Genomic DNA, 44,572 nt, shown 5'->3' with positions numbered 1-44,572 from the left:
TCTACTGCCTACTGCCTACTGTCTACTCGACAGAGGGGTTGCGCTCCGGCAAAAAATCCCTATTATATGCGCCTCGTTTGGGCGGGTCGTTAGCTCAGCTGGTAGAGCAGTTGGCTTTTAACCAATTGGTCGCAGGTTCGAATCCTGCACGACCCACCAGCTTTCTGCTGTCCGGTCCGAAGTAATGGGTGCAGGCTAAGTGCCTCATTTTCTTTGACTTTTTCCGCAGGAATCCGCACAATTCGCGCCATTGGGTCGTTAGCTCAGTTGGTAGAGCAGTTGGCTTTTAACCAATTGGTCGCAGGTTCGAATCCTGCACGACCCACCACTTTCCCGCATCCATGCAAGTGCTCAGCCCGTAATGCAGTCCGGACAGTCGAAAAACTCCGGATCATGCACCTTGATGACCAACCCCTTTGACCCCAGTATACTGGGTACAGGACGAAGCAAGAGAATGGGTTACAGCCATGAGGCGGGATAAAGGTCCGGATACAGTTTGATGACAGCATCCTATCAAGTCGGCACCAGGCCGGAATCCATCGAAGCAATCTGTGTTCCTGCACACCCGCAACAGGACGTGTTGAGTGGTGAGGCCAGGCGTGCGCAGTTGCAACAGGCTCAGGATCAGCTGGCGCGTCGTGGTGCAGTGCTGGTAGCCCACTACTACACAGACCCTCTGATGCAGGAACTGGCCGAGATCAGCGGCGGGTTCATCGGGGACTCGCTGGAAATGGCCCGTTTCGGCGCCGAAACCGAAGCCTCTACCGTGGTCGTCGCCGGGGTGCGCTTCATGGGTGAAACTGCCAAGATACTCAGCCCCAACAAGACCGTATTGATGCCGACACTCGCCGCCGAGTGTTCACTGGATCTGGGCTGCCCGCCCGATGAATTTGCCGCCCTGCGCGCCCGGCACCCGGACCGCACCGTAGTCGTCTACGCCAATACCTCCGCCGCTGTGAAAGCACAGGCCGACTGGGTCGTCACCTCGAGCATCGCGGTGGACCTGGTGGCGCACCTGCATGCGCAGGGCGAAAAGATTCTGTGGGCGCCGGATCAGCATTTGGGGCGCTATGTGGCTGATCAGACCGGCGCGGACATGCTGCTGTGGGACGGCGCCTGCGTGGTCCATGAAGAGTTCAAGGCGCAGGGTATCGAGCGCATGAAAGCCGTTTACCCGGAAGCTGCCGTACTGGTGCATCCCGAGAGCCCGAAGCCGGTGCTGGCACTGGCTGACCGGGTGGGTTCCACCACCCAGTTGCTCAAGGCCACCCAGGATATGCCGCAGCAGCAGTTTATTGTGGCGACTGATCGCGGCATCTTCTACAAGATGCAGCAGGCCAATCCGCACAAAACCTTTATCGAGGCACCTACGGCCGGCAATGGTGCTACTTGCCGCAGCTGTGCGCATTGCCCCTGGATGGCCATGAACCAGTTGGATGCGCTGATGCAGAGCCTGCAGGGCGATCAGCAGGAAATTCGGGTGGATCCGGAGTTGCGTGAGCGGGCCCTGGTGCCCTTGCGTCGCATGCTGGATTTTGCCGCTGCGCGCAAGTAGGCAGTGGCAGTACAGCCACAGGCTCTTTCCCGCTCAGCGTTGCTGCGCGCGTTCCCAGTTGCGCAGCTGGCTTTCCCAGCGTGAGCGTTCAGAATTGGTTTCGCTCAGTTCTGCTGCCCGCCGCAGTTGACGGATGGCCATGTCCATGTCGCCATTGATCCAGGTCGTCTGCGCCTGAGCTCGAAAGGCCCGGTGCCGTTCATGCTCGCCAGGATAAGCCAGGCGCAGGGTGTTCCAGGCCAGCAGATCATTGGCCGGCGCTTCGGCCATCAGAATAGTGCGCCACTGTGACCATTGCCGCTGGGGCAGCTCGATAACACCTTCCTTGTGCAACTGCATCAGACCCAGCGCGGCCAGCCAGTTGTCCGGCACCAGTTCCCCATAGCTGATCAGGCGCTCGGCCAGAGCCTCGCGGTCTTCACTGGTGGCCTGATTGGTCAGCCAGTCGGCGGCTCTGAACAGCAGGTAGGGGCTGGCCGCATGGCCATCAAGAATCTCATGCCACAGGGCGTAGCGTTCGGCAGTGTCGTTGGCCTGGTGCCAGGCGGCGTACTGTTCACAGCGCTGATCGTCAGCGCGCACGGTCAGGCCGCGATCGAGCTGAATCCAGCACAGGGGAATGTCGGGTGCCATGGCATCTGCTGCCGGATCGCCCTCTATGCGGTTGCGCAGGTCAGCGAGACGCGCGCGCACGTCCGGGTGCGTAGTCGGATAGGGCGTGCCGGCCGTGCCGGACTGGAAACGCTGGGCAGACGCCATGGCTTCATAGGCCCCGATCAGGCCATTCAGAGGCAAACCGCCGGAGCGCATGGCCGTGACTGCCATGCGATCGGCTTCCTCCTCCATGCTGCGCGAGAACGCCAGTTGCTGCTGTATGGCAGTGCCCTGAGCGCCGTAGATCATACCGATGGCCAGATCCGGGTCGACCTGCCAGGCCAGCGGTGCGAGCAGAATGCTGGCGATCACCAGGCCAGTGGACTGCCGCCGCGCCTGCGCCAGCCGCTGGTGGTGGCCCAGAGCCAGGTGGCCGAGTTCATGGGCCAGTATGGCCTGTACCTCGCTGGTTTCCGTCAGCATATCAAGCAGGCCGTCATGGACCCCGATCAGGCCGCCGGGCAGCGCAAAGGCGTTAAAACTGCGATGGTTGATGCCAAATATGATCAGATCCCTGCTGGTACCATCGCTGCTGAACGCCGGCAGCAGGGGCAGGGTAGACTGCTCCAGATAATAGGTCAGCCCAGGGTCCTGGGTGGTCATGCCCTGCGCATTGAGAAAGCTGAGATAGCGCAATCCGGCGCCGGTTTCCTGATTCTGTGCGCGAATGTCCTGCTGGCCCAGATTGGGCAAATCGCCAATCAGGATATCACCGCGGGCGAACGAAAACAGAATCAGGGCGACGGCGAGCAGGGAAATACCTTGGCCCGCTCTGAGTCCCCGGGTAGACTGGCGCCGGGGTGAGAAGAAAGTGAAAAGCTTCATGCAAACCAATATAAAGCAAGACATCATCGACGCCAGTGGTTTGGCTTGCCCTTTACCATTGCTGAAAGTAAAGCAGTGGCTGGCCCGGGCCGAGCCCGGCGCGCGCTTGCGGGTAATTGCAGACGATCCGGGCTCGGCCCGTGACATTCCCCGCTTTCTGGCGGCGAGTCCGCATCAACTCTTGCGTGAAACACGAACTGACAACATCTGGGTGGGTGAGATTGAAGCAGGACAGTAAGGCATGCTGAAGGTAATCGAGAGTATCTACCACCGCTATTTTTCCGACGAGGAAGCCATCATTCTGGCTTTTGTCCTGGTCGGAGCCATGCTCGCCATCTGGCTGTTCGGCGGCATTCTGGCCCCCGTCATCGCTGCCTTGATCGTGGCCTATGTGCTGGCGCCGGCAATGGATCGCATGGTGCGCTGGCGCATCCCGCAGGTGGTTGCTGCCAGCCTGCTGTCGTTGCTGTTCCTCGGCTTGCTGCTGCTGGTCGGGCTGGTGCTGTTCCCGTTCATGTGGACCCAGTTGATGACGCTGACCACTGAACTGCCCAAGATGATTATCGAAATGCAGGCGTCCCTGAACCTGCTGGTGGAGCGTTTCCCCGAAATCTTCGACGAAGAACAGGTCATGCAGTGGATCCAGCAACTGAATCTGGCCGCACTCGGCAATCAGGCGGCGGCCCAGTTGCCGCGCCTGGTCAGCTATTCGCTGTCGACACTGCCCAATATCGTTACCGTACTGATCTACCTGCTGATCGTGCCGCTGCTGGTGTTCTTCATGCTGAAGGATCGCACTACTCTCTGGCAGGCCACGCTGTCCATGCTGCCGACGCGCCGCCGTCTGCTGACCGACATTGGCCGTGAAATGAATATGCAGATCGCCAACTACATTCGCGGCAAGGTGATCGAAATCCTGATTGTAGGCGCCGTGACCTTCATTACCTTCGAGATTCTGGGTCTGAACTATTCCGCCCTGCTGGCAGTAGTGGTCGGTCTGTCCGTTCTCATACCCTATATCGGTGCCACCGTGGTGACCATTCCGGTAGCCCTGATTGCGCTGTTCCAGTTCGGCATCAGCAGTGACTTCTACATTGTTCTTGGCGCCTACCTGGTGATTCAGGTGCTGGATGGCAATGTGCTGGTGCCGCTGCTGTTCTCGGAGGCGGTCAATCTGCACCCGGTGTCCATCATCGTGGCGGTATTCTTCTTTGGCGGCATCTGGGGGTTCTGGGGCGTCTTCTTCGCCATACCTCTGGCGACTCTGATCAAGGCCGTCTTCAATGCCTGGCCCAAACACCCGGACCTGGGGGAGACTCCGTGGCCCAGCCGGACATTGGAATCATCCCAACAGCAACAGCCGCCGGCCGAAGACAAGCGCTGACCAACCTGATCAGGACGCCGGTAACCCCATTCAGGTTGAGGTTACCTGCGTTCAGCATTACCATTGCACGGTTAAAATTACCGCCGTTCCTGAATAGTAGAGAGGCACCGCATGATCAAAGGGAGCACCGTTGCTCTGGTCACCCCCATGAACCAGGATGGCAGCATCAGTTGGGAAAGCCTGGAGCAGTTGCTGGAGTTCCATATCGAAAACGGTACCCAGGGTATCGTGTCCGTCGGAACCACGGGTGAATCCGCTACGCTGACCATGGCCGAGCACAAGGCGGTGATCAAATTTACCGCTGACTACTGCCGTGGTCGCATACCCGTATTGGCGGGAACCGGGTCCAACAACACCATGGAAGCGGTGGAGCTCACCAAAACGGCTGCAGAGGCCGGGGCCAATCTGACGCTGTCGGTAGTGCCCTACTACAACAAGCCCAGTCAGGAAGGCCTGTACCAGCACTTCAAGACCATTGCCGAGGCCGTCGATCTGCCGCTGATGCTCTACAATGTGCCCGGCCGTACAGTGACCGACATGAGTAACGAAACCGTGGCCCGACTGGCCCGGATTCCCAATATCATCGGCATCAAGGATGCCTCTGCCGACATCTCGCGCGTGCAGGCCATCAAGGCCATGGCCGGGCAGGATTTCGCCATGTATTCCGGTGACGACGCTACCAGCCTGGACTTCCTGCTGGCCGGTGGCGACGGCGTCGTCTCCGTCACCACCAATGTGTCCCCCAGAGCCATGCAGAGCATGTGCATGGCGGCCATTGAAGGCAACCGGGAACTGGCTGAACGTTTGGATGCTTCGCTGCAACCGCTGCACAAGAACCTGTTTCTGGAGAGCAATCCGGTACCGGTCAAGTGGGCACTCAATCTGATGGGGCTGATACCACCGGGTATTCGGCTGCCGCTGGTGCCGCTGGCGGAGCAGTATCATGATCAGGTCCGACAGGCCCTGATCGAATCCGGTGTACTGTGAGGAGTGCGCTGAAGTGATGCCGAATCTGATGCCGATCGCCAGGCGTCTGGCGCTTATGCTGTTGATTGGTGCCGGGCTGAGTGCCTGTGCCAGCCAGGACCTGCAGACCACTCAGGAGCGCGAGCTGGACTGGCGCACCCAGAGTGAGGTGCTGCCGCAGGCGAGTAATCGCTACTGGCTGCCCGAGCCCTTGCCGGCCGGTACGCCCGTGTCGTTGCGTGCCCCCCGGCTGGATCTGGAAGTGCAGTCCGATGTGACCGAGCGTCGCATCGAGCGGTTACGGCTTTACATCGACTCCAATGGCCTGCCCCTGATCGAGATGCCGGATGAACCTGCAGTGGCGTCGGAGCAGGTAAGAGCCGCTTTTGACAGTCTGGGCTGGGAGGTTCGGCGCACCCGGCTTGATTCTGAAAACAGAATCGAAATAGATGGCTCCGAATGGCTGGAACGCCGCAGTGATCAACTGTTCCCGCGGCGCCCGGTCATCTACGTCTATTTCTATTCGCTGGGTGCCGGTACCCAGGTGCATCTGGAACGGCGCGAAGAAGACCAGCCGTTCCCGGTGGGTACACAGCGCAATCTGCTGGAACAGCTCTACGCGGAACTTTCATAATGCGTTATGCCTCTCTGGGCAGTGGCAGCAAGGGCAATGCGACGCTGATCGCAGAGGGCGATACCACAGTGCTGGTGGACTGTGGGTTTGCCGCCCGGGAAGCCATTGCACGCATGGAGAGGTTGGCGTTTGATCCGGCCAGTCTGCGCGCCGTGCTCGTCACCCATGAACATGGCGACCACGGCAAGGGCGTCAGGGCGCTGTGCCGCAAGCTCAATATTCCGGCCTATATGTCCGCCGGCACGGCCATCGGTCTGAAATCCCGGCAGGAGCCTCATGTGCGCATTATCGATGCGACCAGCACCTTTCAGCTCGGATCGATCGAAGTACAGCCGGTGATTGTGCCGCACGATGCGCGTGAAACCTGCCAGTTTGTATTTTCTGCCGGTGGCGCGCGCCTTGGTCTGCTGACGGATCTGGGGCATATCACCCCCTTTATTGCCCAGTGTTACCAGAATCTGGATGCCCTGATTCTGGAAGCCAATCATGACCCGGTCATGCTGGCCGAAGGGCCCTATCCGGCTTCGCTCAAACGTCGCGTCGGCGGTGATTTCGGGCACCTCAGCAATGAACAGAGTGCCGACCTGCTGCGCCAGATGGATCTGGATCGATTGCAGCAGGTGGTGATTGCCCATATCAGTGAACAGAACAACGACCCGGCCCGGGCCCGGACGGTGCTTGCCGCCGCCATGCCCGGCCATGAACACAAGCTCCGTATCAGCACCCAGGAGGCCGGTTTTGACTGGTGTCAGGTGCAGACCCGTATCGAGGACCCCGCATGAACAAGGCAGAGCTGCTCTATTCCGGTAAAGCCAAGTCGGTCTACTACACCGATCAGCCGGACTACCTGATTCTGGAATTCCGTGACGACACCTCCGCTTTTGACGGCAAGAAGAAAGCCGCACTGGCGCGCAAGGGGCAGGTGAACAACCAGTTCAATGCCTTTGTCATGGAAAAACTGACCGCCGCCGGCATACCGACCCATTTTGAGCGCCGCCTGTCGGCCCATGAGTCACTGGTGAAGAACCTCACCATGCTGCCGGTCGAGTGCGTGGTGCGCAACCGGGCTGCCGGCAGCCTGGTGCGTCGCCTGGGCGTCAAGGAAGGCCAGACACTGACGCCCCCCGTGTTCGAGTTCTTTCTGAAGGATGATCCGCTGGGTGACCCCATGATCAACGACAGCCATATTCTGACCTTCGGCTGGGCGAATCAGGGGCAGATTGACCAGATGAAGGCGCTGACCCTGGCTGCAAATCGTGTTCTTGTGGACCTGTTCTCAGCCGGCAACATGATCCTGGTGGATTACAAGCTGGAATTTGGTATGTTCAAGGGAGAGTTGATTCTGGGGGATGAGTTCTCTCCGGACGGCTGTCGTCTCTGGGACAGCGAGACGCTGGAGAAAATGGACAAGGACCGTTTTCGACAGGATCTCGGCAATGTTATCGAGGCGTACGAAGAAGTCGGACGGCGCATTGGCGTGCAGTTCGACTGAAATGCAGCGGGCTTCAAGCAATGTCCGAACGCTCAGCAACAGCCAGGAGTAACAGCATGAAAAAGACCATGATCGTCGCCGCCACATTGGCTACTGTGGTGCCGGGTGCACAGGCCGCTCCCTTTGTCGACTTCGAGTTCGGCGGTGGCATGACCTTTCCGAGCCTGGATGGTGGCCAGATTGGTGACGACGCCTCGCTGACCGGCAGCGGCGGCCAGGCCAATCTGGATCTGGAAGCGCAGAATGGCTTCTATCTGGGTGGACGCATTGGTATTCCAGTCGTGCCGGATCTGAAATTGAAGTATGAACGTCTCATGCTCGAGAACGACAACGTACAGACGACGCCATTCGAGATTGATGGTGATCAATACAGTGGCCAGGGCAGTGCGCTGCTGGACATGAGCCACCTTGATACCACGTTGTTCTACAGCCTGCCGGACCTGGCGCCCGGCCTCGACTACTATGTCGATTTTGGCCTCAATGTGCGCTGGCTGCTGGGTGAGTTCGAATTCGAAGATGATACCTTTGGTGATGTATCGCAAAGCTTTACCGGTATTCCGCTTCCGGCCGGGCATCTGGCGGGCGGGGTGACATTGCCGGTGGTTGACGTCGAGTTGTCCGGTGAACTGAATACCCTGCCGCTGGATGGCATCAGTCATACCGACTGGAACGTCAAGGCGCGCTGGTACGCACCTCTGCCGCTGGACTGGGTCGGTCGTCTGGGTATTGAAGGCGGCTACAGAAACTGGTCCATTGATGTTGATGGTGAAGAGTTCGGACTGATCGACGACGATTTCAAGCTGGAGTTCGAAACCTCCGGCTTCTTTGTCGGTACCGCCTTCACCTTCTGATCTGCGCCTCAACAGGGTAGCTGAGACAGCCTGCACCAGCAGGCTGTTTCAGCTGCCTTCTGTTCTTTCCTCTCCGTTGTTTCACTTTTCTTTGCTGTGACACTCCTTGCTGTCTGCTGTCTGCTGTCTGCTGTCTGTGCTGCCGTGGTCGGCTATCCGTTGCCCTGCCTGCAACCCGGCCATGTTCCCCTGTGCTGCCGAGAGACTTAATCTGGATCTAAAAATTATTTTCATAAAACTAATCTTGAAATCTTTAGTAAGTCCAATATAAGATCAATACAGGTCCAAATGCAGAAAAATGGGCTTAAAGTAGAGACCTATAAATACTAAATTAGAATCAAAAGAAAATAATTTTCATTTCTGAGAGAATTGCAGCAGGAGGAATCATGAGAACAATGATAACGGCAACTGCCGTGGCTTTTATGGCCATGGGGGTGTCCCCGGGGGCTCTGGCGGATCAGGATCGCCATGTGCTGACCGTCAATATCGAGATTCAGAGTTCATGGAGCCGGAACTTCAACCCGTTCAATGAAACCACACGACTGCGTTCCACCCGCGAGTTCATTTATGAACCGCTGGTAATCTACAACGTCTTCGACCAGGGCCAGCCCCATTACCGTCTCGCCATCAGTGACGATTATGCGGATGATCTGATGAGTATCGCCTTTGACCTGCGCGAAGGCGTGACCTGGTCCGATGGTGAGCCCTTTACCGCCGAAGACGTGGTGTTCACCTATGAAATGATCCGGGATGAGCCGGCACTGGACCTATGGGGGATGTGGGACGATCGCCTGGAGTCGGTAGAAGCCGAGGGCGACCATCGGGTGATCTTCCATCTGCAGGAAGTCTATACCGGTGTGCATGAACGCATTGCCGAGGTGCCTGTCGTGCCCATGCATATCTGGTCCGAAGTCAGCGACCCGGTGTCCTACGCCAATACCGATCCTGTGGGCAGCGGCCCCTTTACCGAGATTGACCGTTTTTCCTCCCAGATCTATGTGCAGTGTCGCAATCCGCATTACTGGGATAACGACAACCTGGAAGTGGACTGTCTGCGCTTCCCGCAGCTGGGCAGCAACGACAACGTCCTGCTGGCCGGTGCTGACGGTGAGCTGGATTGGTTCGGGTCGTTCATCCCGGATATTGACCAGACCTATGTGGCGCATGACCCCGACCACCACCACTACTGGCTGCCACCGGGCAGTCTGGTCGGCATGGTGCTGAACCTGAACGCGTCTGCGGACGGCAACCGCGAAGCCTTCAACGACATCAACTTCCGCCGCGCCTTCTCCATGGCCATGGACCGGCAGGCAATGGTCAATGTGGCAGGCTATGGCTACCCGACGATCAATCAGGACCCCAGCGGTCTGGGCGAGCTGTATGCCCTCTGGGCGGATGCCGATATCCTGGCAGAGTTCAGTGAATTCATGGACTATGATCTGGATGCGGCTGGCGCCCTGCTGGCTGAAGCAGGCTATGAAGACTCCAATGGCGACGGCTACCTGAACACCCCTTCCGGAGAGTCCATCCGCTTCGAGCTCATTGTCCCCAATGGCTGGACTGACTGGGTCAACACCGTTCGCATAGCCGTGTCGGACCTGCAGGACCTGGGACTGAACGTGGAGGCACGCACTCCCGAGGTAGCAGCCTGGGATGAGGCCTACATTTCGGGCGAGTTTACCGGCGGCATCAATTCCTGGCTGCCCGGCGTTACACCGCACCGGCAGATTGACGGTGCTTACCATCCGCGGTTTGTTGACCGTCGGCGCGATGCTGCGGCTCGTTATCACAACGACGAGCTGGTAGGCCTGCTGGAACAGTTCTACACGGTGGCCGAGCAGTCCGAGCAGGAAACGATCATGCACGAGATGCAGGCCATCCTCTCGCGCGACATGCCGATCATTCCGGTCTTCAACAACCCGATGTGGTACCAGTACAACGACAGCCGCTTCACTGGCTGGTGGAATGCGGACAACCCCGGCGGCCGACCACAGCCGCATGCGGGCAACCCGGAGCGTCTGCTGCACGTGCTCGATCTGAGCCCGCGCAACTGAGACGAACGTCGGTGACTGTCGGCGGCGCCTTGTGAAGGTTGCTGCCGACTGTTTCAGGGTTTGAACAGGGCCTCTTCGGGGCCCGCACTGAACGGACGGTGAACCGCTATGTATTTCTTTCTGCGCCGCCTGGGCTTCTATCTGGCAGCCTTCGTGGTGGCGTGCACTTTCAATTTTCTGTTGCCGCGCATGATGCCCGGCGACCCGGTACAGATCATGTTTGCGCAATCCGGCAGCACTCTTGGCCCGGAAGCCATGGATGCACTGCGTGCGACCTTCGGTTTTGTCGAAGGTCCCATCTGGCAGCAGTATCTGATTTACCTGAAAAGCGTGTTCAACTGGGACCTCGGCTTGTCGGTCAGCTTCTATCCCTTCTCGGTCAATGACGTGATCGGTACTGCACTGCCCTGGACACTATTGCTGGTCGGGTTGTCTACCCTGATCAGTTTCAGCCTGGGCAGCCTGCTGGGCATCTATGCCGCCTGGCGTCGGGGTGGCCTGTTCGACTCCATAGTCTCCCCGCTGGCGCTGGTCATGCAATCCATACCGGCCGTGGTGCTGTCGATACTGGCACTGTTCGTGTTCGCCGTCATGCTTGGCTGGTTTCCCGTCGGTCGGGCCTATGGACTGGACCATGATCCGGCGTGGTCATTCGCCTTTGTCGCCAGCGTGGCGCATCACGCCGTGCTGCCGCTGATCACACTCATCACCGTGCAGGTCGGTGGCTTTCTGGTCACCATCCGCAACAACATGATCAACCTGCTCGGTGAGGACTATATCAACATGGGGCGGGCCAAGGGCCTGGGCGATACCGCCGTCATGTTCCGCTATGGCGCGCGCAATGCGTTGCTGCCCAGTGTGACCAGCTTTGCCATGGCCTTCGGCTTCATTGTGGCCGGCTCCCTGATTACCGAGGTCATTTTCAACTACCCGGGGCTCGGCCGGCTGCTGTTCAACGGCATCAATGCCCGTGACTATCCATTGATTCAGGGGCTGCTCCTGATCATCACCGTCGCCACTCTGGCGGCCAATTTCATTGCGGACCTGGTCTATGTGGTACTGGATCCCCGGCTGCGCAGGAGTTGATGTATGTCCATTCTGATAAGCATTCTGCGCCAGAACTGGAAAGCCCGCCTGGGTGTACTGATTGTTCTGGGCTTCGTTCTGCTGGCCATCTTCGGGCCCTGGTTTGCCGAGTTTGCACCGGAACGCCGGGTCGGTCTGCCGCACCAGCCACCGGACGGCAGCCACTGGCTGGGCACCACCCGTATGGGTCAGGATGTGTTTTCGCAGTTCGTCCACGGGGCTCGCACATCACTGGCCGTCGGCTTTGGCGCCGGCTTCATCGTGGCGGCTCTGGGCACCCTCATCGGCGTTGTGGCCGGTTATTTCCGCGGCAAGGTCGACGAGTTTCTGACCTTTCTGACCAATGTTGCTCTGGTGATTCCGAACCTGCCCCTGCTGCTGGTGCTGGCGGCCTTTATCGGCAGTGCCAGCCCGCTGGTGATCATGCTGATCATAGGCTTTACCTCCTGGTCCTGGGGTGCTCGGGTGATCAGGGCACAGACCCTGGCCCTGCGCGACCGGGAGTTCGTGCACGCAGCGGAACTGCTGGGAGAGCCCCGCTGGCGCATCATCGGCGTGGAGATACTGCCCAATCTGGTCTCCATTGTCGGCATCAACTTTATCGGCAGCGTGATCTATGCCGTACTGACCCAGGCCACCATCGAATACCTGGGGCTGGGCAATCCGCTCGATGTGTCCTGGGGCATCATGCTGTACAACGCCCAGAACTCTGCTGCCCTGTACGTGGGTGCCTGGTGGGAAGTGCTGGCGCCCTGTGTGGCCATTGCGCTGTTGGGGGCGGGCCTGGCCCTGCTCAATTTTGCCATTGATGAAATGGCCAACCCGCGTCTGCGTACCTATCGCCTCAACCGCCGCGTGCGGCAGCGCATGGCGGCACTGTCCGGCAAGGAGGTTTCAGCATGAATCAGCCCTTGTTGTCCATTCAGGGTCTCAGCGTGGACTATGTAACCAATCAGGATGTGTTCAGGGCGGTCGACAAGGTCGACCTGGATATCGCCGACAACGAGATTGTCGGCCTGGCCGGGGAATCCGGCTGTGGCAAGAGCACCCTGGCCTACTCGGTACTCAATCTGCACCGGCCGCCGGCCTTCATTACCCAGGGGCAGATCCGCTACCGGGACACCAGCGTGCTGGACCTGCCCACGGCCAGCCTGGACCGCTTCCGCTGGAACGAGGTGGGCATGGTGTTTCAGAGCGCCATGAACTCCCTCAACCCGGTGGTGCGCATTGATCGCCAGTTTCTGGATGTGCTGCATGCCCATACAGATCTGACCCGTGAGGCCGCCCTGGCCAGAGCGGAAGACATGATGCGCCTGGTCGACATCCCGGTCAGCCGCCTGCGTGACTACCCGCACCAGTGCAGCGGCGGCATGCGCCAGCGCATCGTCATGGCCATCTGCCTGGCGCTCGAACCCAGGCTGATCATCATGGACGAACCGACCACGGCGCTGGATGTGGTGGTGCAGCGGGAAATACTGCAGCAGATTCACGAACTGAAACAGCGGCTCGGTTTCTCGGTACTGTTCATTACGCATGACCTGGCGCTGATGCTCCAGTTCTGTGATCGCATCGGCATCATGCGCCAGGGGCGCATCCTGGAAATGGGGTCGCGGGACGACATACTGCACCGACCGCAGAACGCCTATACCTGTCAGTTGCTGGATGCCATCCCCGGCCGCCACCTGTTCGGCCGCACCTGGCAGTGGAACCAGACCGAGGAGGCGGCCTTATGACCACCTTATTGCAGGTCGACAACCTGCAGCAGACGTTTCTGTTGCAGCAGGGGTTGCGCAAGGTGCCTTTCGAAGCCCTGCGCGGCGTCAGCTTCTCGCTGCAGGCGGGCCGGGCCCTGGCCCTGGTCGGCGAGTCCGGCTGTGGCAAGAGCACCACGGCCCGCGTGATTACGCGCATGCATGAGCCCACCGCCGGCAGAGTGCTGCTGCACGGACAGGATGTCACTGAACTGAAATCACGCCGTGCCCTCAAGGCCTATCGGAAATCCCTGCAAATGGTATTTCAGGATCCGTTCGGCTCGCTCAACCCCACGCGCTCGGTGCGTCACCACCTGACCCGTCCCTTGCGCCTGCATCAGCCGGCGCTGAAGCGCCGGCAACTGCAGCAGCAGCTCGAGGCGTTGCTGGAACTGGTTGAACTGGGCGACCCCGGCATGCTGGACAAGTATCCCCACCAGATGAGCGGGGGCCAGCGCCAGCGGGTCAATCTGGCGCGCGCACTGGCTGTGGAACCCGAGGTACTGATTGCCGACGAACCGACGTCCATGCTTGATGTCTCCATTCGCATGGACATGCTGAACCTGTTTCGCAAGCTGAAGGCCGAGCGTCAGCTGGGTCTGCTGTATATCACGCATGATATCGCCACCGCCCAGTATGTGGCCGAGGACACCGCCGTCATGTATGCCGGCCAGATTGTCGAGTACGGGCCCACCGCCTCGGTGATTGACCACCCCAGCCATGACTACACCCGTTTGCTGTTGTCCTCGGTACCGGATCCGACCCGGAGTTTCGCTGAACTGGCCGCCGAGGAGTCGGATTTCCGGGAACGCGCCGACCGCATCCGTCAGCAGAGTCGTGCTGCAGGCTCGGACTATGAAAAAGTGGCCGAGGGGCACTATTGCCTGCGCCAGGCCGTGACGCAGCAGAAGGAGGCACTATGCTGACGCTCTGCCCGCAGCCGCAACATCTGCAGTGGAACGGGGACCAGTGGCCCGTGTCGGTAGCGGACCTGAGTGCCCGCCTGGCCGCCTGCCGGGTTGGCAGCCCGCCGCTGCCCGAGCTGCCACGCCACGACGATTCAGTCCTGGACGAGGAGGGATATCGCCTGGAAATTACCTGCCAGGGTGCCAGCGTGACCTGTGGATCCGACCAGGGCTATTTTTATGCCGTACAGACACTGTTGCAGATCTGCCACCAGTGCACCGGGCAGGCTGCATTGCCTGGCGTGCAGATTGATGACAGCCCCTGGTTTCCGGATCGGGGCGTGCTGCTGGATATCAGCCGGGATCGGGTGCCGACCATGGCGCAAATCTACCGTCTGGTCGACCTCTGGTCGGGGCTGAAATACAACCGCCTGCAACTCTATATGGAGGCGGCCTTCGCCTACGAGGGCCACGAGGCGGCCTGGCGTGACCGTTCACCCTTTACCGCAGAAGAAGTCCGCGCGCTGGACAGCTACTGCCAGCAGCGCGGCATGACCCTGATGCCCAACCAGAACACCTTCGGGCACATGGAGCGCTGGCTGGACCTGCCCGAGTATGCCCATCTGGCCGAAAACCGGGGTGGCTGTGTCGACCCCAATGGCAACTTCCGCAATCACTCCTTCTGCCTGAATCCACTGAGTGAGCAGTCGGTCGACTTTGTCGCCGACCTGCTGGACCAGTTGCTGCCCTGCTTTACCAGCCGTACGGTCAATATCAATGCGGACGAAACCTTTGACCTGGGGGTGGGTGCCAGCCGCCAGCGCTGCGCCGACATCGGCAAGGGCCAGGTCTATATGGATTACCTCAGGCGCATCCATGAGCTGTGCCAGGCGCGCGGATACCGCATGCAGTTCTGGTCCGACATCGTGCTCAACTACCCGCACCTGCTGGATCAGGTGCCGGCCGATGCCACCGTGATGAACTGGGGTTATGAAGCCGAACATCCGTTTGCGGACGAGTGCGCCCGCCTGCAGGCGGCCGGCCTCGACTTTCAGGTAGTCTCCGCCACCGGCACCTTCGCCGCCCTGACCGGGCGCTGGCGCAACTGCCGGCTCAATGTGATCAACGCGGCGCACAACGGCCGCAGATTCGGTGCCAGCGGGTTCTGGATGTCGGAGTGGGGTGATTTTGGCCATGCCCAGCCCTGGTGTGCCGCCTATCCGGGCTACCTGATCGGTGCCACGGCCGCCTGGAACCCGAATACGGTGGAAGACTTCAACACCGAACAGGCCCTGCAGCAGTTGCTTGCCGGCAACAGCACCCTGACCCTGGCGCTGTTCCGGCTGGGAGATCTGTACCTGAGCACGGAAACCGATCAGCAACTGCCGTTCGTGTCCGTGTTTGGCGCTCTGCTGTGCAACCAGATGACCAACCGGCACATGAAGAAGGTGCAGCACTGGCATCGCGCCGGCTTCGAGCAGGCATTGCAGCAGTGCCACCAGTTGGACGCTGCGCTGCAGGGTCTGGGCACCGCTGATCCGGAGCAGGCCTTCATGCGCGAAGAACTGTTGCTGACCACCCGTCTGGCGGCGCACGCGTCCGCTCTGGGCATGGCGCTGAGCGAGATACAGGACTACCGGGTCGAGCAACTGTCGACGACTGCCCGGGCGGCGCTGGCCAGCGAGCTGGCCTCGCTGCTGCCCGAATATGACCGCGTGTGGCTGCAGCGCAGCCGACCCGGCGGGCTGGATGCCAGCCGCGCCCGACTGGAGTTTCTGCTCGCCCTTTATCGGGGAGCCGTCAGACCAACCCGCCGGCTGCCGGAGCAATCATTGTGAGTTATGCGGATCCTCCACGATCGGCCAGATAGGCCGGTTCAGTTTTCGATAGCCATTGGTGGCCGGGTTGCTGGGGTAGGGTGCCCCGGCATCCACATAGATGATCTCGTGCGCGATCGGCACAAAGGCATCATGAAAGTGGTTGGTTGATTTCACCATCAGATAACGCCGAGCCCCGGGGTCGATACCCATGACGCTGAACAGGCTGGGGTCGAACGACTGGCAGCGATTGGAAGTCAGCACCACATCGACACCGGCAAAGTGAATCCAGGCGCTGTCGCCCATGGGCACCTGGCTGTCACCGAAACGCTGCTCGGCCTGGCGGACCAGACCGCGTACCTCTACCTCGGCGTCCACCGGCGCGCCGGCCGTGGCGCAGCTCTTGCCGCCGAACCGCAGCGGGATGCGGGCATTCAGGCCAGCAGCAAAACAGAACTTGACCGCAATGGGGTCCCACAGCGTGCCCAGCGCGACATCGCTCATGCCCCGTTCCAGACCGGCGCGCAGCAGCAGGGTGCCGTCGCCAGCCACCCCGCCGCCTGGGTTGTCCCATACATCGGCCAGTACCACAGGGCCCCGGGTGCAGGCCTGGGCCTGATCCAGTGCTACCTCGATGTCGAGAAAGGGCGGGCGGGTACGACCCCGGAACGAATACAGCTGCTCGCCGAGTTCACGGGCCAGTTGAGCGCCCAACTCGGGCGCATTGTCGGTCACTACCAGCATCCGCGTACCCAGCTCCGGTACATCACCGGCCATGAAACCGTGAATGACCGAGATGGAAAGAATGCGCGGGTCGCTCTGTTCGAGTTCATGCAGCTGGCGCACAAAGCCCTGCATCGGCTCGCGTGAGGTCGGCAGCACCTCGATCATGCGACAGTCATGGGTCGACATGAGTGGTCTGATTTCACCGTCGGCCGTGGCGCGCGCCAGCCTGACCAGATCCCGTGCCCGGGCCATGAAGTCGGTATGCGGGAACTCCTTGAACGCCACCAGCAGGTCGGCGGCCCCGACCCGGGCCGGGGTCAGATGGCTGTGCGGATCCAGCTCGGCGGCGATGGGCACGTCGGACCCTACAAGCTCGCGGACCCGCTGCAGCAGGTCACCCTCGCAGTCGTCATAACCCTGGGCGACCATGGCGCCGTGCAGGCCCAGTACCACCAGATCTACCGGCATGGCGGCGGTCAGCTCCGACAGCAGCGTATCGCGCAGGTGCTCGTAGGTATCACGGTTGATCAGCCCGCCCGGCTCGGCCCAGGTGGCCGTGCCCTCGACCACACGCCAGCCGGCCGGGGCCAGCAGTTCCCGGCAGGCGATCATGGGCGCGCTGCACAATGTCGGTGTCTCCGGGTGTTCGCCCGGGGCCGCGTAGAAGCTGTCTCGAAAAGATTGCAGGTCCGTGAATACCGGTGAAAAGGTGTTGGTTTCGGTGGCCAGCGAGGCCGTGTAGACCGTTTTCTGTCTCATTGGATTCGATCCTGATTGTGCAAGCTGAAAGAGGGGTGCTGACGAGGCAGCAGCGCGCCGGAATGGCCCACCACAGCGCCGGCCAGCGCACAGGCATGGCGGGCCGCCTGCGTTGGGTTCTGCCCGTGCAGGCGGGCCGCCAGATAGCCCCCGTTGAAGGCATCTCCGGCGCCGGTGCTGTCCACAACCGGCACCTCACAGGCCGGTATGGTCTGCCAGTCTGCAGACTCTGTGGGCAGCCGTGCGCCCTGGCCGCCACAGCGCACCACCAGTTCCCGTTGCGGGTGGTGGGCCAGCAGGCTGTCCAGGGCTCGGTCTGCGGGACGTTGGTACAGCGCCATTTCGTCATCCAGCGACGGCAGGTAGATGTCACTCAGGGCGAGCAGTTGTTCGTGCCAGCTCAGGGCCTCGGTGGTTGATTTCCACAGCTGTGGGCGGAAGTTGCTGTCATAGACGATGCTGCAGTCGGTGCTCAGCGCGCGCAGCAGGTCCAGCAGGCCACTGCGATCAGCCACGATGGCAGCCGTGATCAGCGACAGGTAGACATGGCTGGCGCCGGCACAGGCCTGCAGCAGTGTGTCCCGGGGAGTGTCGAGAAGCCGGGTGGCTGCCGAGGCCTGTCGCCAGTACTGGAACTGCCGCTCGCCGGCCATGTCGGTGCTGATCCAGTAAAGACCGGGTTGGCGACCTGGCAGGCGCTGCACGGCCGAGGTATCCACACCATCCTGCTCCCACTGTCGGACCAGTTCATCACTGCGCGGGTCAGCGCCCAGCGCCGTCAGGTAGGAGACCGCTATACTGCTCTGCGCCAGGGCATAGGCCGTGTTGTAGGTGTCGCCGCCATAACCCGCGCTGAGCTTGTCTCGGGACTGCGTCTGCTGGCGGATTTCCAGCATGCATTCGCCCATGCTGACCACTCTGGGCGTCTGCTCCGGGTTTGCCCCGGGCCTTTTCGGAGCTGCTGAATGGCTGCGGGGCCGGTCTACACGCATGTGGTTGATCTCAAGTAAAGAAAATAATTTACACAAAACAAATGTGAATGCATACTAATGCGGCCGAAATAGGCTGTAAATACCCAATATATGAAAATAATTACCTTATTGTGAGGAAGAACAGGTGCGGCAAATGGACTATGAGCATTGGCGGTTTCAGCACCGCTGGACAGGTGCTGGAGGGCGTCAGCTGCAGTTCTCCCATGCTGTGCAGGCCAGCGAGATCGTTGGCACGGGTGCCATGGGGAGTCGATGCCAAAGTGGAAATGGATCTGCTAGCCTACAAGGCATTGCAGGCCTGACAGTGGAACCCTGACCCTTGGACATCATATCCCGCATCCGCGATGTACATGATTCACTCAGTCGTGCCGAACGGCAGGTGGCCGATTACATCCTGGACAATCTGGATGTCGCGGTGCGTACCAGCACCACAGATCTGGCCCGCGCCGCCAATGTGAGCCCGCCGACGATCACTCGCTTTTGCCGTTCCATCGGCTGTGACAGCCTCAAGAGCGTCAAGCTGGAACTGGCGCAGGCACAGGTGGTGGGCGGGCGCTATTTGCGCAAGCCTTACCACCAGGGCGATGTGCGCGCCGTGCAGGACAACGTCATCGGCGGTCTGCGCAATGCCATCCACCAGTTGGAAAACCAGTTGGATCAGACCGCGCTGGAAGCCGCCGTTGGCAGACTGAAAGAGGCTCGTCGCGTGGTTGTCTTTGGGGGTGGGGGCAGTGGTGCCAACCTGGCCGAGGAACTGGAAAACCGGTTGTTCCGACTGGGTTTGCATGCCAGTGCCTATGTGGACACCCAGATGCAGACCATGGTGGCAGCGACGCTGTCGCAAGGGGATGTACTGGTGATCCTGTCCGCCACCGGACGCTTCGAGCCGCTGGTGAAATGTGCCGAGATAGCGCGGCAGTATCAGGCCGAGGTCATTGCCCTGACCCGACCGGGCTCGGCGCTGGCACGGTCAGTGGATGTGGCCCTGACACTGAGCATCGAGGAGTCGGAAGACATTCTCAAACCGACGGCGTCGCGCTATGCCTTCATGGCGCTACTGGACATCCTGGCTACCGCCGTTGCGGTCGAGATGGAACTGGTGGCAGCGGAACGGCTGCGTCGCATCAAGTATCAACTGATCGCCAGCCGTGACGGCGTTGATGACGGCCAGCCGCTGGGCGATTGAAACAGCCCCGAACAAGGAGACAGAGCATGACCGCTCCCATGGAAACACTACTCAAGCAGGCCCGCCCGGTTATTCCGGTGCTGGCGCTGAAATCCGTTCCCGCCGCGATTGAAGTGGCCAAAGCACTGCACAAGGGGGGTATCAGCGTGCTGGAAGTCACTCTGCGCACCGATGCCGCCCTCGACATCATCCGCGAACTGGCGCAGATCCCGGAACTGACCATCGGCGCCGGTACCGTCACCAATCCGGATCAGCTCGACCAGGCGGTGCGCGCAGGGGCCCGATTTGCCGTCAGCCCCGGCGCCACGCCGAATCTGCTGACTGCGGGCCGGGAGTCAGCCATTCCTCTGTTACCGGGCGTGGCCACCGCATCCGAACTGATGGCGGCTCTGGATGCGGGCTATCACTATCTCAAGTTCTTTCCGGCTGAAGTCGCCGGCGGTGTCGCCGCCCTGAAGGCGCTGGCCGGCCCGTTCCCGCAGGTGCGATTTTGCCCCACCGGGGGTATTGGCCGGGCCAACTATCAGGACTATCTGGCTCTGCCGAGCGTGGTCTGTGTCGGTGGGTCCTGGCTGGTACCGGCCGACCTGCTGGCGCAAGAGGACTGGGCGGGCATCACACACCTGGCTGCCGAGGCCGTCGCATTGGGCCACTGACAGCAGGCGCCTGTGTTCGGCTCAGCTGATCGCCACCGCCTTGAACTGCACATGGACGGCCTGGCCGGTCTGCAGGCCCAGTTGATCGCGTGATTTGCGCGTGATGCGGGCCAGCAGCGGGGTGTCGCCCAGGGTCAGGGTGACCAGTTGATGCGCCGGGTGGGGGTCGTTATTGAAGCCGGTAATCCGTGCCGGCAGATGATTCAGGGCGCTGCCTCGGCTGTCGGCGCTCAGGCTGAGCACCACATCTCTTGCTGCCACCCGAATGCGTACCGTCGAGGTCTCGGGCGCGTGTGTGCAGGGCACCTGCAACTCGCCGCCATCAAATGTCAGATGCAGCAGGTGGTATTCGGACTCGAACCGGACGACCTTGGTTTCGATCACCGAGGTGGCATTGTCGGCATGGGCCAGCGGCAGGTCCGTGCGGGTCAGCAGCGACTGCAGCGGCCCGGCGGCCAGCAGCCGACCCTGCTCCAGCAGCAGCATGTGATCCGCCAGCCGGGCCACCTCCTCGATGGCATGGGTGACATAGACCACCGGGATATCCAGCGTCTGATGCAAACGGTCCAGCCAGGGCAGAATCTCGTTCTTGCTCAGGGCATCCAGCGCCGCCAATGGCTCATCCATCAACAGCAGATCAGGGCTGGTCAGCAAGGCCCGCCCGATCGCCACCCTCTGCCGTTGCCCGCCGGACAGTTCGTGCGGGTAGCGGTGCAGCAACGGCGCCAGACCCAGCAGTTCGACAACCTCGCCCGGCTGTAAACGCCGTGCGTCTGCCGGCACCCGGCGATAGCCGTAGTGCAGATTGCCGGTCACGGTGAGGTGCGGGAACAGGGCGCCTTCCTGAAACACATAACCCACCGCACGCTGGTGCGGCGGCCATTGCCGACCCCCGGCCTGCCACTGCTGGCCGTTGACGCTCAGCCGACCCTGTACCTCCGGCTCCAGCCCGGCCAGACAGCGTAGCAGCGTGGTCTTGCCGCAGCCGGAATGCCCGAACAGGGCCGTGACGCCCCGGGGCGGTATCCGGCCGGCCAGTTCCAGGCAAAAGCCCGGGCGCTGCAGATGGAAATCGAATTCGATCATGTGGTCCCCAGCCGGAAGCGACCATTGAGGGTGTAGAGGGCGAACAGCATCACGAAGGACAACCCCAGCAACAGCCCGGACAACCGATGCGCCGACCCATAGTCGGTGGCTTCGACATGGTCATAGATGGCAATGGAAATCACCTGGGTCTCACCCGGAATATTGCCGCCTATCATCAGCACCACACCGAACTCGCCCACCGTATGCGCAAAGCCCAGCGTAATGGCAGTCAGAAAACCGCGCCGGGTCAGTGGGAGAATGACCGACAGCCAGCGGTCCAGAGGCGTGGCGCGCAAAGTAGTGGCGGCTTCCAGCGTGCTGCGATCCAGGCTGGCAAAGGCGTTCTGCAGCGGCTGCACCACAAAGGGCAGGGAATAGAGTACCGAGCCGATCACCAGCCCGGTAAAGGTAAAGGCCAGTGCCGGGCCGCCCAGTGCCTGAATCGGGCCCTGCGCCCCCAGCAGCATCAGCACATAAAAGCCCAGCACCGTGGGCGGCAGCACCAGCGGCAACGCTACAATCGACTCCACGGCCAGCCGGATGCGGCTGCGGGTATGCGCCAGCCACCAGGCCAGCGGTGTGCCCAGCACCAGCAGTATCACGGTGGTCACTGCGGCCAGACGGAGGGTCAGCCCCAGGGCAATCCAGTCGGCCTGCTCAATACCCAGCACAGCCTGCCTCTCCGTTTCGGCTTGGCAGCAGATAGCCATCCTGCTCGAGAATACCGTGCGCCACCTGATCGCAGCGCACCCACTGCATGAAAGCAGCAGCCCACGGGTTGTCGGCCCCGGCCTGCAGCATGACCGCCTCCTGCACTATGGGCGGGTAGCTGTCGGCCGGCGGCAGCCAGCGGGAGCCCATGGGCTCACCCCCCTGCTGGCGCTCCAGCACAATCACCTGGGAGGCGGCCACCAGTCCCAGTTCAGCATTGCCCGAGCGCACAAAGGTGAAGGCCTGACTGATGCTCTGGCCGGTTACCAGTTGACGGGACTGCAACTGGACGCCGGCATTGTCGAGCAGTGCTTCGGCCGCCACCCCATAGGGCGCCACGCGCGGGTTGGCAATGGCCAGGCGCCGGAATTCGCCCGACTGCAGCAGAGCCAGGCCGTCCTCCGGGATCAGCTCCGGGTCGTTGCTCCACAGCATCAACTGACCCAGCGCATAGACAAGGCGGCTGTCGGGCAGGGCCTCGCCGCTGTCCACCAGATCGGCCGTGCGCTGATCGTCGGCAGAAAAGAAAAGATCAAACGGCGCCCCTTGCCGAATCTGGGCAAAGTGCTTGCCGGAGGAGCCGCTGCTGATGCGAACCCTGAAATCCGGATGCTGGCTCTGATACTGCGTCACCAGGTGTTCCAGAGTCGGGTTGAAATTGGCCGCCACCGCAATGCGCACTTCCGCCATGGCCAGGCTCGGCAGCCAGACCGTCAGAGTCAGCAGCACAAGGGCGCGGGTGATTGTACGGCAGACCCTGGAAAACCGTATCATGGGCAGTGTGAACTCTTCATCGGGTTGGCGTCATGATCCATGGTTGCGACTGAAGTCCGGCGCCAGCATCGCTGGCAACGGGGTGATCGGGGTATATCATAGCGCATGGGGATCATCAAACACCCGGATCAGGCATCCGGCAGCTCAAGATAAAGAGCACAGTGAGCGCAGTGCGCACAGAACAGGAGCTTCAGCATGCATCTCTACAGTGGTGCCTCAGTCGGCGCCGCCGAGCAGCAGTGGGCGCAGGCCAGCGACCAGCCAACCTGGATACTGATGCAGCGTGCTGCCACCGCAGCACAGCAGGTGCTGGCACAGCATTTCCCCGCCGAGCTTCCCGTGGCCGTGCTCTGTGGCAGCGGCAACAACGGCGGTGACGGCCTGCTGCTGGCCGCCAACCTGCATCGCGCCAGGCGCCCGGTCACCGTCTGGTTGAAGGGTGAACCGCGCACAGGCAGTGATGCCGAGCTGGCCCATGCCGAGGCCAAAAAGGCTGGCGTGGTGATCACCAATGACCTGACAGCGCTGCCATCTCCCGCAGTCTGTGTGGATGCGCTGCTCGGCACCGGCTTTCAGGGCGAACCCAGAGGCGCCATCGCCGATGCCATTCGCTGGCTGCGCCGGCAGCCTGTGCCTCGGATACTGGCCGTTGACTGCCCCAGCGGCCTGAATGCTTCCACCGGTGCGGTCGGCGATCCGGAGTGTGTAGTGCGGGCTGGCCACACGGTCACCTTCATCGGCGCCAAACTGGGTCTGTTCACCGGCCAGGGGCCGGGGCTGACCGGTGCAGTCAGTCTGCACTCTCTGCAGGTCAGCATGGATGGGCAACCGATGCTGGCGCACCTGCTGAATGCAGAGGATCTGCACTGGCCCCGTCGGTCCGCCACTACCCATAAGGGCGCGCAGGGCCATGTGCTGGTGATCGGCTCCGGCGCCGGGCTCTGGGGCGCCGGCATGCTCGCCGCCGAAGGCGCGCTGGTGACCGGGGCCGGTCTGGTTACCGCCCACCTGAATCCGGCCTGCCATTCTGCACTGCTGGCCCGCGCCCCGGAAATCATGGTGCGCGGCGACCCGGTACCGCATGCGCTGCAACCGCGCCAGACGGTGGTGGTTGGCCCTGGGCTGGGGCGTGATCAGGCGGCTACGATGCGCTGGCAAACCGTCTGCCGCCTGCTGACCGATGCCGCCCTGCCGCCGCAGGGGATGGTGGTCGATGCCGATGCACTCTGGCATCTGGCGGCGCGGCCTTTTCAGCGGCCGGAGTGGGTACTCACCCCGCACCCTGGCGAGGCAGCCCGCTTGCTCGATTGCAAGGTGGCCGACATCGAGGCCGATCGCTTACAGGCCGCGCAGAACATACAGCAGCGTTATGACGGCGTGGTGGTTCTGAAAGGTGCCGGCACCGTGATCGCCCATGCCGGCCACTGCAGCGTGCTGCCGTTTGCCTCCGGCGCCATGGCCACCGGCGGTCTGGGTGATGTGCTGTCCGGGGTGATCGGCGCTCTGCTGGCACAGGGGCTGTCCGCCTCCGCGGCCGCCGAAAGCGGCGCCTGGCTGGTCACCCGGGCCGCCCTGCAGCGGGCCCACAGGCAGCCGGTCGTGCGCGCCACCCAGGTACTGGATAACCTGGCCGAAACCGCCTGGCATCTGGGTTTTCGGGCCGAGTCTCGTGACAGCTCTGCGTTGGCCACCCGGGATGCATCAGGTCGAAGTATCACCTGAGCGTCCTGATGGGCATGAGCAACCATTTAAGGCAGACAGCATGACCGGCAAACATCAGACACAGAAACCAAACACCCCAAACCCGCGGCTGCTGCGGCGGCTCCTGCGGGCCCGGGACCGAATGGATGCGGCCTCGCACGAGCAGTGGCCGATCTGCCGCCTGGCACAGGTCAGCGGTGTTTCCGAAGCCCACTTTGCGCGCTCCTTCAAGGAGGCATTCGGGGTGCCGCCGCATCGGTACCTGCTGTCGCGACGCATCGAGCGGGCAACGGCCCTGTTGCGCGACACCGACCTGCCCATTACCGAGATTGCCCTGAGTGTAGGCTGGGAGAGCCTGGGTACCTTTGGTCGTACCTTTCGCGCCATTAGCGGCAGGAGCCCGGGTGAGTTTCGTGCTCATGCCCGGGCGGAGCCGCCCCCGGCTTCGATGCAGATGCCGGCCTGTTTTCTCAAGGCCAGTGAGCGACCTCAGCTCAAAAGCGCAGTTTTGGAGAAGTCACGTCCATAGACGACCGGCAATACTGGCGGTGAGAAAAACAAGCAAGGAGGTCGTATGAGTCAGGGTATTGAGGTAGTGGGCGTCTATGTGCGTGATCAGGACGAGGCGCTCGAATTCTATGTGGAGAAACTGGGCTTTCGCGTGCATACCGACGTGAACAACGGCTACTTCCGCTGGGTTACGGTGCAGCATCCGGAGCAGTCCTCGTTTCAGTTGGGGCTCTTCGTACCGGGGCCGCCGGTGCAGGATGAGGCCACCGGGCAGGCGCTGGCAGCACTGGTGGCCAAGGGGGCCATGCCCGCCCTGGTGCTGGCGGTGAACGACTGCCGAGCAGCCTATGCACAAATGAAAACCAGGGGCGTGGAGTTCACGCAGGAGCCCATCGAGCGGTTCGGCACCATTGATGCCGGGTTTCGCGACCCCTCGGGGAATGGCTGGAAAATGATCGAGAGGAGAGAAGTCTGATGACAGTCAGCAATGCAATCCGCCAGGCCCACCGCTGGATAGCGATCATATTCACCGCAACCGTGATCGCCAACTTTGTGGCGCTGGCCACAAGTGCCGATGGCGTGCCGCCGGCCTGGGTGACCTACTCCCCTTTGCCGCCACTGGCATTGTTGCTGTTTTCCGGGTTATATCTGTTTGTGTTGCCCTACATCACCCGGCGCCGCAAGGTGACTGAACCATGAGCAAGAACCCTGCAGTTGACGAGTACCTGGCCGAAGGCTGTGGCCGTTGTGACAAGGTGGGCACGCCCGCATGCAAGGTCAACACCTGGCGCGACGGGCTGACCCGCCTGCGTGCGGTGGTGCTGGGCACACCGCTGGTGGAAGACCGCAAATGGGGGGCGCCCTGTTACACCCTGAAGGGCCAGAATGTGGTGATGATCGGTGCTTTCAAGAACAACTATGTACTGAGTTTCATGAAGGGCGCCCTGTTGAAGGACCCGCACCGCTTGTTGGAAGCTCCGGGCGAGCACACCCAGTCAGGCCGGGTGATTCGTTTCACCGATGCCGAGCGGGTCACCGCACTGGCGCCAGTGCTGCGAGACTATGTTCTGGAAGCCATCGAGATTGAAAAGGCCGGCCTCAAGGTCGAGCCCAAACAGACCGCCGACTATGAGGTTCCCATCTAATTTCAGGAAGCCATGGACCGGGATCAGGACCTGAAAGAAGCTTTCCAGGCCCTGACCCCGGGCCGACAGCGCAGCTACCTGATTCATATTGCTGGCGCCAAACAGGCCAAAACCCGGCTGGCACGTATCGAGCGTTGCCGGGACAAGATATTCGAAGGCAAGGGTTTCAGCGAATACTGAGCTGGCAGGGCTCGCCGGGCACTGCCCGTGAAAGTGCAGAGACCGCAGAGGGCGCTCACGACAGTTCGTAAAACACCGACTCGCCAAGAATGGTGGCTCGGGACAGGTACTGGCGGTCGCCTTCCGGTACTCCCGAGTCCGCAAACACCTGCTCCCAGTGGTTGCGGACGGTGGCGGTCATGGTCTCGACTATCTCTGTTGCTTCGTCGATGCCAAGACCAAAGCGCTCACACTCACTGAGCGCGTTCTGCAAATTGGACTGACGGCCCCACGCGCCGACAATCATTGCCTGGTCGGCGGACACTCCGGTTCGTGGCTGCGGGCAGACATCGTAGGCGGGTGTCAGCTCCAGGCATTCACCGTCCCAGAAGCACGCATGGTTTCTGGCATGATCATCCACGTTGCCGATGAGCATGTTGAACACCATGCGGCGAAACAACTCTGCTCCATCGGACCTGAAATCTCGGGCGAACTGTCTGAGCATGTCCGCCAGTTCCAGATAGCTTGAATGGCCGGCCCGGACGGCATACTCATCCAGGCCCAGCAGTGTCATCGCACTGATCATGTGACGGCGCTGGACGCCCCCTGGAGTGACTGTTCGATCAAATCGGCGTACCAGAATCACGCGCTTGTTGAGTGATTCGACGATTCGAGTTTCCGCGACCCTGATACCCGCCAGCCTGGCCAATGCCATTCCTGCATCCTCGATGCCCACCATGTCGGCAGAGTCTCTCGAGGAACTGAATTTGGCGATCCAGAACTCTCCGTTTTCGTGCAGCAGGGCCTTGGGCCGGGCACCACCCACACTGGTGCCGTGGTTCAGCGCGGCATCCAGTTGATCATCCAGCGGCCTGCCCTGATCGATGCGGTCGGCCGCCTCCAACAACTCCGCCAAAGGGGCCGCATGACCCTCCTTGGGAATATACCGGCTCGGAGTGTCTGTGGCATCCAGAGCCCCGATCCGGTCCGGCCCCGCCCGCAGCAAGAAGTCTATCTCCCCCAGCTCTCTGTTACTTCTCCCCGGTGCATTGGCATGCTCACGGAGCATGATATTGCGACCCCAGGCATCCGGCGAAGCATCCCGGATGGCGCTGTTCAGCTCGTCATCCAGTATGTGTTCTTCATTGTCGAGGGCGCCCAACGTGCAGTTGGGTGGCGCCAGCGGAATGGCGTTGTCCCGCTGAAGGTAGCTGCGGGCGTAGCGAAACACATGGTCCTGGCCGTCAAAGGCCACAATGCCGCACACGACAGGTTCAGTCTGGCCCGGCAGGTAGAACCAAAGATAGGCCTGATCAGAAATCATTGTCGATCACCTTTTTACGCCGCTTTCCTGCCTTTGTGAGCCTCGTTGTCCGGGCTCTTGAAAGGTTCACTGGTCCGGGTCGCCTCGGTGATGCAGGGGTTTCATGGCCCGTGCTGAGTGTCTCCAGCACGGGGATATCGAGGACCCAGAGCGCGCTGACGACCAGCCCGAAATCCGTGTTGGCATCCCCTTTTTCCATGGCGCTGATGTGCCGGCGGTCGATGCCGCCCAGGCGCTGACCCAGCTCGGACTGACTCCAGCCACGCTCCTTGCGGACGGCCGCGATCAGCTCTCCGGTCTCTGTCAGAGCATCCCGGACCTGTCGGATGTGGTAGGTTTGCGCGTCAATTGATTTAGGCATTGTCCACCAAAACGTACAAAAAAATCTATTATGTACATCATATCGAACATTGAAGAAGGGTCAACTGAAGATACACCTGTCCTCACAGAACCTGCGGGTCATCGGACGCTCTGACCCTTGGGCGCCAGCAGGGTCTTGCCGGGCTGTCTCCTGTGCTATATGATTTATATACGAATCGTATATGGAGTGTGTCATGGGTATCGTGAAAATCGACGACGACCTGCATGAAGAAATTCGCAAAGCCAGTTCTGTCATGGTTCGGTCCATCAATGCCCAGGCCGAGTTCTGGATCAAAATAGGCATGCTGGCCGAAACCAACCCGGACAAGACCTTCAGTCAGCTTGTGCAGGAACAGATGGCCAATGCTGATGTCAGACTGAGGAGGATCGCCGGTGACTGAAGTGGTGCTCAAAAACCCGGAACAGATCAGGTTGATGCGCGCGTCCGGGCGGCTGCTGGCGCAGGTCTTTGCCTGGCTTGATACCCGGATAGAGCCGGGCGTATCCACCATGGATATCAACACCCTGGCCGAAGACTACATCGTCAACACACTGCAGGCACGACCGGCCAGCAAGGGTCAGTACGGGTATCCGTATGTACTCAATACCTCGGTGAATCATGTGGTCTGTCACGGCATGCCGACGGAGCAAAAAAAGCTGAAATCGGGGGATATCGTCAATGTCGACATCACGCTGGAACAGGGCGGCTACATTGCGGACTCTAGCAAGATGTACCTGCTCGGCAAGGTGCCACCGCACGCCCGGAGGCTGGTTGCAGTCACCTATGACGCCATGTGGGAAGGCATAAAGGTGGTAAGACCGGGTGCGACCCTGGGCGATGTCGGCCACGCCATCCAGCAGCACGCGACCACCAACGGTTATGCGGTGGTGCGCGAGTACTGCGGGCACGGCATCGGTACCGAGATGCATGAAGAACCAAACGTGCTGCATTACGGCAAGCCGGGTCGGGGGTTGGTACTGCAGGAGGGCATGACCTTCACCATCGAACCCATGATCAATCAGGGCACCGCCAGGGTGAAACTGAAAAAGGACGGCTGGACGGTCGTCACCGGCGACAAAAGGCTGTCTGCACAGTGGGAGCACACCATTGCGGTCACGGCCGATGGTTATGAGGTACTGACCCTCCGGGATGAAGAGCGGCATCCGGAGTCCGCCAGACTTGCCGTGGCGCGCGCCTTCGGCTAGTCTGTATCCCTGCTTGTCCCGTCATTCCAATACAGGAGCCATGCCAATGAAGTCAGCACTCTGAACCCCGTTTCTTTCCTGTGGTGTTACAGAGGTGTTGTCCATGGCTATGGCCTGTATTTCCGCAACGGATCTGACCGTTGCCTTTGATCCCAAACCCCCCGTTTTCCAGGCGCTGGATGTGCATCTGTCGGCTGAGCCCGTTGCACTGATCGGTCCCAATGGTGCCGGCAAGACCGTATTGGCCGAGTGCCTGGCCGGTATCCGTATACCCACTGCCGGCCAGGTGCAGCATCAGGTGCCGGTGGCCTTTCTGCCGCAACAGGCCGCCGAGCAGCACGACGCACGCACTGTGGCCGCCTTTCTGGGTGTCGAGGCGGCGCTGGCGGCACTGGCACGGCTGCTGGCCGGAGAAGGGCAGGTGGATGACCTGTCGATACTGAATGATCGCTGGACCCTGCAGGATGACCTGCAGGCACAGTTGGCACAGTTCCAGTTGCCCGCGGATATCCTGTCTGCACCGGTCAGTGCGCTGAGCGGCGGCCAGCGCACCCGGCTGCATCTGCTGCAGCTGTCCCGGCTGCCCGATACCTACCTGATTCTGGATGAACCGACCAATCACCTGGATCAGGGCGGTCGTCAGTGGCTGGCCGACTGGATCATGCAGCGCTCCGGCGGCACCCTGGTGATCACGCACGATCAGAGCCTGCTGGCCAGTTTCTCGCAGTTGCTGGAGTTGCGGGAAGGCCGCCTGCAACGCCATGGCCAGGGGTTTGCCGAATATCGGCAGTCCCGCGCCCAACTGCTCGAAAAAGCGCAGCACGACAAGCAGCATGCGCGCCAGACCCTGAAAAGGGAACGCCAGCAACAGCAGCTCGAACGCGAACGCCACGAACAAAGGGCCGCCAAGGGGCGGGCCAAGGCGCGCAAGGGCGACATGCCGAAGATTCTGCTCGATGCGCGCAAGGACCGCAGTGAAGCCACGGGCGGGCGTATCGCCCAGAAGCACCAGACTGCACTCGACGCAGAACAGCAGCGCCTGCAGACCGCCGAGTCCGTACTGGGGCGGGAGAACCCGCTGGCCTTCCCGCTTACCGAGCCTGCTCCCATTTCTGGCTGCCTGCTGGCCCTGGAGGCAGTCCGTCTGCCCTGGGTAGAGAACGCCGAGCCGCTGGACTGGCAGGTGATGAGCGGTGAGCGCTGGTGGCTGCGCGGCACCAATGGCAGCGGCAAGTCGACCCTGCTGAGCGTCATCAGCGGTGCCATCGAGCCCGTCAGTGGAGACGTTCAAAGGCGCGGCACCCTGCTCAGGCTGGACCAGCACCTGACGCTGCTGACCCCGAACCAGAGCGCGCTGGCCAACTTCCGGCGGCTCAATCCGGGCTGGTCGAATGCCGCCTATCGGGATCGCCTTGCCCAGGTGCGCCTGCGTGGTGATCTGGCTCTGCAGCCGGTATCGCAGTTGAGTGGTGGTGAGCAACTGAAGGTCGCGCTGGCCTGCAGCCTGATGGGCCCCGAAGCGGCACAGCTCATTCTGCTGGATGAACCCGACAACCACCTGGATCTGGAAAGCCAGACGCTGTTGGCTGAGGTGCTGAGCCAGTATCAGGGCACCCTGATCGTGGTCACCCACAGTGAGCCCATGGCGCAGGCCATGTTGCTGGACCGGGTGCAGACACTGGGAAGGGCGGAGCCGGGCCTGTATGCTGATGCATCTGCTGGGTAACATAATGCTGATGTTTCCTGCTTTGGGGCTAGGGTGACAGTCTGATGTACATCGGAAAGGCAGCAAAACTGTGCGGCGTATCGGTCAAGACGATTCGTTACTACGAATCGCTCGGCCTGTTGCCGAACGTTGAACGGCAGGGCGCCTATCGGGTGTTCTCCGAGCGCGATATCCGTCTGATCCGACTGATCCGCCAGGCTCAGGGGTCCGGCTTCCGCCTGTCGGAACTCAAGGCGGCGCTGACCTCAAATCACCACACGCTCCCCTGGGACACCCTGTGCCAATTGATGCAACAAAAGGAAGCCGACATTGAGCGGGAAGTCGAACAGTTGCAACGCAAGGCCGAGCAACTGCGCAGTCAGCGCAGGGACATTGAAGCCTGCCTGGCTGAAACACCGGATTGTCCGCCGCTGTTGCCCTGAGACTGCTTGACTCTCCCCCAAGGGGCAGGGTTTAAGCTCCGTGTGACTGAATCAACACGGAGCCACAAACCATGAAACTCGATACTCTGGCCCTGCCGGGTCGGCTTTTCCTTGAGCGTTTTCTGCTGCCATTTCTGGTCATGGCCAGCATGGGTGCATTTCTGCTCGCCCGGGATATCGGGGCTGATCTTGATCTGGTGGTCATGGCGGCAACCGTTGCGGCCCTGCTGGTGGCCATGGCGGCCGAGCGCCTGATTCCGTTTCGCCGTGACTGGAACCGCTCGCACCAGGATGGAAAAACAGACCTGACCAGTGCAGCGGTGCTGGTTGCCGCCGTAGAGCCCATGCTGAAATATCTGGCACCGGTCGCGGCGGTTGCACTCTACGCCCTCCTGGATGGCTCCGGGGTCTACCACGACCTGCTGGGTCAATTGCCCTTTGCTGTTCAGTTGATCGCGGTGACCCTGCTGATTGAGCTTGGGCGCTACTGGTCACATCGACTGCATCATCGCATCCCACAACTGTGGTGGTTGCATGCCATGCACCACAGCAGCGAGCGCCTGTATGCGTTCAACAACCTCAGGTTCCACCCGCTGAATCACGCTCTGAACTTCATCATGGGCAGCTTTCCCCTGCTGCTGATCGGGGCGCCGCCCGAGATCCTGCTGGGCTATCTGGCTCTCACTCAGCCCGTGGTCATGCTGCAGCATGCCAATGTGGCATCCCGTCACGGCCTGCTCAACTACCTGTTCAGCACCAATGAGCTGCATCGGTGGCACCACTCCAGCAAGGCCTCGGAAGCCAACTGCAATTACGGCACAGCCCTGATTATCTGGGATCAGGTGTTTGGTACCTTCCGCTACAGGGCTGACGGCAATATGCCGGAAGCCGTGGGGCTGTTCTCCGGTAGCCGCCAACACTACCCGGCGCAGGCGTCCTATCTGACGCAGTTGAAGTCCATGTTGTCGCCTCGGTGCTGTGCGGCCTGATTGACATGCCGGGAAGCATCCTGACAGACACTGGCAGCAGGGCAGAGGTATGATAGTCACTGTACACAGCTGCTCTGGAGCAACTCATGTCGTCTACCGAATCCACCCTGGTGTCCTGTCAATGCGGGCAGGTTGAAATGACTGTGAAAGGCGTGCCCATTCTTGCGGCGGCCTGCTATTGTGATGATTGTCAGGCGGGCGGGCACCAGTTGGAGGCGCTGCCGAAAGCGCCGCCGGTGCTGGGGGACGACGGCGGAACTGAATTTCTGCTCTACCGGAAGGACCGCGTCACGGTTTCCAGAGGACAGGACCTGATTCGGCACTACAAACTCGATGACAAATCTCCGACCAGCAGGAGTGTGGCCAGTTGCTGCAATACGGCGATGTTCCTCGATTTCCGCAAGGGGCACTGGTATTCCATGTACAGGGCGAGATTCGGTGAAGCTGCGCCGCCTCTGCAGCTGCGCATTCAGACCCGATTCAAGTCGAGCGACAGTACGCCACCCGAGGATGTCCCCACCTACGACAGCTACCCGCTCAGGTTTATCGGCAAGTTGATGGTGGCAAGAGCAGCCATGCTGGTGAGTCGGTGACCTGTCAGCGGCCAGGCCCGTGGGCGCTCACTCCTGCTGACTGATGTCCCACGGATACTCCAGTTGCACGGCCACCAGTTCCGCCGTTCTGACATCGTAACGCTCGGCGATGGCGGTCAGGGTCTGGTTCAGGGTCTGCTCGGGCGAATGAGCGGTTGGCGCGGGCGTATGACTCCGGGTCGCGCGGGAGTTGTCCGTTTCGATCACCAGGCCATGTCGAGAGCGTATGGTTGTTGCGTCGGCATGAGTGGCTCTGGCGGTGGACCGGAAGGTACGCGACCAGGCATCGGCGGCCAGCGCCAGCGTGATCTCGTTCACATCGTCAGCGACAGGCAGATCAATGTGTTCGCGGCGCCAGAATGACAGCCAGTTGGCGGCGGCTCTGGCCTTGTCAGCCGTGGACAGTTGAAAAGCAGCCGTCTCGTGCGCTGTACCGAAATCGGTCACGCCCAGCCGTTCTGCCAGCGCGACGGCCTCTGCGGAGTCGGCAATGGCCTCTACCAGAGCCAGCGAAACCGGTACCGAGGCGCTGACACCGGTGGTGGTCACCACCTGGCCATCTGCCACATAGCGGTGGTCCCTGATCCAGGTCGTATCGGGATACTGCCTGGCGAGTCGGTCGAGGGAATACCAGTGACCCGTGGCGACCTTCTGTTCCAGCAGCCCTGCCTTGGCCAGAATCCAGACCCCGTCGCAGATACCCACAATGGTGGCACCGGCATCATATTGCTGCCGCACCCAGGCCAGCACTTCCGGATTGTCGGGATGATGCATGGCCGGCACGATGACAATGTCCGCCCCGGCGGCATGGGCGCGGTCAAACTGTTCGATGGTCTGGTCGGCTCGTACTTTCAGCGCCGGGTGCAGCTGTACCGTGCCGGGGCCGGTCGAGACCGTTACCGCATCGACGACGTTCGAGGCCCGGAGGACGCCGTAGGGCACCATGAAGTCGGTGGTCTCGGTGCCGGCATTGTCAGCCAGCACCGCGACCAGAGGCTTTTCCCGCTGCGCCCTGGGTGCCGGCAGCTGTATCGGGAACAGTTGATCGGACGCCATTCGTTCACCCCCGGTGGCAGAGGACGTACAGCCCGCAAGGGCAGTCATCAGCAGAGTCCAGCAAAGCAGGAACAGCGCAAGAGATGGGTGGCGGTACTTCATTGCAGATCTCCGATTGAGGTTTTCTGCAGGCTAACCTCTACCCTGCTTTGACTTGAATAGTGAATATATCGCAAAATACGCCAATGTCCGACATGATCACTCCCGGTGGCAGGGTCGCCATTCTGGGGTTCGACGGCTTCCAGGCCCTGGATGTCGTCGGCCCTTTCGAGGCTTTTGCCAAGGCCAATGAACACCTGCCGCCTGAAGACTGCCCCTATGAAATCCTGCTGGCCTCCCCGGATGGCGAGGCCATCCGAAGCAATGCCGGCCTGACGCTGTCCGTTACCCATGCCCTGGCGGAACTGCCGGCACAGCTGGATACCCTGGTCGTGGCCGGAGGCAGTGAAACCGGTTTGCGCGCTGCTGTTGCGGAAACGGAATTGATCGGCTGGCTGCAGGGCCGGGCCGGGTCCACGCGCCGGGTTGCCAGTGTCTGCACCGGCGCCTTTGTGCTGGGGGCTGCAGGCCTGCTGGCTGGCCGGCGCGCCACCACCCACTGGGGCGCCTGCCATCTGTTGCAGGACATGTGGCCGGATATCGATGTGGATGCCGATGCCATCTACACGGCCGATCCGCCCATCTACACCTCTGCAGGCGTGACCACCGGGATCGATCTGAGCCTGGCCTTGATTGAAGCGGATCACGGGTCGGCAGTGGCACTTGCAGTGGCGCGGGATCTCGTCCTGTACATGCGGCGGCCCGGCAGCCAGGCGCAGTTCAGCACGCCGCTGCAGTCCCAGGTTGCAGCGGGTTCGCGCTTTTCGCGGCTGGTGGCCGACATGATTGAAGATCCGGGCAGTGATCTCAGCGTACCCGCCCTGGCGGAAAAGGTTGGCATGAGTGAACGAACCTTTGTCCGCCGTTTCCGGCGCGAAACCGGTACATCACCCGCTCAATTCGTCAAGCGGCTCCGGATCGATCATGCCAGGACACTGCTGGTCAGCACGGACTGGCCCCTGGCGCGCATTGCCGAGCGCTCGGGTATCGCCAGCCTGGCGAGTCTGCATCGGCTGTTCCTGAAACATGTTGGCGTGACACCGACCGAATACCGGCAGCGTTTTGGTTGACCGGTCAACCCGAAGTGCAGTCGCGGTCCGGGTCCACCCTAGCCAGTCTTTGGGTAGAACCAGTAGAGCAGTGTCAGCACGAGTGAGAAGGGGATGATGCCGATGACGAACAGCTGAAACAGATCGGGATTGTCGAGCACAAAGTGACCGCGCTGCTCATTGAGCAGTAGTTGTGCTGCCGTCTGAAAAGCCACATGCAGCCCGATGGGCCCCCAGACCGAACCGGTGACCATGCGGACGATACCCAGCACAGCACCGACCACCAGAAACATCAGCGCATGGGCGGGGCTGATCCCTCCGCTCAGGATAATCCACAGCGCAGCCCCGAACAGACCAAACAGTACCGCCTGAATCGTTATGGTCCAGGTAACGGTCAGGCGCTGATTCAGATTCTGAAAGATGTATTCCCGGAAAACCAGTTCTTCCGGCAGAGCCTCGTAGAGGAAAACGAGCAGCACCAGCAACGGAATGAAGGCGACAACCTCCATGGTCGGTGCAGTGAGCTCTATACTGGCCCAGCCCGTCCACTGAAACAGGATCAGCGCCACAACAAAGGGCGCAAACCAACTGACCGCTCCCGCGACAAAGGCGCGACCCGCCTGTCGAGACAGGCCCAGACCCAGTGCGCTGATTGGGCGGGCGTCGATATAACGGAACACGACCAGCACCAGTGGCACCATCAACAGCGTTGTGCCTGCAGCGCGCACAATATGGCTGGCCAGACTGTAATCATCGCCCAGTACCGCTGTTACAGCTGTGCCGACAGCCACCCAGCACAGCAGGGCAGCGACGGCCATTGCTGTAGCTCTCAGTATCGGGTTGCGCATGCCATTTCCTTTTGTCCCTCTGCAGGGGTCAGATTAACACTCGCGAGCAGAGTAGAGCCAATAAACCCCTCCCGTGGTGTTAACGGCCTGCTGGATTCCTGTCGGGCCAGAAAAGGTATAAATTCAACAGCAATGCAATTGACGCTAACAGTCATTCAAAGGGAGAGGAAACCTTATGCGCGCCATTGTGCAAGATCGGTATGGAAACCCCGATGTGGTTCTGAGTCTGCGTGATGTGGACACGCCGGAGCCGGGCCCGGATGAGGTGCTGGTGCGGGTGCATGCGGCCTCGGTGCATCCGGATGTCTGGCATGTGGTGACCGGATTTCCGCGCGTGTTGCGGCTGATGGGCTCTGGTCTGAAACGGCCAAAACAGCCGATCCCCGGGTCGGACATGGCCGGGGTGGTGGAGGCGGTGGGCGCTGCGGTTACCCGGTTCAGGCCCGGTGATGCCGTCTTCGGAGAGACCCACCGCAACATGCAGTGGGTCAATGGTGGCACCTTTGCTGAATATGTCTGCGCCCCCGAGGATGTACTGGCCCGCAAACCCGACGGCATCACCTTTGAGCAGGCAGCCGCGGTACCGACCGCCGGCATGATTGCCGTCAACAACCTGCGCCAACGCCTCTGGGACCAGCCAGGCCAGCGCGTGCTGGTCAATGGCGCCGCCGGCGGCGTGGGCAGCATTGCTGTGCAGTTGGCCAAGGCCCGAGGTGCCGTGGTGACCGGGGTGGACCACACCGCCAGGCAGGAACTGATGCGCACCCTGGGTGCCGACGCCGTTGTGGACTACACAGAGGAAGACATTACGCGACGCAGTGAACGCTACGACCTTATCGTCGATGTGGCCTCCACTCTGTCGCTGTCCGGCTGCAAGCGCATATTCTCTCCGCAAGGCGCCTACGTCATCATCGGCCACGACCACTATGGCACCAAGGGGCGCCGCACCTTTGGCAGCATTCCCCTGATGCTGGGGCTGATGCTGCGCGCCCCGTTCGACCGCCATCTGCCGAGCCCGGGGTTTGATGGCATGGACAAGCAGAAAGACATGCAGATACTGCGTGACCTGCTGGAGGCGGGCCAGCTGACCCCGGTGATCGACCGACTCTTTCCACTGGAAGAAGCTCCGCAGGCACTGGCGTACCTGCAGTCAGGCCAGGCTTGCGGCAGGATCGTTATCGACTGCCTTTCGGGTGCACGATGATCGCATACCCCATGACGCTGATGATGGGAAACAGGCAGGCCAGAGCAATCATGCCGAACCCGTCAAGTACCGGGCTGCGTTCCGGAATCTGTGTTGCCAGACCGAGCCCGAGTGCGGTGATAATGGGCACGGTAATGGTGGAGGTGGTAACGCCTCCGGAGTCATAGGCCAGTGGGATCATGTGTTTCGGGCAGCGCAGGGTCAGAACAATGACCAGCACATAAGCACTGCCGATAAACCAGGTCAGTGGCCAGCCCATGATGATGCGCCAGACCCCCAGTGTAATGCCCGTGGCCATGCCGAGCGCGACCACGCTGCGCAGGACCAGCGGGTTGAGTGTGCCGTTGGAGGCCTGGTGCGCCCGCTCGGACACCGCAATCAGTGCCGGCTCCGCAATGGTCGTGCTGGCGCCGATCATGAACGCAAACAGGTAGATCCAGTAATAGTCGTGCCAGTGTCGCTCGGCACCCTCCGCCAGGGCGGGCAGAAAATTGGGCGATACCAGTTGTTCGGCCATCAGACTGCCCAGCGGAAAGAGGGCCAGTTCCAGCCCGACAATAAACAGCGTAAGGCCAGTCAGGGCCAGCAGAAACCCGCCCAGAACGCGTTTCAGTCTCGCCATGGGGCGGCGAATGACCAGATACTGAAAGCCGAACATGATAAGCACGATCAGTGACAGGTCGCGCAGTGTCGCGAGAGAGTGCTCGGCCATCAGGGCCATGGGACCGCTCATGAATTCACCCATTCAGCCACCAGAAACCCAGGCTGCCGAGCGCCAGTACAAAGATAATGGGCATGACAGACGCGAATGCGATCAGCCCGAACCCGTCGGTTATCGGGTTGCGACCCTTGATGGAAGTCGCCAGGCCAACCCCCAGTGCAGTGACCAGTGGTACCGTGATGGTCGAGGTGGTCACACCGCCGGAGTCATAGGCGATACCGATCAACGGTGCTGGCGCCACTGCGGTCAGGGCCAGGGCGATCATGTAGCCGCCGATGATCAGCCAGTGCAGCGGCCAGCCCTTGAGAATACGCAAGACGCCCAGCACAATCGCAGACCCCACAGACAAGGCCACTATGCCGCGCAGCGCAAGGGCTACCCGGCCGGGAGCCAGTTGCTGCTGCAGAATCAGTCCTTCTTCGAGGAAGGCACGCTCGGCCTGCACAGCCACGGCCATCAGAGCCGGTTCCGCTACGGTGGTGCCAAAGCCCAGAGCAAAGGCAAACAACAACAGCCAGAAGGCAGATCCCTTGCGCACAAAAGCATTGGCCAGGCCCTCACCGGCAGGGAACAGGCCCAGCTCCAGGCCCCGAACGAAAAGCGCCAGACCAATGACAACGCATATCAGACCAATGAGCACCTGGCCGGCCGCTATGGTCTCGGGGAGTGGCTGGCGGAGCACAAGTACCTGAAAGAAGAGTACGACCAGGATAACTGGCATCAGGTCCTTGGTGCTGTCAAGAATCTGGCGTCCAAAAGACACAACAAAGGGCACGGTCGAAGGGCTGCCTTCTGTGGCAAGTCGGCGGAGCTCCAGCATAGCAGTTTGAGGACGGCTGCGTTAACCTGCCGGTACCATCAAATGCGGCAGGAGATTGTCAGGTGCACTTCAAGTTGTTGATTGCCTTTGTCGATGACGCACTGACCGATGCGGTCATGAGTGCATCCCGTAAATCCGGCGCCATCGGAGCCACGGTCATTACCAATGCCAAGGGGCAGGGGCTCGAGCCGATCAAGGGCTTGTTCGGGCTGGAAATCATGGCGCCTCGAGAGATAGTCATGGTGTTGGTGGAATCACGCCGTGCCGAGAGCGTGCTGGAAGCCGTCAGAGACGCCGGCAAAATGGATGAAAGCCTTGAGACAGGCATAGCGCTGATGCTCGATGTCGACCAGGCGGTGGGGCTCAGGGAACATATTCGAAAACTGGAGCAGACTCTGCCGCCAGCTTAGGTTGAGGCTCCGAGACCTCCCAATGCCGCGTCTGCCGGAGCGCTCGTTGCCGTCCAGTTGGCGGGCTGCCTCCTGAAGGTTGTGAGAGAGAGCACAAAATGAAGAGGTTGTGCGGCAGTCAAAACCGGAGAGGTGCTCTACTAGAGCAGTGACAACCAGAAACCTCCGTTCAGATCGCAGCGGCTGCGCTCCCTGTTGTGCTGCTGGGTCGTCGTCTCCGCCAGGTTGTTGTTGTCGTAGTGCAGTATGCGGACCTCCTGCTCAAGCTGCAGGCAGACACCGATCAGAGCGCCGCCGTATTGCTCGCTGGTGCTGCAGATACCGACGCTGTATTGCCAGTCCGGACGTTCCGTCAGCACGGTGCAGTGGTTCGATGTCAGGGGCGGCTGCTCCACTGTGCCATCCAGCCGTTCCAGACACACATTGGGATAGCTGTTGATATTGGGTCGGCAACTGCCGGTCTGCCCCCAGGTGGTCGCACTGAGATCCTCAAAGCCCCCGCTGACGGTGATGATTGTTCCGGCCCACACCTCCTCGCCATTGGCAAAGGCACGACCGACCACCCGGTACTGGCCCGGGTTGGTCAGGGTGGTGCTGAAATCCGCGCCGCTCCAGATATTGCGGGTCTGACCGCGCGGGTTGATCAGGTAGCCTTCATAGACCGCATCCTGACTGCCCGGAGCTGTCAGCCGCACATCCAGATCCAGCGGCGCGTCGCCGCCTGCGGTCGGTGTCGTATCCACGTTCAGCGTGAACGGCTGGGGCGGCGGTGTGCCGGGGGACTGGCATCCCACTGAGTCTGCCAGATCGGCGTCGGTCAGGCGCCGAAGCCGCAGGTCGTCTTCCTCCGGCAGGTCCCAGAGCGCCAGTTCGGCGAGCGTGAATTCGGTCAGCGGGTCCTGGCCATTGCAGGTCGGCCAGAACTCCACCCGTACCCCGGGCTCGCCGTCTATTGCAGTGTAGTAATAGCGCAGACGTCGGTGCATGCTCGGCAGATCGTCGCCCATGAACATCGACAGCGTGTAGGGGCCGGTAAAGGGGCGAGCGCCCTGGGGCCAGAAGGGCCCGAGAAGCTCACCCAGGTTGTCTTTCAGCAGGTTCAGCAGTTCCTCGTTCAGGCCACTGCTGTTCAGAGTTGCGGCGCAGTCGGGGTCGTCAAAGCATTGTGCAGGCGTGGCACCCAGACCCAGGGTGGCAGGGATATAGGCCCGGGTCAGCAGATCGGTCGTGGCGTTCAGGTTGGAGCGAACGGCGGTGTTGAAGGCGCCCAGATCATAGAGCGAATACCAGGTATGATCTTCCCCGAAGCGGTCCGTGAACGAGGTTTCCAGCAGGCCACGACGATGAAACAGCCCCAGCATCCGATAGCCGCCGTCATCGTCAGTGGATGAGCAGAGGGGAAACAGCTCACCTTCGACAATGTCCTGTGCGCACAGCCGTGTCCAGGTCAGGGCATGGTCATCCGCCACCGTGCCGACGAGCGTCCTGTCGCCCATCAGGCGGCCATTGACCACGACACCGTCGCCCAGCAGGTCGCCATCGTCGTCCCGGCTGCTGTCATCGTCGGAGCAGCCGACCAGCATGGCGGCCAGCAGCAGAATGGCAAGACTGAAAGGTCTGTGCATCCGGATCATGGGGGCAGTTTTCCTTCCGGTTACTCTGTAGTCATCAGATAAGGTACTATCGGCATTCAACGCAAAAAGATGAGGAAGGCGCGCTGTGGCGGATACTCTGACCTGGCAGGTGTGGGCTGACGAGCCCTGGTTGTCGCTGCTGACGTGGCTGGTATTGGCAGTGGTACTGGCAACCCTGATTCGACCGGTCGTCATTCGAGTCAGCGAGCAGATCTTTCGGGTGATCCGCTTCACCCTGTCCAAGGTGGCGGCGCGCGTGCAGGGCCTGGCCCAGCGCATCCAGGCGCACAACGACGCCATGCTGGTCAATCTGGGGCAGAATTATCTGGAACGCCAGATTCACCGTCAGGGCCTGCAATTGCGCCAGGCGTTGGAGCATGACCTGGCCATGGTCGAGCCGCAGGGCGTGCAGCTCAAGAACCTGGTCGAACGCATGGAAGACGATTACGCCAGCACGCGCGAACCGGTCGTGGAGCCGCCGGAGTGGTACCGGGCTGCAGAAGGCCTGCTGGAAACCCGCGCCGCCCATGAGGGCAACCGCACCCTGCAGCATCTGCTGGAACAACTGCTGGAACGGGTGCAGGAAGAATCACGTCATTCGCGTCAGGATTACCGTCAGGCTATCGCCGAGCGCCACCAGTTGCTCAACCAGTTTCTGCCCTACTGGCGTCGTCTGCTGCGCATGCAGGGCGATATCGGCCAGGGTGTAAAGCGTATCGAGCAGCGGGCACAGCGTCTGGAAATGCTGCTGGAGCGCTACGAGGCCAGTATTTCCGACAGCAGCCAACCCACCCAGCGCCTGATCGGCTCGGTGCTGGTGCAGTTTCTGGTGGCTCTGCTGGTCTTCAGCGGTGTGCTGCTGCTGGGTGTGGCCAGCTTCTGGAGCTTCTCGGCCGGTACCGCCCTGCTGGTACCGCAGGTCTCTACTGCCAACATCATGGTGGTCTCCATGGCACTGATCTGTGCCCAGGTGCTGACCGGCATGGTGCTGCTGGAAAACCTGCAGGTTACCCGCCTGTTTCGGGCCCTCTGGGTGCTGGACGCCAGAACTTCCCGCATATTGCGCCTGGCCGCGCTGGGGGGGCTCGGGCTCTGGTCGGTGCTCAATGGCGCTCTGGCCTGGCTGTCTACCCTGCGTGAATGGGAAGACCTGCTGGCCCCGGGCGTGGGCTCCAACGGCGTGATCTTCGTGCGGGTCATGCTGGCCGCCCTGACTCCCTGGGTGCTGATGCTGCTGGTCATACCGCTGGAGCCCCTGTTGAATGGACTGCGCATCATGCTCGGCCAGGTAGTGGCCACGCTGGTCTGGCTGCTGGCCTGGTCAATACGCCTGCTGACCCTGCTGGTTCGCGCCGCCGAGCGGCTGTGGCTGGGCTTCTATGAAGTGGTCTGTGCGCCGCTGACCCGGGCTCTGGGCTGGCTGGGCCAGTTCCGCCGCCCGCCACCGCCCCCCGGGGCTGAAACCAAACCGGCGGCAAAAACAGCCGCAAAGCCAATGGTAAAGGGCGGCAAAAGAGCCACCTGAGCATGGGGCCTTGCCCGGCCCTCGCCTTGTGCTGTAAAGACCGTCCTGCTAGGGTTCGACCAACTGTGTAAAGGCGTATGGGTATTCGAGGAACATCTCGACCTTGCACAGGGGTCTGATTTCAGTACAACAGTCCATGAGTTCAAATCAGTTTGAAAGGCGATAATAATGAAGAAGTTTACAACCCTGGCGGCCACGGTACTGCTTAGTACCAGTTTGGCGGCAAGCGATCTGGAAACGGTCAATGAACGTTCCAGCTACTACTTTGGTCTGGATCTGGGCAGCAACCTGGCCCAGCAGATCGGTACCGAGCGGGTCGATATCGAGGCTCTGATGATGGGTCTGCAGGATGGTCTGGATGAAGCCGAGCCGCGCCTGAGCATGGATGAAATCCGTGATGCCGTCATGGCACTGCAGCAGGAGCTGCAATCCGAAATGGAAGAGCAGTCCGCCTCCCTTCGTGAGCCGGGTGATGCCTTCCTGGCCGAGAATGCCGAGCGTGATGAGGTCGTGGTTACCGACAGCGGCCTGCAGTATGAAATCATGGAAGAGAGCGGCAGCGATGTGTCGCCCACCGCATCTGACACCGTCCGTGTGCACTACCATGGCACCCTGGTTGACGGCACCGTGTTCGACAGCTCCGTGGACCGCGGTGATCCGGTTGAATTCCCGCTGGATGGCGTGATTCCGGGCTGGACCGAAGGCGTGCAGTTGATGGCTGAAGGTGACCGTTACCGGTTCTTCATTCCGCCCGATCTGGCTTACCGTGATCAGGCCGTGGGCGATATCCCGCCGTTTTCCGTACTGATTTTCGAAGTTGAACTGCTTGAAGTCATGTAAGCCGCTGGTGATTCCATGCCGGTTCATCTGATCCTGGGAGGAGCGCGGTCGGGCAAGTCCGCCTATGCCGAAACACAGGCATTGAACGGTGACGACCCGCTCCACTACGTGGCCACCGCCAGCGCCCGGGACTCCGAAATGGAGGCGCGCATCCTGCAACACCAGCAGGATCGCTCGCCGCGCTTTACTACCCACGAATGCGAGCTCACGCTGGCCGAGCATCTGCGCGCACTGGATCAGCCCGGGGCCACGCTGCTCGTGGACTGCCTCACGCTATGGATTACCAATGCCCTGCTCTCCGGAGACGGTGCCTGGGAGCGTGAACGTGATGCGCTGCTGACGCTGTTGCCCGAACTGCGTGCCAACTGCCTGTTGGTCAGCAACGAGGTAGGGCAGGGTGTGGTACCCATGGGGGACCTGAGTCGGCAGTTTGTCGACGCCGCCGGCCGGCTGCATCAGGACATCGCCGACGAAGCGGACCGGGTCACCTGGGTGGTGGCGGGTCTGCCGCAGAAGCTCAAATAAGGCACCATTTTCTGTGGGCTGTGAGCTTGCTCACGCATGCGTGGCCGAGGGCCACCGCCTACAAGGTCGCCGTTTTGCCTGCATCCCGGGCTGAATTGCGAAACTGCCTGGGCGTCATGCCGGTCCACTGCCTGAAGGCATGATTGAACGCGCTCTGTTCCGAATACCCCAGCAACAGCGCAACTTCGGCCAGGGGCATTGAACTGTTGGCCAGATATTCCTTGCCGATACTGATCCGCATCTCCCGAATAATCGCCTGATAACTCGTACCTTCCACTTTCAGCCGCAGTTGCAGCGTTCGCGGGCTGACACAGAGACTCTTCGCAACGGAGTCGATGTTCAGGTCCGTCGACAGGCCCGCATGCCCTGCCGCAGATCTGACCCGCTTCGACCAGGTATTGTCGGACGCCTGCATCGCATTCAGTTGGCTGTCAGCGTATTGGGTCAGGGTGGAGAGCAGAAACTCGTCCGCATAGGGAATGGTGGCATCCAGAGTATCGAGCGCGAACTCGAGGGCGGTGCTGTGCGCCCCGAAGTACAGCGGCGCCTTGAACACGCGTTGGTGCAGCGCCGTATCGGCCGGTGCCGGCCAGGTAAATCTCACCGCAGTGGGGTATATCGGTTGTCTGGATACAGCGCCCAGAGTGGTCACGATGGCTGAAAACAGGCACTCCACCATATGCCGCACTATCGCTTCATCAGCTGCTTCGTCGAGGCCGACAATCGTCATGACGGCCCTGTTGTCGCGATACTCCAGGCGTGGATGCGGCGCCGCAGAGCGCAGTTCATGGTAGTGACAGAAGTTCTTCAGCGCCTCGCCAACCGTGGTGCTGTTGGCGGCC

The 44,572-nt window shown here is 61.3% G+C and carries 48 protein-coding genes and 2 tRNA genes (1 of these 50 running past the window's edge); 36 read left to right on the top strand and 14 right to left on the bottom strand.

Features of this window, described 5'->3' with window-relative positions; all coding sequences use genetic code 11:
• Nucleotides 1–83 precede the first annotated feature (83 nt).
• The 3 genes from E4656_RS06955 to nadA all read left to right on the top strand — a co-directional run bounded on the left by E4656_RS06955 (nt 84) and on the right by nadA (nt 1,555).
• Nucleotides 84–159, top strand: a tRNA-Lys gene (locus E4656_RS06955).
• A 93-nt stretch (nt 160–252) separates the two neighbouring features.
• Nucleotides 253–328: transfer RNA gene (locus tag E4656_RS06950), tRNA-Lys, on the top strand.
• A 171-nt stretch (nt 329–499) separates the two neighbouring features.
• Complete coding sequence (gene nadA, locus E4656_RS06945) at nt 500–1,555, top strand: quinolinate synthase NadA (RefSeq protein ID WP_135482465.1); 1,056 nt, start codon at nt 500–502, stop codon at nt 1,553–1,555.
• 33 nt (nt 1,556–1,588) lie between these two features.
• On the opposite strand, the gene E4656_RS06940 is transcribed toward nadA, so the two are convergent.
• Entirely contained in the window at nt 1,589–3,034 is a 1,446-nt protein-coding gene (locus E4656_RS06940) for a M48 family metallopeptidase (protein WP_167855964.1), read from the bottom strand.
• Here E4656_RS06940 and E4656_RS06935 point away from each other — a divergent pair.
• The 13 genes from E4656_RS06935 (at nt 3,033) to E4656_RS06875 (ending at nt 15,995) form a co-directional block, all read left to right on the top strand.
• On the top strand, nt 3,033–3,272 hold the full coding sequence (locus E4656_RS06935) for a sulfurtransferase TusA family protein (RefSeq protein WP_135482463.1): 240 nt from the start codon (nt 3,033–3,035) through the stop codon (nt 3,270–3,272). The genes E4656_RS06940 and E4656_RS06935 overlap by 2 nt on opposite strands.
• 3 nt (nt 3,273–3,275) lie before the next feature.
• Nucleotides 3,276–4,418, top strand: a complete 1,143-nt coding sequence (locus E4656_RS06930) for an AI-2E family transporter (protein WP_135482462.1) — start codon at nt 3,276–3,278, stop codon at nt 4,416–4,418.
• 111 nt (nt 4,419–4,529) lie between these two features.
• Complete coding sequence (gene dapA / locus E4656_RS06925; RefSeq protein WP_135482461.1) at nt 4,530–5,405, top strand: 4-hydroxy-tetrahydrodipicolinate synthase; 876 nt, start codon at nt 4,530–4,532, stop codon at nt 5,403–5,405.
• A 13-nt stretch (nt 5,406–5,418) separates the two neighbouring features.
• A complete protein-coding gene (locus E4656_RS06920) occupies nt 5,419–6,018 on the top strand; it encodes a hypothetical protein (RefSeq protein WP_135482460.1) in 600 nt (199 codons plus the stop codon).
• Nucleotides 6,018–6,800: an MBL fold metallo-hydrolase gene (locus E4656_RS06915; RefSeq protein ID WP_135482459.1), complete on the top strand. Its 783-nt coding sequence runs from the start codon at nt 6,018–6,020 to the stop codon at nt 6,798–6,800. Before E4656_RS06920 ends, E4656_RS06915 begins: the two co-directional genes overlap by 1 nt.
• On the top strand, nt 6,797–7,510 hold the full coding sequence (gene purC, locus E4656_RS06910; RefSeq protein ID WP_135482458.1) for a phosphoribosylaminoimidazolesuccinocarboxamide synthase: 714 nt from the start codon (nt 6,797–6,799) through the stop codon (nt 7,508–7,510). The genes E4656_RS06915 and purC overlap by 4 nt, the downstream gene beginning before the upstream one ends.
• A 56-nt stretch (nt 7,511–7,566) precedes the next feature.
• The gene (locus E4656_RS06905) at nt 7,567–8,361 is read left to right on the top strand and encodes a TIGR04219 family outer membrane beta-barrel protein (protein WP_167855963.1); all 795 of its coding nucleotides are present in this window, start codon (nt 7,567–7,569) and stop codon (nt 8,359–8,361) included.
• Between the two features lie 386 nt (nt 8,362–8,747).
• Nucleotides 8,748–10,415, top strand: a complete 1,668-nt coding sequence (locus E4656_RS06900) for an ABC transporter substrate-binding protein (RefSeq protein ID WP_135482456.1) — start codon at nt 8,748–8,750, stop codon at nt 10,413–10,415.
• Nucleotides 10,416–10,523: 108 nt separating this feature from the next.
• Entirely contained in the window at nt 10,524–11,501 is a 978-nt protein-coding gene (locus E4656_RS06895; protein ID WP_135482455.1) for an ABC transporter permease, read from the top strand.
• A 3-nt stretch (nt 11,502–11,504) separates the two neighbouring features.
• Nucleotides 11,505–12,404, top strand: coding sequence for an ABC transporter permease (locus E4656_RS06890; protein WP_135482454.1), 900 nt, complete (start codon nt 11,505–11,507; stop codon nt 12,402–12,404).
• Nucleotides 12,401–13,234 carry an ABC transporter ATP-binding protein gene (locus E4656_RS06885; protein ID WP_135482453.1) on the top strand — a complete coding sequence of 278 codons (834 nt, stop codon included), beginning with the start codon at nt 12,401–12,403 and terminating at the stop codon, nt 13,232–13,234. Before E4656_RS06890 ends, E4656_RS06885 begins: the two co-directional genes overlap by 4 nt.
• Nucleotides 13,231–14,178 carry an ABC transporter ATP-binding protein gene (locus tag E4656_RS06880; protein ID WP_135482452.1) on the top strand — a complete coding sequence of 316 codons (948 nt, stop codon included), beginning with the start codon at nt 13,231–13,233 and terminating at the stop codon, nt 14,176–14,178. Before E4656_RS06885 ends, E4656_RS06880 begins: the two co-directional genes overlap by 4 nt.
• Nucleotides 14,172–15,995 carry a beta-N-acetylhexosaminidase gene (locus E4656_RS06875; RefSeq protein ID WP_135482451.1) on the top strand — a complete coding sequence of 608 codons (1,824 nt, stop codon included), beginning with the start codon at nt 14,172–14,174 and terminating at the stop codon, nt 15,993–15,995. The genes E4656_RS06880 and E4656_RS06875 overlap by 7 nt, the downstream gene beginning before the upstream one ends.
• Here E4656_RS06875 and E4656_RS06870 read toward each other — a convergent pair.
• Together E4656_RS06870 and E4656_RS06865 are read right to left on the bottom strand one after the other, a co-directional pair.
• Nucleotides 15,987–17,459, bottom strand: coding sequence for a M81 family metallopeptidase (locus tag E4656_RS06870; RefSeq protein ID WP_135482449.1), 1,473 nt, complete (start codon nt 17,457–17,459; stop codon nt 15,987–15,989). The two genes, E4656_RS06875 and E4656_RS06870, sit on opposite strands and share 9 nt — an antisense overlap.
• Complete coding sequence (locus E4656_RS06865) at nt 17,456–18,367, bottom strand: sugar kinase (RefSeq protein ID WP_167855962.1); 912 nt, start codon at nt 18,365–18,367, stop codon at nt 17,456–17,458. The genes E4656_RS06870 and E4656_RS06865 overlap by 4 nt, the downstream gene beginning before the upstream one ends.
• Nucleotides 18,368–18,770: 403 nt before the next feature.
• Between E4656_RS06865 and E4656_RS06860 the strand changes: the two genes are divergently transcribed.
• Both E4656_RS06860 and E4656_RS06855 read left to right on the top strand, forming a co-directional pair.
• On the top strand, nt 18,771–19,637 hold the full coding sequence (locus E4656_RS06860; RefSeq protein ID WP_135482446.1) for a MurR/RpiR family transcriptional regulator: 867 nt from the start codon (nt 18,771–18,773) through the stop codon (nt 19,635–19,637).
• 26 nt (nt 19,638–19,663) lie between these two features.
• Nucleotides 19,664–20,293 (top strand): bifunctional 4-hydroxy-2-oxoglutarate aldolase/2-dehydro-3-deoxy-phosphogluconate aldolase, encoded by a 630-nt coding sequence (locus tag E4656_RS06855; protein ID WP_135482444.1) that lies wholly within the window; start codon nt 19,664–19,666, stop codon nt 20,291–20,293.
• A gap of 21 nt (nt 20,294–20,314) precedes the next feature.
• Here E4656_RS06855 and modC read toward each other — a convergent pair whose 3' ends face one another.
• Genes modC through modA form a run of 3 tightly spaced genes read right to left on the bottom strand, consistent with a single transcriptional unit; the run spans nt 20,315 to nt 22,864 of the window.
• Entirely contained in the window at nt 20,315–21,379 is a 1,065-nt protein-coding gene (modC, locus tag E4656_RS06850; RefSeq protein WP_135482443.1) for a molybdenum ABC transporter ATP-binding protein, read from the bottom strand.
• Nucleotides 21,376–22,050, bottom strand: coding sequence for a molybdate ABC transporter permease subunit (modB, locus tag E4656_RS06845; protein ID WP_338090009.1), 675 nt, complete (start codon nt 22,048–22,050; stop codon nt 21,376–21,378). Before modB ends, modC begins: the two co-directional genes overlap by 4 nt.
• On the bottom strand, nt 22,037–22,864 hold the full coding sequence (modA, locus tag E4656_RS06840; RefSeq protein WP_205849139.1) for a molybdate ABC transporter substrate-binding protein: 828 nt from the start codon (nt 22,862–22,864) through the stop codon (nt 22,037–22,039). Before modA ends, modB begins: the two co-directional genes overlap by 14 nt.
• 195 nt (nt 22,865–23,059) lie before the next feature.
• Here modA and E4656_RS06835 point away from each other — a divergent pair, with 195 nt between their 5' ends.
• The 6 genes from E4656_RS06835 to E4656_RS20350 are packed head-to-tail and all read left to right on the top strand — an operon-like array spanning nt 23,060 to nt 26,400.
• Entirely contained in the window at nt 23,060–24,586 is a 1,527-nt protein-coding gene (locus E4656_RS06835; protein ID WP_135482439.1) for an NAD(P)H-hydrate dehydratase, read from the top strand.
• Between the two features lie 40 nt (nt 24,587–24,626).
• On the top strand, nt 24,627–25,094 hold the full coding sequence (locus E4656_RS06830) for a helix-turn-helix transcriptional regulator (RefSeq protein WP_135482437.1): 468 nt from the start codon (nt 24,627–24,629) through the stop codon (nt 25,092–25,094).
• Between the two features lie 45 nt (nt 25,095–25,139).
• Nucleotides 25,140–25,550 (top strand): VOC family protein, encoded by a 411-nt coding sequence (locus E4656_RS06825; protein WP_135482435.1) that lies wholly within the window; start codon nt 25,140–25,142, stop codon nt 25,548–25,550.
• Nucleotides 25,550–25,774 carry a hypothetical protein gene (locus E4656_RS06820; protein WP_135482434.1) on the top strand — a complete coding sequence of 75 codons (225 nt, stop codon included), beginning with the start codon at nt 25,550–25,552 and terminating at the stop codon, nt 25,772–25,774. Before E4656_RS06825 ends, E4656_RS06820 begins: the two co-directional genes overlap by 1 nt.
• Complete coding sequence (locus E4656_RS06815; protein ID WP_205849138.1) at nt 25,771–26,220, top strand: DUF1801 domain-containing protein; 450 nt, start codon at nt 25,771–25,773, stop codon at nt 26,218–26,220. The genes E4656_RS06820 and E4656_RS06815 overlap by 4 nt, the downstream gene beginning before the upstream one ends.
• Before the next feature lie 12 nt (nt 26,221–26,232).
• On the top strand, nt 26,233–26,400 hold the full coding sequence (locus E4656_RS20350) for a YdeI/OmpD-associated family protein (protein ID WP_205849137.1): 168 nt from the start codon (nt 26,233–26,235) through the stop codon (nt 26,398–26,400).
• 55 nt (nt 26,401–26,455) lie between these two features.
• On the opposite strand, the gene E4656_RS06810 is transcribed toward E4656_RS20350, so the two are convergent.
• Both E4656_RS06810 and E4656_RS06805 read right to left on the bottom strand, forming a co-directional pair.
• The gene (locus E4656_RS06810; RefSeq protein ID WP_135482433.1) at nt 26,456–27,703 is read right to left on the bottom strand and encodes a type II toxin-antitoxin system HipA family toxin; all 1,248 of its coding nucleotides are present in this window, start codon (nt 27,701–27,703) and stop codon (nt 26,456–26,458) included.
• Nucleotides 27,693–28,064 carry a helix-turn-helix domain-containing protein gene (locus tag E4656_RS06805; RefSeq protein ID WP_135482431.1) on the bottom strand — a complete coding sequence of 124 codons (372 nt, stop codon included), beginning with the start codon at nt 28,062–28,064 and terminating at the stop codon, nt 27,693–27,695. Before E4656_RS06805 ends, E4656_RS06810 begins: the two co-directional genes overlap by 11 nt.
• Nucleotides 28,065–28,257: 193 nt before the next feature.
• Between E4656_RS06805 and E4656_RS06800 the strand changes: the two genes are divergently transcribed.
• The 6 genes from E4656_RS06800 to E4656_RS06775 all read left to right on the top strand — a co-directional run bounded on the left by E4656_RS06800 (nt 28,258) and on the right by E4656_RS06775 (nt 32,999).
• Nucleotides 28,258–28,464 (top strand): ParD-like family protein, encoded by a 207-nt coding sequence (locus E4656_RS06800; protein ID WP_135482429.1) that lies wholly within the window; start codon nt 28,258–28,260, stop codon nt 28,462–28,464.
• Nucleotides 28,457–29,269, top strand: coding sequence for a type I methionyl aminopeptidase (map, locus tag E4656_RS06795; protein WP_135482427.1), 813 nt, complete (start codon nt 28,457–28,459; stop codon nt 29,267–29,269). The genes E4656_RS06800 and map overlap by 8 nt, the downstream gene beginning before the upstream one ends.
• 103 nt (nt 29,270–29,372) lie before the next feature.
• Nucleotides 29,373–30,995 (top strand): ATP-binding cassette domain-containing protein, encoded by a 1,623-nt coding sequence (locus E4656_RS06790; RefSeq protein ID WP_135482425.1) that lies wholly within the window; start codon nt 29,373–29,375, stop codon nt 30,993–30,995.
• A 44-nt stretch (nt 30,996–31,039) separates the two neighbouring features.
• A complete protein-coding gene (locus E4656_RS06785) occupies nt 31,040–31,417 on the top strand; it encodes a MerR family transcriptional regulator (RefSeq protein WP_135482424.1) in 378 nt (125 codons plus the stop codon).
• 71 nt (nt 31,418–31,488) lie between these two features.
• On the top strand, nt 31,489–32,406 hold the full coding sequence (locus E4656_RS06780; protein ID WP_135482422.1) for a sterol desaturase family protein: 918 nt from the start codon (nt 31,489–31,491) through the stop codon (nt 32,404–32,406).
• Nucleotides 32,407–32,492: 86 nt separating this feature from the next.
• On the top strand, nt 32,493–32,999 hold the full coding sequence (locus E4656_RS06775; protein WP_135482420.1) for a GFA family protein: 507 nt from the start codon (nt 32,493–32,495) through the stop codon (nt 32,997–32,999).
• A gap of 27 nt (nt 33,000–33,026) precedes the next feature.
• On the opposite strand, the gene E4656_RS06770 is transcribed toward E4656_RS06775, so the two are convergent.
• Nucleotides 33,027–34,103, bottom strand: a complete 1,077-nt coding sequence (locus tag E4656_RS06770) for a DJ-1/PfpI family protein (RefSeq protein ID WP_205849136.1) — start codon at nt 34,101–34,103, stop codon at nt 33,027–33,029.
• Nucleotides 34,104–34,240: 137 nt separating this feature from the next.
• On the opposite strand from E4656_RS06770, the gene E4656_RS06765 reads away from it, so the two are divergent.
• Entirely contained in the window at nt 34,241–35,224 is a 984-nt protein-coding gene (locus tag E4656_RS06765) for a GlxA family transcriptional regulator (protein ID WP_135482418.1), read from the top strand.
• 38 nt (nt 35,225–35,262) lie between these two features.
• Here E4656_RS06765 and E4656_RS06760 read toward each other — a convergent pair whose 3' ends face one another.
• Nucleotides 35,263–36,051, bottom strand: a complete 789-nt coding sequence (locus tag E4656_RS06760) for a CPBP family intramembrane glutamic endopeptidase (RefSeq protein WP_135482417.1) — start codon at nt 36,049–36,051, stop codon at nt 35,263–35,265.
• A gap of 175 nt (nt 36,052–36,226) precedes the next feature.
• On the opposite strand from E4656_RS06760, the gene E4656_RS06755 reads away from it, so the two are divergent.
• Nucleotides 36,227–37,255, top strand: coding sequence for an NAD(P)-dependent alcohol dehydrogenase (locus E4656_RS06755; protein WP_135482416.1), 1,029 nt, complete (start codon nt 36,227–36,229; stop codon nt 37,253–37,255).
• Here E4656_RS06755 and E4656_RS06750 read toward each other — a convergent pair.
• Nucleotides 37,227–38,000 (bottom strand): DUF1538 domain-containing protein, encoded by a 774-nt coding sequence (locus E4656_RS06750; protein WP_240753922.1) that lies wholly within the window; start codon nt 37,998–38,000, stop codon nt 37,227–37,229. The two genes, E4656_RS06755 and E4656_RS06750, sit on opposite strands and share 29 nt — an antisense overlap.
• Nucleotides 37,993–38,697: a DUF1538 domain-containing protein gene (locus tag E4656_RS06745; RefSeq protein ID WP_240753921.1), complete on the bottom strand. Its 705-nt coding sequence runs from the start codon at nt 38,695–38,697 to the stop codon at nt 37,993–37,995. Before E4656_RS06745 ends, E4656_RS06750 begins: the two co-directional genes overlap by 8 nt.
• A 161-nt stretch (nt 38,698–38,858) precedes the next feature.
• Between E4656_RS06745 and E4656_RS06740 the strand changes: the two genes are divergently transcribed.
• On the top strand, nt 38,859–39,206 hold the full coding sequence (locus tag E4656_RS06740) for a P-II family nitrogen regulator (RefSeq protein WP_135482414.1): 348 nt from the start codon (nt 38,859–38,861) through the stop codon (nt 39,204–39,206).
• 140 nt (nt 39,207–39,346) lie between these two features.
• Here E4656_RS06740 and E4656_RS06735 read toward each other — a convergent pair whose 3' ends face one another.
• Nucleotides 39,347–40,840 carry a hypothetical protein gene (locus E4656_RS06735; RefSeq protein ID WP_135482413.1) on the bottom strand — a complete coding sequence of 498 codons (1,494 nt, stop codon included), beginning with the start codon at nt 40,838–40,840 and terminating at the stop codon, nt 39,347–39,349.
• Nucleotides 40,841–40,925: 85 nt separating this feature from the next.
• Between E4656_RS06735 and E4656_RS06730 the strand changes: the two genes are divergently transcribed.
• The 3 genes from E4656_RS06730 to cobU all read left to right on the top strand — a co-directional run bounded on the left by E4656_RS06730 (nt 40,926) and on the right by cobU (nt 43,730).
• Nucleotides 40,926–42,365: a hypothetical protein gene (locus E4656_RS06730; protein WP_135482411.1), complete on the top strand. Its 1,440-nt coding sequence runs from the start codon at nt 40,926–40,928 to the stop codon at nt 42,363–42,365.
• Between the two features lie 168 nt (nt 42,366–42,533).
• Complete coding sequence (locus tag E4656_RS06725; protein WP_135482409.1) at nt 42,534–43,205, top strand: BamJ family beta-barrel-assembly machinery protein; 672 nt, start codon at nt 42,534–42,536, stop codon at nt 43,203–43,205.
• Nucleotides 43,206–43,220: 15 nt separating this feature from the next.
• The gene (gene cobU / locus E4656_RS06720) at nt 43,221–43,730 is read left to right on the top strand and encodes a bifunctional adenosylcobinamide kinase/adenosylcobinamide-phosphate guanylyltransferase (protein ID WP_135482407.1); all 510 of its coding nucleotides are present in this window, start codon (nt 43,221–43,223) and stop codon (nt 43,728–43,730) included.
• A 58-nt stretch (nt 43,731–43,788) separates the two neighbouring features.
• Here cobU and E4656_RS06715 read toward each other — a convergent pair whose 3' ends face one another.
• A protein-coding gene (locus tag E4656_RS06715; protein WP_135482405.1) for a helix-turn-helix transcriptional regulator crosses the window boundary here: on the bottom strand, nt 43,789–44,572 show its 3' portion. It continues 272 nt past the right edge of the window; only the last 784 of its 1,056 coding nucleotides appear in the window; its start codon lies off the right edge, out of view; the stop codon is at nt 43,789–43,791.

It is taken from the genome of Natronospirillum operosum (genome assembly GCF_004768465.1).
GTDB classification, from domain to species: Bacteria; Pseudomonadota; Gammaproteobacteria; order Pseudomonadales; family Natronospirillaceae; genus Natronospirillum; species Natronospirillum operosum.
The sequence above is the reverse complement of the archived record's forward strand: the minus strand, read 5'-3'. Positions and strand labels throughout refer to the sequence as shown.

Coding starts and splice junctions, on each gene's coding strand:
- E4656_RS06870 (WP_135482449.1), bottom strand. CDS start 17,459: ATGAGACAGAAAACGGTCTACACGGCCTCGCTGGCCACCGAAACCAAC.
- modC (WP_135482443.1), bottom strand. CDS start 21,379: ATGATCGAATTCGATTTCCATCTGCAGCGCCCGGGCTTTTGCCTGGAA.
- E4656_RS06895 (WP_135482455.1), top strand. CDS start 10,524: ATGTATTTCTTTCTGCGCCGCCTGGGCTTCTATCTGGCAGCCTTCGTG.
- E4656_RS06825 (WP_135482435.1), top strand. CDS start 25,140: ATGAGTCAGGGTATTGAGGTAGTGGGCGTCTATGTGCGTGATCAGGAC.
- E4656_RS06935 (WP_135482463.1), top strand. CDS start 3,033: ATGCAAACCAATATAAAGCAAGACATCATCGACGCCAGTGGTTTGGCT.
- E4656_RS06745 (WP_240753921.1), bottom strand. CDS start 38,697: ATGCCAGTTATCCTGGTCGTACTCTTCTTTCAGGTACTTGTGCTCCGC.
- E4656_RS06800 (WP_135482429.1), top strand. CDS start 28,258: ATGGGTATCGTGAAAATCGACGACGACCTGCATGAAGAAATTCGCAAA.
- E4656_RS06875 (WP_135482451.1), top strand. CDS start 14,172: ATGCTGACGCTCTGCCCGCAGCCGCAACATCTGCAGTGGAACGGGGAC.
- E4656_RS06815 (WP_205849138.1), top strand. CDS start 25,771: ATGAGCAAGAACCCTGCAGTTGACGAGTACCTGGCCGAAGGCTGTGGC.
- dapA (WP_135482461.1), top strand. CDS start 4,530: ATGATCAAAGGGAGCACCGTTGCTCTGGTCACCCCCATGAACCAGGAT.
- E4656_RS06805 (WP_135482431.1), bottom strand. CDS start 28,064: ATGCCTAAATCAATTGACGCGCAAACCTACCACATCCGACAGGTCCGG.
- E4656_RS20350 (WP_205849137.1), top strand. CDS start 26,233: ATGGACCGGGATCAGGACCTGAAAGAAGCTTTCCAGGCCCTGACCCCG.
- E4656_RS06765 (WP_135482418.1), top strand. CDS start 34,241: ATGTCCGACATGATCACTCCCGGTGGCAGGGTCGCCATTCTGGGGTTC.
- E4656_RS06855 (WP_135482444.1), top strand. CDS start 19,664: ATGACCGCTCCCATGGAAACACTACTCAAGCAGGCCCGCCCGGTTATT.
- cobU (WP_135482407.1), top strand. CDS start 43,221: ATGCCGGTTCATCTGATCCTGGGAGGAGCGCGGTCGGGCAAGTCCGCC.
- E4656_RS06905 (WP_167855963.1), top strand. CDS start 7,567: ATGAAAAAGACCATGATCGTCGCCGCCACATTGGCTACTGTGGTGCCG.
- E4656_RS06885 (WP_135482453.1), top strand. CDS start 12,401: ATGAATCAGCCCTTGTTGTCCATTCAGGGTCTCAGCGTGGACTATGTA.
- E4656_RS06820 (WP_135482434.1), top strand. CDS start 25,550: ATGACAGTCAGCAATGCAATCCGCCAGGCCCACCGCTGGATAGCGATC.
- E4656_RS06755 (WP_135482416.1), top strand. CDS start 36,227: ATGCGCGCCATTGTGCAAGATCGGTATGGAAACCCCGATGTGGTTCTG.
- E4656_RS06750 (WP_240753922.1), bottom strand. CDS start 38,000: ATGGGTGAATTCATGAGCGGTCCCATGGCCCTGATGGCCGAGCACTCT.
- E4656_RS06790 (WP_135482425.1), top strand. CDS start 29,373: ATGGCTATGGCCTGTATTTCCGCAACGGATCTGACCGTTGCCTTTGAT.
- E4656_RS06735 (WP_135482413.1), bottom strand. CDS start 40,840: ATGATCCGGATGCACAGACCTTTCAGTCTTGCCATTCTGCTGCTGGCC.
- modA (WP_205849139.1), bottom strand. CDS start 22,864: ATGATACGGTTTTCCAGGGTCTGCCGTACAATCACCCGCGCCCTTGTG.
- purC (WP_135482458.1), top strand. CDS start 6,797: ATGAACAAGGCAGAGCTGCTCTATTCCGGTAAAGCCAAGTCGGTCTAC.
- E4656_RS06930 (WP_135482462.1), top strand. CDS start 3,276: ATGCTGAAGGTAATCGAGAGTATCTACCACCGCTATTTTTCCGACGAG.
- E4656_RS06775 (WP_135482420.1), top strand. CDS start 32,493: ATGTCGTCTACCGAATCCACCCTGGTGTCCTGTCAATGCGGGCAGGTT.
- E4656_RS06725 (WP_135482409.1), top strand. CDS start 42,534: ATGAAGAAGTTTACAACCCTGGCGGCCACGGTACTGCTTAGTACCAGT.
- E4656_RS06780 (WP_135482422.1), top strand. CDS start 31,489: ATGAAACTCGATACTCTGGCCCTGCCGGGTCGGCTTTTCCTTGAGCGT.
- E4656_RS06770 (WP_205849136.1), bottom strand. CDS start 34,103: ATGACTGCCCTTGCGGGCTGTACGTCCTCTGCCACCGGGGGTGAACGA.
- E4656_RS06760 (WP_135482417.1), bottom strand. CDS start 36,051: ATGCGCAACCCGATACTGAGAGCTACAGCAATGGCCGTCGCTGCCCTG.
- nadA (WP_135482465.1), top strand. CDS start 500: ATGACAGCATCCTATCAAGTCGGCACCAGGCCGGAATCCATCGAAGCA.
- E4656_RS06785 (WP_135482424.1), top strand. CDS start 31,040: ATGTACATCGGAAAGGCAGCAAAACTGTGCGGCGTATCGGTCAAGACG.
- E4656_RS06900 (WP_135482456.1), top strand. CDS start 8,748: ATGAGAACAATGATAACGGCAACTGCCGTGGCTTTTATGGCCATGGGG.
- E4656_RS06835 (WP_135482439.1), top strand. CDS start 23,060: ATGCATCTCTACAGTGGTGCCTCAGTCGGCGCCGCCGAGCAGCAGTGG.
- E4656_RS06865 (WP_167855962.1), bottom strand. CDS start 18,367: ATGGGCGAATGCATGCTGGAAATCCGCCAGCAGACGCAGTCCCGAGAC.
- E4656_RS06890 (WP_135482454.1), top strand. CDS start 11,505: ATGTCCATTCTGATAAGCATTCTGCGCCAGAACTGGAAAGCCCGCCTG.
- E4656_RS06940 (WP_167855964.1), bottom strand. CDS start 3,034: ATGAAGCTTTTCACTTTCTTCTCACCCCGGCGCCAGTCTACCCGGGGA.
- E4656_RS06810 (WP_135482433.1), bottom strand. CDS start 27,703: ATGATTTCTGATCAGGCCTATCTTTGGTTCTACCTGCCGGGCCAGACT.
- E4656_RS06915 (WP_135482459.1), top strand. CDS start 6,018: ATGCGTTATGCCTCTCTGGGCAGTGGCAGCAAGGGCAATGCGACGCTG.
- E4656_RS06880 (WP_135482452.1), top strand. CDS start 13,231: ATGACCACCTTATTGCAGGTCGACAACCTGCAGCAGACGTTTCTGTTG.
- E4656_RS06830 (WP_135482437.1), top strand. CDS start 24,627: ATGACCGGCAAACATCAGACACAGAAACCAAACACCCCAAACCCGCGG.